This window comes from Ramlibacter sp. G4-7 (assembly GCF_057784995.1).
This window is the reverse complement of record NZ_JBYNTT010000017.1, coordinates 54,321-105,421: the sequence shown is the minus strand read 5'-3', so window position 1 is coordinate 105,421 and position 51,101 is coordinate 54,321. Positions and strand designations below refer to the sequence as shown.

The following is a 51,101-nucleotide window of genomic DNA, read 5'->3' as shown; positions in this document are numbered from 1 at the left end:
CGCCAGGCCTTGCCGGCCTGGACTCACTTCTACAACTGGCACCGCCCCCACCACGGCATCAACCTGGTGTCACCCGTGTCTCGGCTCCCGATTCCTCGAAAGAACCTGTTGACACTTCACATCTAGCCGCTGGCTGGAAAGGGCATCTTTGGCGGTGCCTGTCTCACGAACCCCCCTCACCCCATCCCTCTCCCCCGGAGGGGAGAGGGGGCAGAGCGCTGCGCATTGCCAGCGCCGTAGCACGCGCGCCCACCTGTAGGTCTCAATCCCCCCTGGATCGCGCGCGCTGCCTACTTGCAGCGCGGCTTGACGAGCCACACGGCGGCATGGCCTTTCCGAACAATCCTGAGCGATCAGGACCGGGAGGTTTGCATGCTGTACACGCGTTCGCGAACGCGCAATTCGGGTTTCGCGTTCGGCCGTGCCCTTGCGGCGATCGCCGTCTGTGCGGCGGTCACCTTGTCGCTCCAGGCGCCGGCCACGGCCGGCCAGCTGCCCTTGCGCACCGCCAAGGTCGCGGACCTGCGCGGCGAGCAGGCGTCCGTGGACGTGCGCCACATCGCCGACTGGGCGCTGGATTCCGGCGACAGCGGCGGCCAGCCCTTCGTGATCGTCGACAAGCAGGACAGCCGCGTGTTCGTGTTCGATGCCGACGGGCGCCTGCGCGGCTCCACTCCGGCGCTCGTTGGCGCCGCGCGTGGCGACGAGTCGGTGCCGGACATCGGCAGCCGCGCGATCTCCAGCATCCGGCCCGAGGAGCGCACCACGCCGGCCGGCCGCTTCACCGCGCAGATGGGCGTGGGCCCCAAGGGCGAGGACATCCTGTGGGTGGACTACGCCACGGCGCTGGCCTTGCATCGGGTCGTGACCGGCGTGCCGGCCGAACGGCGGCTGCAGCGGCTGCAAAGCAAGCTGCCGCAAGAGCGCCGCATCACCTACGGCTGCATCAACGTGCCGGTCGCGTTCTTCGAGGCGGTGGTGCGCCCGGCCTTCAGCGGCTCCCCCGGCATCGTGTACATCCTGCCGGAGTCGCGCAACCCGCAGGAATTGTTCGGGTCGTACGAGGTCGGCCAGCCGCTGCAGCACGCGGCCGCGCGCAGCGCACCCAGCCCGCACTGAGTGCGGTGTGCCCAAGAAAGAAAACCCGCCGAGGCGGGTTTTCTGTTCTGCGCGCCGCGCTCAGTTGCGGTAAGGACGCGTGGCCGGTGCCGGCGCCGGAACGGGCGCGGGAGCCGGCGGCGGGGGCGGCGCGACTTGCGGCGCGGGCGCGGGAGCGGGCGTCACCACGCGCGGTGCCGGAGCCGGTGCCGGCGCGGGCACGTAGGTCGGCGCCGGAGCGACCGCGCGCGTGACTGCCGGTGCACCGAAGCGGTAGACCACGCCGATCGACGCGACGTCGACGTCGCCACGGCCACGGAAGGCGTCGCGCACGCGATACCGCTCCCACTCGCCGCGCACGGCGAGCTGCGGCGTGAAGGCGTATTCCAGGCCCAGGCCGACCTTCGGGCCCCAGCTGCGCTCGGTGTCTTCCCGACCGCCGAAGGACGTGCGGGCGCGCGTGTACGCGGCACCGACCCGGCCGATGACGGAGAAGCGGTCGGACAGGGGCAGGGTGCCCACGAGGTCCAGGTTGAAGCCCTGGTAGCGCGCGCTGCCCGCGCCGCCCGGGGCTGCGAAGCCGAAGTCGTAGCTGCCCAGGTCGTAGTAGCCGCCTTCGACCGCGAAGTTGCGGTGGAACTGGTAGCCGCCGAACAGCTTCCATGCGGTGTCGTGCTCGTCTTCACTGAAGCCGATGCCGGGCGCCACGAGCGGGGCCGGAGCATCAAAGTCGGTGGACGCGCGGCCGACGTTGCCGCCGATGTACCAGCCCGGCGCGGTCTGCGCCAGAGCTTGCGTGCCCAGCGTGGCGCCAAGCACGGCGATACCGATGGCGCCCAGGCGCGCGATGGATGAATACGGACGTGAAGTCAACTGCGTTCTCCCTTGTTTGAGCGGCGAAGTATGGGGAGGACGCGCAAATCCGTGGGCTGACAGCAGCTGCATGCGCACAAATACAACGCACGCAATTGCAACCGGTTTTTGTTGAGCCAGGGGCGTGCGGGCGCCGCGCGAGGCGCCTGCTTATACTGCCGCCTCCACCGGAAAGCCCATGAAACTGGTCGACAGCTTCGCCGACATCTCGCGCTTCGTCGCCCTGCGGCGCGACATCCACATGCATCCCGAACTCGGCTTCGAGGAGCATCGCACCGCCCAGATCGTCGCCGACCGGCTGCGCGAATGGGGCGTGGAGGTGCACGCCGGCATCGCGGGCACCGGCGTGGTGGGCGTGCTGCGCAATGGCAGTGGCAAGCGCACGATCGGCCTGCGGGCCGACCTCGACGCGCTGCCACTGCAGGAAGAAAACCACTTCGAGCACCGCTCGCGGCACGACGGCCGCATGCACGCCTGCGGCCACGATGGCCACACGACCATGCTGCTGGCAGCGGCCTGGCACCTGGCCAGCACGCGCGATTTCGACGGCACGGTCAACTTCATCTTCCAGCCCGCCGAGGAGATGGGCAAGGCCGGCGCCCTGAAGATGGTGCAGGAAGGCCTCTTCGAGCGCTTCCCTTGCGAGGCGGTGTTCGCGCTGCACAACTTCGCGGTGGCGACCGGCAGCTTCGCGCTGAACCCGGGGCCGCTGATGGCGTCGAGCAATACCTGGCGCGTGACGCTGCACGGGCGCGGCACGCACGCATCGCAGCCGCACACGGGCCTGGACCCGGTCGCCGCCGTGATCGACCTGGGCCAGCAGTTGCAGACGCTGGTCGCCAAGGTCATTCCTTCCACCGAGCGCGCGCTGTTGGCCGTCACGCAGATCCAGGGTTCGGGCGCGCCCAACGTGATCCCCGACGAGGCGTGGGTCGGCGGCACGGTGCGCACCTTCTCCGTCGAAGCCACGGACAAGATCGAGGCGGGCATCCGCCGCTTGGCCGAGGGCATCGCCGCGGCCCACGGCTGCCGGGCGGAGCTGTCCTTCCGCCGCGCCTCGCCGCCGGTGGTGAACCACGCGACGGAAGCCGCCTTCGCGGCCGATGTCATGCGCGAGATCGTGGGCGCCGAACGCGTCGACGATGCCTATCCCGCCGTGATGGCGGCCGAGGATTTCGCGCACATGCTGCGCGTGCGACCGGGCTGCTATGCCTTCATCGGCAACGGCGACGGCGGCCACCGGCTGCCGGAGCACGGGCCCGGTCCTTGCATCATCCACAACACCTCGTTCGACTTCAACGACGAGATCATCCCGGTCGGTGCCAGCTACTTCGTGCGGCTGGCGCAGAAGTGGCTGGCCCAACCCTGAACAGAGGAGCGTCCATGCAGTTCCGTGCCTTCCGCAGCGCCGCCGTCGCGCTGGTCCTCGCCGCCGCCGCGGCCTCACCGGCGTTCGCGCAGCGCGTCATCCACCTCGTGGTGCCTTTCGGCCCGGGTGCGGTGCAGGACACGATCGCGCGCACCTTCAACGCGGAACTCGGGCAGGCGCTCGGGGCCTCGGTGATCGTGGAGAACAAGGCCGGTGCCGGCGGCACGGTGGGCACGATGGCCGTGGCCAAGGCGCCCGCCGACGGGACCACGCTGGTCGTGGCCGCGGCCAGCCACACGCTGGCCGGCCATCTTTACAGCAAGCTGGGCTACGACCCGATCAAGGACTTCGTGGGTGTCAGCTACGTCGGCACCACGGGCTACGTGATCGGCGCGCCCGGCAACCTGGGCGTGAACACGCTGGCCGACTACGTGAAGCTGGTGAAGTCGCAGCCGGGCAAGCTCAATTACGCGTCGGCCGGCAACGGCAGCGCGACGCACCTGGGCATGGCCTACTTCCTGGCCAGGGCGGGCCTCGAGATGCAGCACGTGCCCATGAAGTCCACCGGCGATGCCGTGAACGAAGTGCTGGCCGGCCGCGTGCAGGGTGTCACCTCCTCGCTGATCGGCGTGATGGGCTACAAGAACGACCCGCGCTTCAAGATCCTCGCGTACACGGGCGCGCATCGTTCCAAGTTCATGCCGGAGCTGCCCACCGTCGCGGAAGCCGGCGTGCCGAACTACAAGTTCGACTCCTGGATCGGCGTGCTCGCTCCCGCCGGCACGCCCAAGGCCGAAGTCGAGCGCATCAACGCCGCGATGCAGAAGGTGCTGGCGATGCCTGCGGTGCAGGAGCGCCTGGCCAACGTCGGCGTCGAACCCGGCACCATGACCGTCGACGAATTCCAGAAACTGCTGCAAGCCGACTACGTGCAGGCCGGCGTGCTGGTCAAGGCGTCGGGCGCCCGGATCGAATAACCGCCTTCAGGCGGCGACGGTCTCCGCCATGACGACTTCACCCCGCATCGAATGCGGTAGTGCCTGCGTGATCGTCACGTCCGCCATCTGGCCGACCAGGCGTTGCGGGCCGGGGAAGTTGACGATGCGGTTGCACTCGGTGCGGCCCATCAGCTCGTTGGGGTCCTTGCGGGAAGGACCTTCCACCAGGATGCGCTGCACCGTGCCGACGCGGCTTTCACTGATGCGCCGCTGGTTGTCCTCCAGCACGGCCTGCAGGTGCTGCAGGCGCTGCAGCTTCACCGCGTGCGGCGTGTCGTCGTGCAGCGCCGCGGCCGGCGTGCCGGGGCGCGGGCTGAAGATGAAGGAGAAGCTCGCGTCGTAGCCCACGTCCTCCACGAGCTTCATCAGCTTGGCGAAGTCCTGCTCGGTCTCGCCGGGGAAGCCCACGATGAAGTCCGACGACAAGGAGATCTGCGGCCGCACCGCCCGCAGCTTGCGGATCGTGTGCTTGTATTCCATGGCCGTGTAGCCGCGCTTCATCGCCATCAGGATGCGGTCGCTGCCATGTTGCACGGGCAGGTGCAGGTGGCTCACCAGCTGCGGCACCTTGGCGTAGACATCCACCAGCCGCTGCGTGAATTCGTTCGGATGGCTGGTGGTGTAGCGGATGCGCTCGATGCCGGGGATCTCCGCGACATACTCGATCAGCAGCGCGAAGTCGGCGATCTCCGCCGTGTCCCCCATCCTGCCCCGGTACGCGTTGACGTTCTGCCCGAGCAGCGTCACTTCCTTGACGCCCTGGTCGGCGAGGCCGGCGATTTCGGTGAGCACGTCCTCGAACGGGCGCGAGACCTCCTCGCCGCGGGTGTAGGGCACCACGCAGTAGCTGCAGTACTTGGAGCAGCCTTCCATGATGGAGACGAACGCCGAGGCGCCCTCGACCCGCGCCGGCGGCAGGTGGTCGAACTTCTCGATCTCGGGGAAGCTGATGTCCACCTGCGGGCGCTGCTGGCGCTCGCGCTCGGCCAGCAGGGCGGGCAGGCGGTGCAGCGTCTGCGGCCCGAACACCACGTCCACGTAAGGCGCGCGCTCGATGATGGCGGCGCCTTCCTGGCTGGCCACGCAACCGCCGACGCCGATCAGCACGCCCTTCTGCTTCAGGTGCTTGACGCGCCCGAGGTCGGAGAAGACCTTCTCCTGCGCCTTCTCGCGCACGGAGCAGGTGTTGAACAGGATCAGGTCCGCCTGCTCGGGGTCCTGCGTGGGCTCGTAGCCTTCGGCCGCCCTCATGACGTCCGCCATCTTGTCCGAGTCGTACTCGTTCATCTGGCAGCCGAACGTCTTGATGAAAACCTTCTTCATGGCGCGCTCACTTTCCGAGCAGCAGCCAGCGGTTCGCCCAGATCAGGTCCAGCAGCTCGTTGAAGCGCTTGATGCCCTCCGGATCGCCGTCGCTCGTGCCACCCAGCTTCTTGAACTCCTCCTCGTTCAGCAGCCACACCTCGTGCACGAGGCCGGCGGCGTCACGCTTGTAGACGGAGTAGACGCTCTTGCCGGCCAGCGCGCCGGTGAGCACCAGCAGGTTGTTGCGGTCGCGGATGCGCGCGCCCGGCGAGAGGCGGTCGGCCTTGCCGTCGACCTGGATGATGGGAGGCGTGGCGCTCACCGCGATGATCGCGGGCTTCACGCCCAGGGGCGCGCCGCGTTCGGTGGTGATCTGCGCACTGACGGTGCCCGCGGCGAAGGCGAGGGCAACGAGGGTCGCGGAGGGAATCCAGCGGTTCATGGTGTTGATCCAGAGGCTGTGCAGAAAGACAAAGGCACTGTGCGGGACAGTGCCTTGGGTGTCAACGAAAGTGTTGTCTCGCTGCGAGTGACCCTCCCAGTGTAACCGTCGCAGGGTCGCCGCCACCCGGCGCGGACTTCGCGCCCGCACCCGCACCGACTTCGCGCCGACTTCGCGCCGGCAGCCGCGCGCCCGCGCAGGCAATGGCACTTTGGAACCAGCGACGCTCACTCATCTGCGTGATGTTGGTGGCCGTGCTGAAAAGTCCAATGCGTGCACAAGAAACGACAGAACGACGGCTTCATGCACAAGAGACAGACACCGGCAGGCCGCCGGCCGCGCCAAGGGCGCGCAACCCGCGGAGCGCGCTGATGGCGGCCGTGGAGAACACCGAGCGGCCCGCCATCGCAGCACTGATGGCCGCGGTGCGCAAGAACAAGGGCCCCGAGTCGCGCCAGCAGCTGGATGAAGTCACCTGGGGCGCCTTGTCCGAAGTGCTGGTCCGCCGCACGACGAGCAGCCAGGAATGCCTGATTCGCGAAGGGGCGGAAAACCGCAGCGTGTACTTCCTCGAGTCGGGGCTCGTGCGCGTGTATCGCTCGGAAGGAGGCGCACGCCTGCAGCTGGCGGTGCTCGGCCCGGGCGCCGTCGTCGGCGAGGCGACGTTCTTCTCTCCGTCCCTGCGCGGGGCATCGGTGGAGACGCTGGAAGCCTCTCCCGTGTGGGAGCTCACGTCCGAGGGCTACGAGACCCTCTCGCGCCGCTCCCCCGCCGCCGCTTCGCACCTGTGCCGCTATCTCGGCGCCGTCCTCGTAGGCCGCATGTTGAGCGGCACCGGGCGCCTCCTGGTCACCTGAGGAGTCAATCATGTTTGCTACCGTGCAACTGGAAGGGTTCCCCTTCGCGGCCGTCCGGGAAGCGGAGGCGGCCACGCACATCGTGCGGCAGGCCGCCGCCGGCATCGGCGGCTGGGTCGTCACGCCGAACCTGGACATCCTGCGCCAATGCGCGCGCGACCGGCAGCTCGCGGACATGGTCCGCAGCGCCGACCTCATCGTCGCCGACGGCATGCCGCTGATCTGGGCCAGCCGCCTGCAACAGACGCCGCTGCCGGCGCGCGTGGCCGGCTCCAACCTCGTTCCCCTGGTCAGCGACCTGGCCGCGCGCGAGGGGCTTTCCGTGTTCTTCCTGGGTGGCAACGAGGGCACCGCGCAGCGGGCCGCGGAAGTGCTCGCCGAGCGCTTTCCGGGCCTGCGGATCGCCGGCACGTCCTGTCCGCCCTTCGGCTTCGAGCGCAGCGCGGAGCAGCTCGACGCCATCGCGGAGACGATCCGTGAGGCGAAGCCCGACATCGTGTTCGTGGGCCTGGGGTTTCCCAAGCAGGAAAAGCTGGTCGAGCGGCTGCGCCTCGCGCATCCGTCCACCTGGTGGCTGGGCGTCGGCGTCAGCTTCAGCTTCGTCGCCGGCGAGATCGGCCGCGCGCCGCTGTGGATGCAGCGCAGCGGCCTGGAGTGGATGCACCGCATGTTCCAGGAGCCGCGCCGGCTGGCGCGGCGTTATCTCGTCCACGACATCCCGTTTGCGTTCCGGCTGGCAGCTGCCGCCTTGCGCGCCCGCTACGCGCGTCCCGTTTTTGCACACGCAAGTGTTAGCGATCACTCCGAACTAGAACGTTTAACCTAGCCCAATCGGATGGTGCCCAAAACATTTCGTCACGTGTAAGGTGTTTCATGTAATAACTGCAAACATGCTTAAGCAAGCGGCCTAGTCCGCGGAACGGAACGTCGTGCCAGCCCCGGAAGAAATGATCCAGGTGGTGGAGGCCGCCTATGCGTCGGCTTTCGTGCCCGGCCACCTGCAGCGCTTCCTCGCGCTGCTCGATGGCCACCTCGGCGTACGCGGCTCCTACCTGCTCGTGGTGGGCGCCCGGGGCGGCGAGGTCCGCGCCGCAGGCGACGGGGCGGCATCCGTCGCGGGGCAGCACGCGCGGCTGTCCGGTGCCTTGTTCGCCCCTGCCGAACATGTCAGCGCCCTGCCTTCCGGCGTCCTGCTCGCGATGCGGGGCTCGCCCGTGTTCTTCGAGCCCTTGCTGGGCGGCGCGGACGGCGCCGACTGGGGACAAGGGCTGGCCGCCGTACTCGCCGCCGGCGCGGAAACGACCTCCGTGCTGGTCGTGCCGCGGCCCCTCGAGGCAGGCCGCAACCTCGAGGGCATCAAGTCCTGCCTGCAGGCGCTGCTGCCCTACCTGCATCGCGCCTTCGTCCTCACGCGCGGCATGGACGGCTCGCTGCTGCCCTTGCCCGCGGTCGGCCAGCTCCTGAAGAACTTCCCCATGCCTTGCGTCGTGACCGATTCGGTCGGCCGCTGCCTGGAGACGAACGAGGGCTTCCAGCGCGTGCTGCCGCTGTTGTCCATGCAGCTGGTGTCGGGGCGGGTGCGCTTCGAGGACGAGTACCTGCAGACCTCCTGGCAGTCGGCCCTCTTCGAAACCTGGGAGACCGCGGTGCGGCGCACGATCATCGCCGGCGCGGCGCGGGGGCGGCAGTGGCGCGTGCACCTGCTGCCGATCCGCTGCCTGGCGCTCGAGCACGGCATCACGGCGCGTCCGCTGATCGTCGCCTTGTTCGAGGAACAGGCCCCGCAGCAGAAGGCGCTGTCGGAGTCCTTCTCCTCGGTGAACAAGCTCACGCCGGCGGAAATCGACGTGCTCTCGGGCCTGCTGCAGGGCTACACCGCGAAGGTGATCGCCAAGTCGCGCGGGGCCTCCGTCAATACGGTGCGCAGCCAGATCATGGCCATCCTGGGCAAGACGGGCCACCGCAGCCAGAAGGAGCTGATCGCCGCTTTCGGCGCCAGTTCGTTCGACCCGAGCACCTTCGACTCGCAGTCCTGACCCGCGTCATGCTGCATTTGCTGTAGGCACCGCGCGTGCCTATTCCTCGTTCGGGGTACGCCGCCCGGCCCATGGGCTTTCCCTTCATGCAAACACATTATTGCCGGAAACAGTTGGCAAGCTAACAATCCGACACACACCGATGCAAGCACCAACACGTGCGGCTTGCGCAAGGATTCACCGGGAATGCAGTTCAACACCAACCCCACCGCGAGCACCTTCCAGAACGCAGGTTCCCTGCTGTCCCTGGCCCAGCGCTCCACCGAATTGCGCAGCAAGGCGGCGCTGCGGCAGTGGCTCAGGTTCGAAGTGCAGCCCTTCATTCCGCACGCCTTCCTCGTCATGGCCTGGGGCGACCTGAGCGCCGCGAGCGTCAGCCACGAGGTGATCTCCATCCACCCCTTGCTCGATGCGGACCTCGATCGCGAGATGGCGGGCCAGATCGCCACCATCTTCCGGCGCTGGGTCGCTGCCGATCACGCGCCCATCTGCCTGGCCGCGGAGGACCTGGTGCCGTGCGCGGGCGGCACGGGCTGGCCCAGCGAGGCGCGCCATGTGCTCGCGCACGGCCTGACCGACCACCGCGGCGCCTACGACTGCCTGTACGCCTTCTTCGGGCCCGAGTCCTTGTGCACCCCCGGCTCGCGGGACGCTTCGCGCGTGCTCCTGCCCTTCATCGACGCCGGGTTCCGCCAGCTGACCTTCACGGTCGATCCGGAGGAGTCCGGCAACACGGTGTCGGCCTTCGAGCTGCGCAGGACGCCCGTCGTGAAGACCTTCGTCGCGCCCCAGGAAGCCGTCGCCGACCTGAGCGCGCGCGAACTCGAGGTCATGAAGTGGGTGCGCATGGGCAAGACCAACTCCGAGATCGGCAGCATCCTCGACCTCAGCACCTTCACCGTGAAGAACCACATGCGCCGCATCTACAAGAAGCTGGACGTGATGAACCGCGCGCAGGCCGTGGGCTGCCTCGAGCGCAGGGACGGACTTCGCTAGGACACCTGCCGTGCGCATCGCCGTCGTCATCGTCAACTACCGGACAGCGCAGCTCGTGCAGGACTGCCTGCGCTCGCTCTGGGCGCTGCCGGCGGGCGGTGCGACGCTGGACATCACGGTCGTCGACAACTGTTCCGGCGACGGCTCGTTCGCGCAATTGCGCGCCTTCGTGCGCGCGGAGTCGGGGCCCTGGCCCGTGCAGCTGGTCGCCTCCGCCGTCAACGGCGGCTTCGCGCACGGCAACAACATCGCCTTGCGCAAGTGCATGGGCCAAACCGGTCGCGCGGCGCCAGACCTCGTGTGGCTCCTCAACCCGGACACCTGCGTGCGCGGCGACGACCTGCGGCCGCTGCTCGCTTTCCTGGCAAAGAACCCGCGCGCTGGCATCGTGGGCAACAGGATCCTCGACGCCGAAGGCCGCGCGCAGTGCAGTTCCTTCCGCCGGCACACGTGGCTGTCGGAGCTCGATTCGGCCCTGTCCATGGGGTTCATGACCGCGCTCCTGCGCAAGCACGTGGTGGCGCTTCCCCCGCCCGCGCAGGCCACGCGCGTGGACTGGGTGAGTGGCGCCAGCATGTTCATCCGCGCCGAGGTGCTCGCACGCATCGGGCTGCTGGACGACGGCTATTTCATGTACTTCGAGGAAACGGACTACTGCCTCGCCGCGCAGGCCGCCGGCTTCGAGGTCTGGTACTGCCCTGTCCTGGACGTCGTGCACCTGGAAGGCGCGGCCTCGGGCGTGCGGGCGCGATCGCCCAAGCGCAGGCCGCGCTACTGGTTCGCCTCGCGCGCACGCTATTTCCGCAAGAACTTTTCGGCCGCGTACCTGCACCTGGCAAACGCGGCCTGGATCCTCGGTTACCCGGTCGGCCGTGCGTGGCAGTTGCTGCGCCGGCGCGAGTGCACGGACCCACCGCTGCTCTGGTGGGATTTCGTCACCCACAACTACCTGCGCCCGGGAAGTTAAAGGCTCCTGCGTTCACCGCATTCGTGCATGCATGCGCATGCGCGGCGCGAGCGTGCGCGCCGCATGCAAGGCGAGCGAAATCCCTTGCTGCAAATGCGTGATGGAAACGAAGAGGTTGGAAGTGGATCATTGCGACCCTCGCGTGGAGGGGCCCATCCCGTGACGACGGGCCCGGATGCGAACAAACAAGGCAGGACACATGGACGACGAAGCAGTGATGGCGCATGAGATGGCGGCGCAGCAGGCGAACGCGCTGCTGTCCGTGGTGCAGGCCTCGTGCGCGGTGCGCAGCCGGTCCGCCCTCGACGCATGGCTGCAGGGCGAGATCCAGGACTTCATCCCGCACGACGTGGTGATGGTCGCCTGGGGCGACTTCCAGCAGGGTGCGATCTCCTGGGACTTCGTGCCCTGCGGCAGCGATTGCAAGGGCCTGCCCCTGAACGACTCCGACGTGCGCGGCCTGCTGGTCGGCCTGTTCGACCGCTGGACGACCAACCGGCAGTTGCCCGTGGCGATGGCCGCCTCGGACCTGCGCATCGACAACAAGCCGCTGTTCCCTCCCACGGCGCGCAGCCGCGTGGCGCTGGCCCACGGCCTGAAGGACTGCCGCGGCGAGTACGACTGCCTGTACGTCTTCGTCGGGCCGGCGTCGCTGCAGCACGAGCGCGCGAAGGACCTGCTGCGGCTGCTGCTGCCCTCCATCGACTCGGGCTTCCGGCAAGCCGTCGCGCCGGCGGCCCGGCCCGTGCCTGCACCCGTCAGCACCTTCTCCGCCGCCCCCGAGCCCTACCACGAGAGCCGCGCGGGCGAACCCCAGCAGCCCCTGAGCGCGCGCGAGCGCGAGGTGATGCACTGGGTGCGCGCCGGCAAGACCAACTCCGAGATCGCCTCGATCATGAACCTGAGCACCTTCACGGTGAAGAACCACATGCGCCGCATCTACAAGAAGATGGACGTCCTGAACCGCGCGCAGGCGGTCGGACAACTCGGCGCCCACGCTTGACGGAGATCCGGATGTCCACCAACACCACGCGCCTCACGGCATTTGTCGGCGCCGCCTGCCTCGTCATCCTGGCCGGCTGCTCCTCCCCGGAGGACAAGGTCGCCGCTTACAGCAAGCGCGGCGAATCCCTCCTGCAGAAGGGCGACGTCGTCAAGGCACGCCTGGAGTTCCAGAACGCGCTGCAGATCAACCCCAACGCGGTGCCCGCCATCATGGGCATGGTCGACATTGCGGAGCGCACCCGCGAATGGCCGCGGGCGTACGGGCTCCTGAACAAGGCCGTCGACCTCGATCCCAAGCACCTGCAGGCGCGGGTCAAGCTGGGCAAGCTGCTGCTGGCGTCCGGCCAGTTGGACAAGGCGCTCCAGAGCAGCGACATCGCGCTGGGCCTGCAGGCCGACAACGCCGACGTGCTCGCCTTCCGCGCCGCCGTGTTCCTGAAGATGCAGGACAGCAAGACGGCCGTGGAGCTGGCGAACCAGGCCTTGCAGAAGGACGCGCGCCACAACGACGCCCTGGTGGTGCTGGCCTCCGAGCGCCTGCAGGCCGGTGACGCTGCGGGCGCCGTGGGCTTCCTGGACAAGGGGCTGGAGGCGGACGAGCGCAACCTGGGCCTGCAACTGATCAAGGTGCAGGCGCTGGAGCGGCTGGCGCAGAAGGACAAGGCGGAGGAGGTGTTCCGCAAGCTGGTCACCCTCTACCCCGAGAACAACGCCTACCGCTACATGCTCGCCAGGTTCTACCTCGCGCACAACCAGCCGGACAAGGCCGAGGCGGAGCACCGCGGCATCCTGGCGGCGAACCCGAAGAACCTCGAGGCGAAGATGGAGTTCGTGCGCTTCCTGCGCTCGGTGCGGGGGCTGGATGCCACCGGCAAGGAGATCGAGCGCATGGTCGCGGCATCTCCGAAAGAGTTCGACTTGAAGCTGGCGCTGGCCAACGTGCGCCTGCAACAGAAGCAGGACAAGGCGGCCGAGGCCTTGTGGCGCGAAGTGATCGCCGATGCGAAGGACGCGCCAGAAGGCGTCCGCGCCCGGGGCGACCTGGCGGCGTACTTCATCTCGCGCGGCGACAAGCCCGCGGCGAAGCCCCTGGTCGACGAGATGCTGGCCAAGGACGCGCGCAACGAGCAGGGCCTGCTGCTGCGCGCCAGCCTGGCGATCGACGCCGGCCGGCTCGACGACGCGGTCGGCGACCTGCGCACCATCCTGCGCGACGTGCCGGAGTCCGCGCGCACGCACCTGCTGCTCGCACGTGCCCACGAGCTGCAGGGCCTGAACGACCTGGCCACCACGCACTACGCCCGCGCCGCCCAGGCCGGCCGCAGTGCGCCGCAGTTCGGCATGCCGTACGCGGAATACCTGATGAAGATCGGCCGCACCAACCAGGTGCCGCCGGTGCTGAAGGACGTGCTGCGGGCCGCGCCCGACCACGCCCCGGCGCAGCGCCTGCTGGCGCAGGCCTACCTGCGCCTCGGCGACCTGGCCGCCGCGCAAGGTGTGGCCGACGAGGTGGCTCGCTCCGATGCGAGTGCCGTGACCAGCAACCAGATTCGCGGCGCGGTGCAGTCCGCCCGCCGCGACTTCGACAACAGCATCGCCTCCTTCAAGCGGGCGTACGACGCCTCGTCGGGCGACGTCCAGCCGATGGCCGCCCTGGTACGTTCCTACGTCGCCGCCGGCAAGACGCGCGAGGCCGTGTCCTTCATGCAGTCCGTGGTGGCCAGCTCGCCGAACAATGCGGAAGCGCGCATGCTGCACGCGCAGCTGCTGGCGCAGACCGGTGACCGCAACGGCGCGAAGCAGGCCTACGAAAAGGCCATCGAGATCGACCCGAGCCAGGTCCTGGCCTACCAGGGGCTGGCCGCCGTGCAGATGGCCGACAAGAACGCCGCGGGCGCGATGGCGGCGATCGAGCGGGGGCTCAAGTCGGCGCCCAAGGACTTCGGCCTTCGCCTCACCCGCGCCAGCCTCGTGGAGGCGGGCGGCAACGCTGCGGAAGCCACGCAGATGTACGAGGCGCTGCTTGCCGAGCGCCCCAACGCGGTCGTGGTCGCGAACAACCTTGCGAGCCTGCTCGCCGACAGCACGGACGCCAAGAACCAGCAGCGCGCCTACCAGCTGGCCCAGCGCTTCCGCGCCTCCCCCATCCCGCAGTTCCGAGACACGCTCGGGTGGGCCGCGTACCGCGTGGGCAAGCCACAGGAAGCGGGCGACCTGCTCAAGTCCGCGGCCAAGGACGAACCCGGGCTGGCCGTCATCCACTACCACCAGGGCATGAACCAGCTCGCACTCAAGGACACCAAGGGTGCCCGGCTGGCGCTGGAGAAGGCCGTGGAGCTCTCGAACACCTCGCCGTTCGCGCAGGCGGACGACGCCCGCCGCGCGCTGCAAGGGCTCTGACGCAGCGATGTACGAAGCATTCTTCGGGCTGCGGGAGAAGCCTTTCTCCATCCAGCCCGACCCCGAGTTCCTCTACATGAGCAAGCGGCACACGCTCGCGTACGCGATGCTCGAATACGGCATCCAGAACCGCGCGGGCTTTTCCGTCGTCTGCGGCGAGATCGGCTGCGGCAAGACCACGCTGATCCGCCAGCTGCTCAACTCGGTCGGCGAGGACCTCACCGTGGGGCTCGTGTCCAACACGCACCGCGACATCGCGGACCTGATGGAATGGGTGATGCTCGCCTTCGGCCAGCCCTACAAGGGGCTTGCGCCGGTCGAGCGCTACGACGCCTTCCAGCAGTTCCTGGTGGCGGAGTACGCCGCCGGGCGGCGCTGCGTGCTGATCGTGGACGAGGCGCAGAACCTCAGTGCCAGCGCACTGGAGTCGCTGCGCATGCTGTCGAACATCAACGCCGACAAGGACCAGCTGCTGCAGGTCATCCTGGTCGGCCAGCCGCAATTGCGCGAGCTGCTCAACCGGCCGGAGCTCACGCAGTTCGCGCAGCGCGTGGCGGTCGACTACTTCATCCCGCCCCTGAGCGGCCCCGAAGTGGCGCTGTACGTGCAGCACCGGCTGAAGGTCGCCGGCCGGGAGGAGGAGCTCTTCTCCGCGAAGGCCCTGGTGCGCATCTCCGAGGTCACGCGGGGCGTTCCGCGCAGCATCAACATCCTGTGCGACACGGCGTTGGTATATGCCTTCGGCACGGAATCCAGGACCGTCAACCTGATGACGGTCGACGAAGTGCTGCAGGATCGGCGCGAGTACGGCGTGCTGGCGAGGGAGGCGTGAGATGGAAATGGCCAGCCAACCAATATCCGGCGCTGCCGGTGTCCAGCCGGAAACAGGCATCGTCGTTATTGGCCGCAATGAAGCCAGGCGACTTCCTGACTGCCTGCGCTCCGTCATCGCAAGTGGCCTACCTGTCGTGTATGTCGACTCAGGCTCCACAGATCGAAGTATCGCCATCGCAGGCGAACATGGCGTGCCCGTGTGTGAGCTCGACCCGCGCCTTCCTTTCTCAGCGGGCCGCGCTCGCAACGAAGGCTTCGCATGGCTGCTCCAGCAAGTTCCTTCCCTGCGCAGCGTTCAGTTCATTGACGGGGATTGCACAATGTCGCAGGAGTGGCTTGCGACGGCAGTGGAAGCCGCTCGCGAGCCGAGCCGTGCCGTTGTCATCGGGCACCTTACGGAGCGTCGCTCCCATGCCTCCGTCTACAACCGGCTCTGCGCCCTCGAGTGGGCTTCGCCGTCCGGGGATCTCCAGAATTTCGGTGCGCTCGGCGGAATCATGCTGGTGCGAGCGGACGCTTTTCGGAAGTTGGGCGGATTCAACCCGCAGATGATCGCCGGCGAAGATTCAGAATTCGGCGTCCGGTGCTCCGTGGCCGGCTACACCGTCACCAAGTTGCCGATCGAGATGGCAATACACGACGCCGACATGACCACTTTCTCGCAGTGGTGGCGGAGATCGGTCCGCAGCGGACATGCCATCGGACACAGGGCGTTGTTGAACGGAAGAGGGCCAACCCGTGATTGCAGGCGAGACCTGCGCAGCGCCTTGTTCTGGGGTGCAGCAGTCCCACTGATGGCTGCACTTCTGGCTCCCTGGACCAAGGCGGCCTCGATTGGCTTGGCTGCCTGTGCGTTCGGGTTGCTCGCAACGCGCGTGTACCGATTCCGTCGCAGCAGAGGTGACTCGCCATCGGATGCGCGGCTCTATGCGCGTCACCTCGTCCTCACGAAGTTTGCCCAGGCGATCGGTCTGGGGCGCTTCTCCATGAATCTCGTCCGGGGCCAGTACCGGCTGATTGAATACAAGTGACTCTCGAAATGCAAAGCAAGCGCAAGACCTCGCCGGGAAGCGTGGAGAAAGTGGGCTTCCTCGGGGCAGGGTACATTCTTCATGCGCACGCAAAGGCCGTCGCGGCCACGCCCGGCGTGGTGGCTCACGCTGTGTGCGACGCGACGCTGGGCCGCGCCCGAGAGGCCGCAAATGGATTCGCGATTCCGCATGCGTGCCAGAACATCGAAGAGCTCATTGAGAGCGGCTGTGACGCGGTGCATGTCCTGCTTCCTCCTCACATGCATTTCGACGCCACGCGGCGTCTGCTCGACGCGGGAATCCACGCGCTCGTGGAAAAGCCGATGGCACTCACCCAAGCCGAGTGCCAGGACCTGGCTGCAATTGCCTCTCGCTCCAATCTGCGTCTGGGCGTAGGTCACAACTTTCTCTTCCTTCCTGGCTACGAGCGATTGCGAACTGCCGTGCAAGGGGGCGATCTGGGCAGAGTCGATCACGTGGCGGTTGACTGGCTGTGTCCTCTTCCGCAGCTGAAGTTCGGGCCGTTCGATAGCTGGATGCTCCGCGACCCCGGGAACCTTCTGCTGGAGATCGGGCCGCACCTGGCAGCATTTGCCTGCGACCTGCTCGGCGAAGTCGACGAAATCTCTGCCATTGCGGCGAACCCGCTGCTGCTTCCGACGGGTGCGACGGTGTGGAGGCGCTGGACGATTGCCGGAACGGCGTCCGGTGCAGGATTCACCCTGAACCTCGCGCTCACGCCAGGGGAGTCCCTGCGCAGGGTAACGGTACGCGGTTTGGCCGGTGTCGGTACCTTCGACTTCCAGCGGGACACGTGCCGACTGGAACGCGTCATCAAGAGCAATGCCGCGCTCGACAATCTGTGGCACGGTGTTCTCGGTGCGTCAAGCGTCGCGTCCCAGACCGCAGCAAATGCAGTGAAGGCACTTGCCGGCACGCTGCGCAAGACTCCGCTTGCGGATCCCTATCGCGAAAGCATCTTCAGATCTGTGAAGGCTTTCTACTTCGGCGCTCCCGGGCAGGTCGACAAGAGGATCGACGGAGCCTTCGGGGCGCAGGTGATTCGTGCCTGCGAAATGGCCATCGAGCGCAGCGGCGTGCGCTCGCAGATTCGAACTGGGTGCAGTGACTCAGTACGTTCTGCGTCGCTTCCGGTACCGGCTCTCGCAAATGCACCAGCCAAGAAGACGGCACTGGTGGTCGGCGGGACCGGATTCATTGGCAAGGAAGTCGTTCGAGAGCTCGTGGCGCGTGGGTGGCGTGTCCGTGTCCTCACGCGTGGGGTGAGCGCTGCCGCTGCCGAAATGGGCCAGCTGCCAGTCGAATTCATCGTCGGCTCGCACGGCGACGCAAACGTGGCTGAGCGTGCAGTTGCCGGGGTGAGCGTGGTGTACCACCTTGCCAAATCAGCAGGGGAGAGATGGTCCGACTACGTGCGCAATGACGTCGAACCGACGCGCGTGCTCGCGGAGGCGGCCTTGCATGCCAACGTCGAGAGATTCATCTACACGGGCACGGTGGATTCCTATGCGTCGGCTGATGCGGGAAGCAAGATCGACGCTGACACTCCGCTGGACCCTCGCCTGGCGAGCAGAAATCTCTACGCCCGCTCGAAGGCGGCCTGTGAAGCGTTGCTCCTCGCGATGCACGCGGAGCGGAACCTACCCGTGGTGATCCTGCGTCCTGGAATCGTCATCGGCAAAGGCGCGCCGCCGGCGCACTGGGGTGTGGGCATGTTCCACAGCGACACTCACGTCGAGCTCTGGGGCCGCGGCGACAACCCTTTACCTTTCGTGCTCGTGAAGGACGTCGCCACTGCCCTCGCCTTGGCGGCCGAGAGACCGGGCCTGGAGGGGCAGACCTTCCTGCTCACCGACGAGCCCCTGCTGTCGGCGCGCGACTACGTCCATGCCGTTTCCGAGCGTGCACGCACGAACATTGCCGTGCGTGCGACGCCCGTGCTCACGCACTTCGTGCGTGACCTGGCCAAGCAGACCGTGAAGCAGATCATCCGCCATCCCAATCGTCGGCAGGTGAGCTATCACGACTGGGCGTGTCGGGCCCACCTCTCCTCCTACGACAGCCGGTCAAGCCGCGAACACCTTGGGTGGCGCCCGGCAGGCGACCGCGAGCGCATCGTGCGCGAAGGCGTGCACGCGTCGGTGGACTGGTACCTGGAGTAGAGGCGAACATGCGCGTTGCCTACCTGATCAATGGGTATCCGAAGGTGAGCCATACCTTCATCCGAAGGGAAATACTCGCCCTGGAGCGGGCGGGTGTCGAGGTGGTACGCGTGGCTCTCCGAGGATGGAACGACGCGGTCGTAGATCCGGACGATCAGGCCGAACGCGAAAACACGGAGTACCTGCTGCGCGACGGCATCCTGGGCCTCATACAACCGTTGATCCTGGCCATCCTCACTACGCCGAACAGGTTCATCTCGGCACTGCGGATCGCGAGCCGGATGACCTGGATGTCTCCGCGATCGTGGCCGTACCACCTGGCGTACCTGGCACAAGCCTGCAAGCTGGTACGGATTGCGCGCAGTCGTGAGGTGCAGCACCTGCATGCGCATTTCGGCACGAACTCCGCGGAGATCGCGATGCTGGCCCGTGCGCTTGGCGGCCCTGCGTACTCCTTCACCGTGCACGGACCGGAAGAATTCGACAACCCGGCAGGATTGCACCTGAAGGAGAAAATCGAGCGCGCCAAGTTCGTCGTCGCGATCAGCTCGTTCGGCCGCAGCCAGCTCTTTCGCTGGATTGACCAGGATCAATGGGCAAAGGTGCGTGTAGTGCACTGCGGGCTCGATCGCACTTTCCATCCGGCGTCCGCGCCCCCACCTGTCCAGGCGCCGCAGATCGTCTGCGTCGGAAGGTTATGCGAACAAAAAGGGCAGCTTCTGCTCCTGCAGGCGGTGAGAGACCTCGTCGACCGCGGCGCGAATGTGCAGCTCGTGCTCGCGGGGGACGGTGAGCTTCGCCCTCAAATCGAGTCCTACATCGCCGCACATGGCCTGAAGCCGTACGTGCGGATGACTGGATGGATCAACGCAGAACAGGTTCGTCGTGAGTTGGAGCAGGCACGCGCGCTGGTGCTACCAAGTTTCGCCGAAGGCCTGCCAGTCGTCTTGATGGAGGCGATGGCCTTGGGCCGCCCTGTTCTCACCACGAGCATCGCCGGAATCCCGGAGCTTGTGCGCCATGGGCGGGAAGGCTGGCTCGTTCCAGCCGGTGACTGCGAATCCCTGGTCAGTGCCCTCGCCGAGCTGCTGCAGGCAGACGATGCGACCCTGCGTTCCATGGGCGAGGCAGCGCGCGAGCGCGTCCTCGTGCGGCATTGCGTCGATACCGAGGCACGTCGCCTGGTACAGCTGTTTGGAGTCCCCGCATGACCTCACTTGCCCTGATCATCCTGCTGGTGCCGGGCGTGGTGTTGTGCGCCATGGCCTTGCTGCTGCTGGTCGAAACGCTGGCGAGCCTGCTGCCGCGGAGGCCGAAGGTGTCCAGCGGAGCGCCCGTCTCGTACGTGGTGCTCATTCCCGCGCACGACGAGGGACTGGTCATCGAGGACACCGTGCGCACGGCCTTGCGCCAGCTGGGGCAGGGCGGGCGCCTGCTCGTCGTGGCCGACAACTGCAGTGACGACACGGCGGACCGGGCACGGGCGGCGGGCGCGGAAGTGATCGAGCGGCAGGACGAGTGCCTGCGCGCGAAGGGCTATGCGCTCGCCCATGGCATCGCCCATCTGGCGACCACGAACCCGCCGGACGTGGTGGTGATGTTCGACGCGGATTGCCGGGCGAGCGAAGGTGCCTTCGACACCCTGGCAGCCCAGGCAGCAGCCTGCCTGCGGCCCGTGCAGGCCCTCTTCCTGATGTCCGTGCCCGCCGGGGCGGGCCTTCGCATGCGCATGGCGGCCTTCGCCTGGGCGTTCAAGAATTCGGTGCGTCCCCGCGGTCTTGCGCGCCTGGGCCTGCCGTGCCATCTGTACGGCAGCGGCATGGCCTTCCCGTGGGCCTTGCTCCAGGACGTGAGCTTCGCCACCGGCAGCATCGTGGAAGACCTGCAGCTGGGGCTGCGGTTCGCGGCCGCGGGCCATGCGCCCGTGCTGTGCGCGCACGCGGAAGTGGAAAGCGTGTTCCCGGAAAACGCCGCCGGCGAGCAGTCGCAGCGCCGCCGCTGGGAACACGGGCACATCGACACCATCCTGTCGCTCGGGCCGCGGATGTTCGCCAAGGCCCTGCTCGGTCGCAATCCGGCGCTTCTGGCACTCGTGCTCGACATGACGGTGCCGCCGCTCGCCTTGTTCGCGACGGCGCTGGCGGGGTATGGCTGCGTCGCGCTGATCCTGGGTGTCTCGCCCCTGCCGGCTGCCAATGTCGCAGCGGTCTTCCTCGCATCACTGGCCGCATTCACCGGCGCGATCCTCCTGGGCTGGAGCGCGGTGGGGCGCGACTGGGTGAGTCTTACCGAGTTGCTGAGCGGCCCGGTCTACATGGCGCGCAAGCTGCCGCTGTATCTGAGTTTCGTGAAAGGACGGGAAACCGAGTGGACTCGTACGCACAGGGGGCTTTGAACGACCTCGTCTCCGCGCCGTCCCATGAGCGATCGACAAGCCAGGGGACGGCAACTGCAGGCACCGCACACGTGCCGAAGGAGCCCGCACGCCAAGTCAACGAGGACGCGCAAGCATCATCGTCGGCACGTCGATTCGGCCGCCGGCAGGACGTGCTTTTCCTCGTCGGATTGCTGGTGCTCACGCTGGCCTTCTCCGGCGGTCTCGCCGAACTGGTGCACCGCTGGTACCACCAGGAGGAGTACAGCCACGGCTTCTTCATCCCGCTGATTTCGCTCTGGCTGCTCTGGCAGCGTCGCGACGCCCTGAAGCAAAGCCGCGGCGATCCGTCGCCCTGGGGCTGGCGACTGATGCTTGCGAGCGGGCTGATGCTGCTCGCGGGCGAGTTCACGGCGATCTTCCTGGTCATCCAACTAGGTTACCTGGTCGGCCTGGCCGGACTGGTGCTCGCTTACGGTGGCCGCTCGCTGCTGCGTGTGACGGCGCTTCCGATCGCGCTGCTGCTCTTCTGCATCCCGCTGCCGTACTTCATCGACTCGCAGCTGTCGTGGCGGCTGCAACTCATCTCCTCGGAGCTCGGTGTGGGCGTGCTGCGCGCACTGGGCTATTCGGTCTTCAGGGAAGGCAATGTCATCGACCTGGGAAGCTACATGCTGCAGGTGGTGGAGGCTTGCAGCGGCTTGCGTTACCTGTACCCGCTGCTGAGCGTCGGCTTCCTGATGGCGTACATGTATCCGGCGGCGATGCGGTGGCGCGTGCTGATCATGCTGTCGACGGTACCCGTCACCGTTGTCACCAACAGCGTGCGGATCGCGATCGTCGGCATCCTCGTGGAGCGCTGGGGCAATGGGATGGCGGAGGGTTTCCTGCATGCCTTCGAAGGCTGGGTGATCTTCCTCGTGTGCCAGGCGGTGTTGCTGCTGGAGATCTGGTTGATCGAACGGTATACGCTGCGCCGGTCGTTGATCGATGTGCAGCAGTTCCCGGAGGTTCAGCCCGTAGCGCCGAGCCGGGCGAACCGTGCTCCGCGGATGGCGCCTCTGGTGCCAGCGCTCACAGTGGTGCTCGTTTGTTTTGGAGTGGCTCTGGTGGTCAGCGGGCGAGAGGAGGTCCTGCCGGAGCGCGCTAGCCTGCGCATCTTCCCGACGGAGTTGGCGTCCTGGCGCGCCTCCGAAGCGTCCTTGTCTCCCGACGTGGAGCGCGCGCTCGGCTTCAGCGACTATGTGCTGGCGGATTACGTCAGTGACTCCGGGGCGCGGGTGAACTTCTATGCCGCTTACTACGCGAGCCAGCGAAAGGGAGTGTCACCGCATTCGCCGCAGGTTTGCATTCCGGGCGGCGGCTGGGTGATCTCGGACATCCGGCGTGTCGAGTTCCCGGTCGGCGGGACCACTGCTGCCATGCAGGCCGTGCGTGTCGTCATCGACAAGGAGGGGCAGCGTGCGTTGGTGTACTACTGGTTTGATCAGCGTGGGCGACACATCGTCGACGAGTACGAGATGAAGTGGTACCTGTTGCTGGACTCCATCACCCGTCAGCGTACGGATGGTGCGCTTGTCCGGGCCGTTACAGCCATCCTGCCGAATGAGTCGGCGCAGGCGGCAGACGATAGGATTCAGTCGTTCGTGCGGGCCGCGGCCCCGCAGTTGCCGAGATTCATTCCGGGATAGCAGAGACGGGTCGCCGCGTGGCGGCAGCGTCGTAAGCACGGCTAGCGATCCGCGAGGCCCGCCAGCACGCTGCCGTGGCATTCACAAGGCACAGCCCTTCACACTACAGTTCCGCCTTGTACGACATTGGTGCTCTAGACTGCTGGACCGTGCCCGTCAATACTCGTCGGGCTGAAATGGTCAACCGTCCAATCGCGAGCGAAGGTTCACCCCGTGATCATCAGCCTGGCGAGCGCACCAACGGCGAGTGATATGACCAGAACCCCGACGCTGCGGAGCTCAAGTCGCAAGTCCAGGATGCCAAGGGTCTTTTGCGCCACCGCAGCATTCCAAAATTGACCGGCCAGGTAGCTGATCGAGACGCCGGCTACCGCACCGACCGCTCCGGCCACTTGATACCCGCCAAGGCAGCCAGCAAGCAGCGCCACGATGTGCGACGCCTGCTCGTAAAGCATCAGGCGGGGCCGACCGATCACCATGAAGACTTGCGAGAGTACGCGATAGCGGATGCCGATGAGGCTTATTCCCAGCAGGCGGAAGTAGGTTCCGGCGTCCGCATAGCGGTCGTCGTAAAGAAGGTGGACGAGGAGGTCGCCACATGTCAGGAGAATGCCGGCGGCGAGCAGACAGGCGAGGTCCACCCAGGTGCGCGCGCGCGTATAAGCATGGCGGAACTCAGACGGACCCACCGTGTACGCCGCGCTCAGTGCAGGATAAGCGATGCGGGATACCAGCTTGGATACGAGATCGTGCGCCGCCAGCACCAGCAGCGCTGCAACGGCGTAATGGCCCATCTGCGTGGGACCAAGCAGCGCGCCGAGAATGAGACGGTCGCCGTTGCTTACAAGGAATCCAGCGCAGGAAGTGAGTACGATCCAACGGCCGAAGCCGAAAATCTCACGTGCGGCCGGTGCAGAGTATGCGAACCAGTTCCGAGGGCCGGGAAGGAACAAGTGGCTGGCGGCAGACCGCATCCCCGCGGCCACGCATGCGCCCAATACCAAAGAGACAACGCTCCCGTGCTGGCTCGCGCTCCACAGCGTAACAACAAGAGCCAAGACCTGGGACCCGATTTCAATCAGCGTTACTCGGAAGAGGTCCAGTCTGCGGCCGGCCAAATCGAGGTTGGTGGATTGTGCTGACGAAAGTAGCGCCGCGATCGAGAGGCCGGCAATCGTCCCAGGGAGTTCGGCGTTCGCCAAGGTACTCGCTGCTGGCACCCAGCCGCGGGCGGCGGCGAGAGCGAGTCCGCCCGCGCCGACAAGAAGGAGAGCCGCAATGATGGCGCCCTGCAGGAGCTGCAGGGTCCATAGCGTGTTCAGGAATTCCGGTAGATGCGCATTCTCGCTGCGAACCACCACTTGCCTGAAACCGAAATCCGACAGAAGCGTCAGCCCCGCCCAGACAGCGGTGGCAATCAACATGACGCCGAATGCATCAGGGGCCAGCAAGCGGGTGAGAGCGAGGTTGCTCAACATCCGAATCGCCTGGCTTGCCAGGTGCGTGCCGAACGTGAGCACTGCGGCATGCGTGATGGCGCGCGGCGTAAGTGATGCGGCTGGCGCGTTCATCCAAATTAGGATCGGTTATTCTGCTGCGCGTCACGCAGGACCTGCATGACTGGGTGGAGAGGCGAACGGGGCTCTCTAGCGAACGCCAAAGGCGAAGTGTCTCCGGTGCCGGACAGCGGCTCAATGGCTCCATCGAACCAATCTTGTCGAAATGCCTGAACATTTGCGCGCCTTCGTCGTCGTTTTCGTGCTTTGTGCAACAGTGCTCGCGGCGCTGCGACGATCCTTCGAGCCGTTAATGCCTCAAGGCGCATATGTACGCAGGCGCAACGTCATCCTTGCGCTGCTCTCTTCCGCTTTCTTGGCCTCCAATTTCTGGATTTATGCACTGCTTGCGTTTTTTATCCTCCTGTGGGCCAGGAGGTTTGAGGCGGGCAGTTGTGCGCTGTTCTTTGCACTCTTGTACCTGGTGCCCCCGAGTGCCGCGGATGTGCCGGGGTTTGGGCTCGCCAACTTCCTGCTGTCTCTCGATCCGCCGCGCCTCCTCGTGCTCGTGCTACTCGTACCGCTGCTCCCGGCGGCGCTCCGAGCGCGGCGCGTCCGCGGGACAGGGCTAGCCGATTTTCTAGTGTGTGCATATGTCGTCTTGCAGGTGAGTTTGTCGCTCGCGCGAGCCGAGAGCTTCACAAACGGACTGCGAAACGCCGTGTATGCGCTGTTGGATATTGGTCTTCCATACTTTGTGGTAAGCCGAACGCTTTCCAACTGGCGCGAACTGAGGGATGCGGTGGCGCTCGTTTGCCTGAGCGGCGTCGTTCTGGGCGCGATCGGTGTTTTTGAGGGCGCCCGCGGTTGGCTGCTGTTCAAACCCATGATCGAACACTGGGGCCCCAACCTTGGTATGGGCAACTACCTCGAGCGCAGCGGGGTCGTGCGGGCGAGTGCCAGCACCGGACAGCCCATCGTGCTCGGGTATGTCCTGATGATTGCGTACGCTTGCTTCCTCGGCGTGCGCTCCGAAATCAGCGGAACGCGTAAGTTGATGTGCGGGATGCTGCTCCTCGGAGGCCTCGTTGCTACTGTGTCACGCGGTCCTTGGCTGGGCTGCGCTGCTGCCATCGGGCTGTACTGGGCCGCGGCCACACCAGTACGCTTTAGGCTGGCGCTCGCTGCGTCCGTCGCTTCACTGGTTGCTTTTTTTGTTCTGGATTTGCGAATCGCACCCTCAGCACTGAAGGAAGTTGACCAGAGTACCGTCGACTACCGTGCCCAACTTTTCACCGCCGCTGTCGCCATCTTTCAAAAGTCCCCTTGGTTAGGGTCGGATACGTTCAGGCGAGAACTGGCAGGAGCGGGGTTGGTCCAGGGCCAAGGAATCGTCGACGTCGTAAACTCCTACGTGGAGATTGCACTTTCATCCGGGATCGTCGGACTTTCGCTGTTCGGAGGGGCATTCTTGTCGGTCATGAGCTGCGTAAGGGCCGGTCACGCCCTGCTGCGAAAGCCAGCAGAGCAGCGGGGTATCGGCTCGCTTCCCGAGAGCATGCGCCTCGCTGCTCAGTGGCCAACGAGGATCGAGATGCCCAGAGTGCTCATTTCCATCTTTGCCGGAACGATCGTGACGATATCGACGGTCAGCAGCATTTCATTCATCCCCTGGACATATTGGGCTTTCCTCGGGGCCGGCGTGGCGTTTGCGAGAACAGCCGCCGTCTCGCGTCCGTAGCTGGAACCGTTGGCATCATCGAGCGAGTGGATCCGTTACCGCTCTGACTGTATCGGGGCTGTAGTGGGGATGCGGGAATTAGGCCGAGACTTGAACGGGCACTTCGATTCAGCGCCGACTTCAAGTAATGACCTGATCGTGTACCTGACGCCAACGTGTGTCTCAAGGAACCCTCTCACGTAGTCCGCATGCTCACAGTGTCACATCCATGAAAATCACTATTGTCACGCCATTTCCGACTCTAAATGGGGGCATTCGTGTTATCGCCATACACGCTGCCGAACTGCAGCGCAGGGGGCATGAGGTGCATGTTTTACATGCTCCTGCACCACATCCGACGATTGCACAAAGATTGATGAAGGTGTTAGAGCCAACCCGTCCAAGCTTTCCCCGCGATTCGGCGACTCACTTCGACCGACTCAACGTCGCTCGGGACGTGTTGCCTACATCCGGCAAACCGATGGCGGAGCACTTTCCAGCGGCAGATGTGGTCGTTGCCACTTGGTGGGAAACCGCCGAGTGGGTCGCTGATCTCCCAGCGTCTAAGGGGGCCAAAGCGTATTTCGTCCAAGGGCATGAGGTCTTCGACTACCTCCCAAAGGAACGAGTGCGCGCCACATATCACCTACCACTACACAAGATCACAGTGTCCAGATGGTTGGTGGATGTGATGGCGACAGAGTACGGAGACTCGGATGTGACCCTGGCGCCTAACGGGGTCGACGTTGTGCACTTTCGGGCAGCGAGTCGCAGCAAATCTCTGCAGCCGACTGTTGGCATGATCTATTCTGAAGAGCACTTCAAAGGAAGTGATGTGTGCATGCGGGCGGCGACGCTGGCGCGTGAGACTTTTCCGAACCTCCGCTTAGTTGCTTTCGGTGTGCCGGAGCGTCCTGTCACGTTGCCAGCGTGGGCTGAGTACCATGTGCGTCCGCCGCAAGAACTGATTCCTCAACTGTATGCGCAGTGTGATGTGTGGCTTTTCGGAAGTCGATCAGAAGGATTTGGCTTGCCGTTATTGGAGTCCATGGCATGCGGTACCCCGGTGATTGCCACACCTGCCGGCGCGGCGCCTGAGCTCGTGCGCGACAAGGGTGGCGTGCTGGTCCCCTTTGACGACCCAGCGGCCATGTGCCGAGCAATCACCGACCTCTGCTCAGTGGAGGACGTTACCTGGCGAACCTTGTCACGCGCAGCTCGATTTGTGGCGGAGCAGCATTCCTGGGAAGCAAGTACTCAGGCTTTCGAGAGGGGATTGATTCGCGCGCTGCAGAAGGATGGGGGCGGAGACGGTCAAGCAGACTAGGCGCGCAATTCCTCCGTCGAGGGTCGGAGCTGCAGTGACCAAGAGGATGTGCCAACGTTGTTTCGTGGCGAGTGTGGTGCGATGGCCTCTCGATCTTGTAAGTCGGAGAGGCATGAGCCAATGGAGCTAACCAACACCCACCTGCCGAATTAACAATGCGTGATTGCCTTGCGAACTTGGCATCAACGAATACGCGGTGGCGTGGGGAGCGAGTCGTGAAGAAGTTGTTTGCTGCACTGGGACCAGGAGATATGGTGGCCGCGCACCGTCGGCATCTCGTCGGCGATAGGATAAAGAGCGAAACCAGCCTCCCCTTTTCTGATCAACTGGTGGACTGGTGCAAGGCCAGACGGATCAAGCTGTTAGCAGTGGGCTACAACCCCCGGGTCGACGACATCGAATATCCTGGCGTTCGACTTGAACAGCGTGCGAAACCTTTCAGCGGTGCACGGGGTCTTCGCTATCACATTGGGAATGTGCTGTACGGGTGGCAACTAGCATTTCGCGCGCGCACTTTTGGCGCGGAGGTGGCGCTGATCGACTCTGGTACCGCGCACTATTTTGCGCTTTTAGGCTTCCGCTTGTTCGGCATACCCGTTGCCGTCAATTTTCACAATGTGTTGTGGGCCCAGGGGTTCAGGGGACTTAGACGCGGGTCTGGAGTTCTCGACTACCTCAACGGGATGTTCTTCAAGGGGCATGTGTTCGCCGTGGCAGGATGTTCGCCTGAGTGTGGCCGCCAAGTTGCAGAACTTGCGGGCGTGGATGTTCCGTTTTTTGAATGGAGAGCCCAGTTCCACAAAGAAGGTTTTCCGGAAGCTATTCCCGACTGGAACGCGCGGCCCTTCCGGGTCCTCTTCAGCGGGCGAGTCGAGGCGAATAAGGGTGCCCTCGACATCACCGCGATGGCTGCTGGCCTCGAACGGCGGCTACCTGGGTTGGTGCGTTGGGAAATCTGCGGTGACGGCAGCGCGCTGGATCAGTTGCGTGCTGACGTGCGGCAGAGCGGACTTGGCGATGTGATCCGCATTCACGGCAGGCTCGATCGCGCTCGTCTGCTAGAGGTGTATGGCACATGCCATGCAATCGTTGTTCCCACCCGGGGAAACTTTTGCGAGGGCTTACCGCTTGTTTGTGCCGAGGCGGTGATTTGTCAGCGGCCTATCATCACCAGCAGGGTCAGCAACGCCTTGCCTGTTCTCGGTCCCGCGATTGCCGAAGCCGTTGCCGAAAACATTGACAGCTACATCGACGCGATTGTGCGGCTCGCGACCGACAGAGAGGAGTTCGAGCGTCTGCGTGACGCTTGCGTTCCCCTTCGCGAGCAGTTCTTCGACGCTACAAAGAGCTACCCTGCGGCCATCGACAGAATGATGTCCACGTTGGAGGCCGATTGGAAGACTCTTGACGATTACGAAGAAATCGTCCGTGCGCTACCGCCGTCGTGAGACCTCGACGGCATCGCGGTGAAGTTGGTACATCCTCCAGGTCACGCCGTAGAACGGGTTGCAATAAGCACCGCTCATCGCGTTTTCATATACAAGGTTGCTCGCCTGAGCAAACGCATGGCACGGTCAACGCGCCGCAAGACGTATTCGGTGACTGAGGCGAAGCGCCGGTTCCTCCACGAATCGGTGGAAAAACGCGGCGAACGCCACGCACGCAACAGTCGCGGCGAGCCACCACGCCAGTTCAGAGACCAGAGAATGATTGGTGATGCCGAGGCCGAGGCGGAACATTGCGCCCGTAACAGGGTTGTGGATTAGGTAGAGGCTGTACGACATACTACCCAGGAGGAGCAAGGGAGGTGCATCTAGCCAGTGTCCCAGCTTGCCATTCCATCCTGCCACGAAAATCGCTGCGCCGGTAAGAGCCGCCACCAAGAAGGCTGGGTTGACTTGCATCTCGCCCGCTACAAGCAATGCCCCTGCGTGCGCAGTTAGCACGAACTTTGCGGGGGCAGACGGGGTCAGCAGCGCCCACCAAACACAAACGCCGGTCAGAAAGAAGAACCAGTGGCCAAGAAACAGCCCGGGTATGTTCAGCGGCCCCATACCCAGCGGCCACAGATCGGCGAATAGCAGAGTAGGAACAAAGATGGCCGCAAAAGCCGTCCGTTGGTTAACCACATGACAAAGTCGCCCGGCGAGCCACATCATCGCCACAAATACAAGGTAGAACTGGACCTCCAGACAGAGTGTCCAATACACAGAGTTGATCAGTGGCTGGCCCAGCAGGATCGGCATATATGCCACATGCCCGGCAATAACTTCTGCTGAAGGCGCCTGGTAGAACTTGCCGGGAACAAGGTTAGCCGAGAGCAGACCGAAGCCGACCACGACGGCCATAGAGGCCCAATAAGGGAGATCGAGGCGAACGGAACGCCGCAGGATGAATCGGCAGATAAACGCACGATCGACTTTTCTGCCCGCAACAGAATGCGCGATGACGAAGCCGCTGAGAACGAAGAAGACTTGGACCCCGAGATCGCCATGCGACAGCACTGCGGCGAGTCCCGGGACCGCTGCGCTCAAGGCCGAAAGATGTCCGCCGGCGTGCGCGTGAAACATGACCACGGACAGGGCTGCGAGGCCGCGCAACGAATCGATGAAGGTAAACCGCGCCCGGCTTGTCTTCGACATTTCAGTGCCGCCGTTTCGCGAGAGACACGTCATCGGCTCACTGCACCCGCGTGGTTGAAGCGCGTGATGCCACGCCACTGGGCGGGACTGGGGGTCTGATAGATATCGTCGAGCACTGACCATGCGTTTGCCGTCGGAACTGCGCCGGAAAGCTGAAAACAAGAGGGAAATTCGGCCCTGAATGTCTTGTCGGTGAGGCGGACAAAGTTGAGGTAGTTCGCACTGGTTATGTGGTCGAGACACGGTGCAAGCTTGGACGCTCCTCGGAGGGCGTTTACCCGCTCCTGTGGACCAAAATCAGGCGAATATCCGCCCTCATAGCCGCACATGCCACGGATACCAAAACTGAGTGCCCATGCCTTCCAATTCGCGTACAGCGAGGACACCCTGCCAACAGTGAACTTGCCCTCGCCGTTCTCCGTTGTGCGCGCGTACGCATCGGCCAGCGCTAGCTGAAGTTCCAGGTCTCCAGCTGCTTTCAGATAGGCCTCTGCCCGGACGACCTCATTGCTGGTGTTGTACTCTGCCGGCGTGATGTACTGTGCGCAGCAGATGTGGGTGACCCACGAGGACGCAGGCGTCTTGCTGAAACCGGCTTGAGCCGCTGTGGATTGCAGAAGGTATTTGGTGGACGCCAGGCGTGCGTTGCTTGCCTTCGTGTCATCGCTGGAAGTGCCAGTTGCAGTTTGCACACCACAGATCACCTGATATCTGGTCCGATCATTGCGATAGATGCGGCTAATCGTTTGACCGAGTACGGACATTGTCTTTCCGTACCAGTTGTGATGATCCTCCCCCCAGCCATATGAACCCGCCTTCGCGGCTGCGTAGGATGTCTGAAAGAACCCGGCCGCCCAGTTCCAGACCTCGTTAGGGCCTTCGAAGCGCGGGATCATCCATGCCGGACCGATGTCCCTGCATAACGTTGCCAATTGAGACACGTAATCAGTGGAGGGATCGATAGCGAGAGGCGGAGTCACGAAGTAGGGATGCGCCCCCACTTCTGCACACAGCCGGATCATGAGTTCCGGAGGGCATCCATTTTGGATCCCGGCGCTTCCCAAGGCGATGTCTCCGCCGTATTTGATCCAGGCACCAAGTGCGGCGTCGTAGACAAGCGTCGCGAGACTCTGCCACGTTCCGCCAATGACGAGCGAATTGCTTCCCGCGGACAACGGTCCGGCGTACTCGTTCAGGACTGGAACGTCACCGGTGTCATTCACATTCAGTGTGCAGGGTCCGTTGCAGCTCACATTGAACCGCACGGTCACCATCGCTTTGTCGACAAGCCGAAACCCGGAAAGCGCTGCCGAGTAGTGCGAACCGACATTCCGCGTATGACCCGCGTACAAGCTGCCGCGAAACTCCTGACCCGCGTAGAAGACATAGGAGGTCGGCTTGCGAGTGTCCCATGTGGTCACGTTGGTGGTATTGCCCTCCTGCCAATTGAGGAAGCGAATGACCCCGAAGTTCGCCTCGCGCAACCGCTCCATGAACTTGAGGCCGAACACGTCTCCCGCATTCAGAGCCTCCTCATCGTCCTGATGGCAGACCCGCAGATCCGTAAGGTGTGGCGTGCCCACGGCGCCGATACCCAGGACGATGCGCGTCTCGTTCGTCGAAAAAACGAACCGTCCCCCAGTTGCGAAGTTGCTCCTTGGTCGGCCACTTATCGCGCGATGTTCCATGCCCAGAAAGATCGTCCCAACTCCCCGCCACGCGACGACATACCTTCCAGGGCGCGAGGACTGGCTGGGGATGAAGAACACGGTCTTCACGCCACCGTTCGATACTCGCGTGGGGTACCCGTCCAAGTCGAGCGTGTGCGGCTCCGGCCAAGAACTGTTGTCGGAGAACATCCAGTTCTGTGCAGTCTTGAGGCAGTTCAGGAACGGGTAGGCGCCCCCCGACTGCAGGAAGCTTAGGTTGACCTGGGAGCGACCGCCATTGAAGGCAGCCGCTCCTAAAAAACGAGGGGCCGGTGTTCCAGCGCGGGAACTTCCGGCCCGTGCAAGCGAGGTGACCGCAGCGAAAGCCGCAGTACCTTGCAGAAAACCGCGTCTTTCCATGCTCAGTCTACCGATGGCAAGGGGCCGGCTAGTAGTAGCCGCCAGGTGGAGTCGCGACGGCAGCCTTGTTTAGCACGGTTCCGATGACATTGAAGCGAGCTAGGTGACGCTGCGACTCCTGAAGTTCCCGCTTGGTCGACATGCCGTTCCCAGTGACGAGCAAGACGCAGTCGATCTTGGGCAGCACCGCAATCACGTCATCCACAGCCGTCACCGGCGGCAAGTCGAAGATGGTGATTCCATTGGGGGTGGCAGAGCGCAACTGGTCGATGAGGCTGGCCACGCGGGCGGAAGACAGCACATCGGACGCGCCTGCGATCGGACGCGAAGCGGGAAGCACCGTCAGCCTCGGCAGGCCAACGTTGACCATGCAATCATTGAGGTTCGCGTCCCTCTCCAAGTAGTCGGAAAGCGTTGCGCGCACCGGCAGGCCGAGGCACGCACTGATGCTCGGGCGGCGCAAATCGAAGTCGACGAGCGTGGCGCGGTGCTGCGGATGATGGGCGATGCTCATCGCCAGGTTTACCGAAATGACGGTTTTCCCTGCGCCGACAGACGGCGAGGTCACCGCAAGTGTCTTCCACCCCTTCTCCTCCATCTGCTGCAGAACCTGCGTGCGCAGCAGGTCGAATACCCAGCGAGTCGGATTACTCTGCTCGTAAGCCACTACGCGGTTCTGCTCGAGATGCTCCCGATCCAAGGAAACGGACGGCAGCGCTGCTAGCCAGCTTTCACATAGCGTCGCCGGCGGGCTTGGGAAGGGCGTTGCGGCCTTAGAGCGGGGGGATTCTGGCCCCGCCAGCCTCTCGCCGCGTGCCTTGTCGATGGCGCTCTTGATTCTTTCCATGGTGCCTCACGCAAATCGCATCAAAAGCTTGGCCACGAGGAGGTCCAGGGGCAAGTAGAGAAAATGAAGACAGACTACCAACACGACTAGGGCTGCTCCAATCGCGGCCGTGCTTACCCAGAGAGCGCGGCGCCGTCGGTGGGCGTCCGCCGCGACTGCGATGTACGGAACGCTGACCAGAGGTCGCTGACCCAGTATGCCGCTGATGCCGTCAACTCCGCGAACGGTCCCATGCATCGTCTCCACCAAGGCCGTCAGAGCAGCGGAACCACCTGCGGCGAGAGCGAAACCGGCGGCGAGAAGTTTCTTGCGATCGGGCTTGATCGGCTTCTCTGGAACAGTCGGTGGCTCGAGCAGTGCGAAGCGCTCGGCTTTCTGCTCCCCTTCCAGGTTCTCGGCCAGTTGAGCCGTATCCTGCTTGGCGCGGAGCTCGGTGTATTTCCGCTGCGTGGCTTGATAGTCCCGCGTGAGGGCCGCGAGGCCTCGTTCCACTTCCGGTGCGTTGCGGAGTCGGCCCTCCATCTGTGCCATCCTGGCTCGCACGGCGCTTTCCTGCGCCCTCAATGAGGCCATCCTGGATCGGGCAGCGACTATGCGCGCGTCCAGCCGGGCAATTGAGGGATCCCTTGAGGCTTCGCCTCCGCTTACGGCGGTTGAGGATCTCTCCGCCACCATTGCTTGCTCCAGATTCTCGATGCGGCGCTTCTGCGTGCGTACGTCGGGATGACTTTCAGTGTAGATGGCCTGTAAGCGCGCCAGCTCGCCTCGCGCACGCTGGAGTTCTGCTGGTAGATTCCCATTGCCGGATGCCGCCCCGGATGGGGACTGGCCTTGCACGATCATAGCGATGGCGCTTGCCCGGTCTGCTTCGAGCGAGCGAACCTCTTCCTCTGCAGAGCGGTGGTCGCGCTCGATCTGCCGCAGGTCAGACTCTGTCCGCTGCATCGACGCGAGACCCAGTGCCAGGTTGTCCGGTAGCGTGTTGCCGTGCTGTTGTTTGTAGGTGGCGATCTGAACTTCCAGCTTGTCAAGTTCGCCTCGGAGCCTGTCCGACTCCTCTTTCAGGAATTCAGTGGTCTGCGTGGCTCGCTCTGTACGCACCTTCACGTTTTCATTCAGAAAAAGCGTGACCAGCTCGTTCGCAACGGCTTGTGCCATCTCGGCACGCCGATGCTCGAACGACACCTTGAATGCGATCGTCCCGGTGGATCTCGAGCCCGGATTGACGTTCGCGGTCACGAGCTCGACGAGTGTGTTCTTTCGCATCTCGTCGATCTGCTCGGACGGCGTGAGGCTCGTCCCTTCCGTCTGGAAGAGCTTGTATTTGCCGATGATGCGCAGGAGGTTCTCGCGCGTCATCACGCGCTGCTTGATGACCTCGATGCGTTCGTCGGCGTAACTCGTAACGGTGGCCTGCACCAATTCCGAGGGAATCTGTTGGGACTCGATGAGGATCGTCCCGGTGGACTGGTAGACGGGCGGCACGAGCAGCGCGACGGCGGCAGCGACCGCGAGGATGCCAAGAAAGCTTCCGGCGATCAAAACCGCGTGGCGGCGCAGGATCGCGAGGTAGTCGGCTACCGTGAGTTGATGGTCGTCAGGGGACATGGCTGCGGGGGCGTCTCAGAAATCGGCGTGTGCATACGTCAGGGTCAGGGCAACCACGTTGGCGCTCGCGCTTCCTGTCTGGTCGGTGCGTGCGCGGTGCTGCGCGCGTACCGCCAGCGTCCAGAAAGGGGTCAGTTGCCGGTCGTAGGTGGCGGTCAAGTCCCTGGCGCTCGAATTTTGGAGCGCGTGGAAGCGACTCGCGCTCGCCACAAACCCGAGGCCGCTCCGCTCGCTCAGCGGATAACGCAGGGCAACTCGCGCGATGGATGTGAGCGACATCCTTGAGTTCGCGGTGTCGACCTCAGGCCTGCGGCTCGCCTCCATGCGGGCCTCGAGCCGCGGCCCTCTATACGTGAGCTTGGCGGTGCCTTGCCACCCGGTTTCGGGGGCTGGCCCCGTGAACCGCACCACGCCGGCGGCGAGGTCCAGGTCGATCGCCTCGGTCAGCGCACGACGATAACCGCCGAGGACGCCGAACGACCCTGAGTCCTCCGTACTCGCGGGCAGGCCCGGCGCCGCGGAAGGACGATAGGACTGAAAGTCGGCCGACGTGTACCAGGAGGTACGCTCATTGAGATCTGCGGCCACTTGCACCGCTGCGATTGACCTACGGTAGTCTGCGACTTGCCCGATGTCGAATGTCACCCACTCCTCGCGCGCATTGGCCGCCAGCGTGTAATTGGGGCCGGCGCTATAGCTCCAGTTCGCTCCAACGGCGCTGAGCCGGCGCGTGCCATCGATCTCTCGCGGAACCTGCACGGCTACGTCCACTGATCGGTATGCCTGCTGTTCGAGCGCCATGAACACGCCGTAGTTGGCAATTGGCGTGGTATGCCGCCACTCCGCCCGGACCCGAGGGTCCTCCCGGTCAGCGCTGATCCGCGGATCGCTGCTGCGTTCCAGCGTAAGGGCGCCATTGACCTCCAGTTCATCACGATCCACCTGATACCGCGCATGCAGTTCCGGCGTTGCGCGCACGCGCGTCACGGGTTGGGGGTGCGTGCTGCTCATGAGCGGGTTGGAGTCGTGCTCGAGATCCGTGGGTACCGCGAGCGAATAGATCCAGCGACTCTGGGCGCCGGCGGCCGAAGTGAGGCCGTAGAGCGCCAGCGCGACGAGACCGGCGCGTGATACGAAGGGCGCCGCCAGCCCCGTCATCAGGGCACCAGCACCGTGTCACCGCCTAGCAGTGTCACGTTCGTGTCCAGGGCGTCACCATGCAGGAGATCGTTGTAGCGAACGCGTAGGGTCTGCTGGCGCCCGGTCGCATCCCGGCGCAAGACCAGGATCGCGTCGCCGTTAGCGAAGCGGTCCAGTCCGCCGGCTTGGCTGAGCACTTGGAGCACCGTGACATTTGGAGCGGTGAGCGGAACCTGCCCGGGCTTGAGCACCTTGCCGATCACGAAAACGCTGTTCCCCTCGGTCGCTATTACGGATGCCGTGACGCTCGCCTCCGGGATGTAACGCTTAATCGCTTCGGTGATCCTTCGTTCGACGTCGGAAGTGCTCGACCCGGCTACTACCAGGCGACCTACCAGCGGGAAGCTTATGCTGCCATCCGGGAGCACGCGCACCTCGCGGCTCAGGCCCTCCTCGCGCCAGACCGAGATCATCACGCGGTCCCCATGCCGAAGGAGGTATGGTGAAAGCTCCTGCCCCCAGGCCGGGATGCTTGCAGCGAGCAGGAGCAGGGCATTCAAGAGGCGCTTCATGGGCATTGGTAATTGTGTAGGCGCGGTTTAGGAGATCCGGCGATCGGAGTCCGTAAAACACAAGAACCAGGCGGCGCCTGGCTCTTGTGAATACACCGTTACGCAGGGCACCTCCTGCGCTCTCGGAAACGCTCAGATCTTGCGGCGGTTGGAGAAGCCGAGGAAACCCAGCAGCGCCGAGCCGAACAGCCAGATCGCGCCAGGCAGCGGCACCGCACTGACCGAAGTGGTGATCGCGGAGATCGGCGAGTCGGTCGTCAGGGCGAGAACGTATTGCTGTCCTGCCTGCATGACGAACGTGAAGAAGGGAAGGTTGTTCTCGACGGAAATGTCCGTCAGCAAAGTCGCGGACACGATTTCAGCATCAGTGTTCGAGGAATTAATGCCCGTGTCGATGTCGCTGTAGACAGCGTATGAAGCGCTGAGGCCGTTGGTGGGGTCGGTATCTCCCAGGACGACCCTGGTGTTCATCTCGCCCCCGGTTGCGTTGACCAGTTCATAGTACGTCGTGGTGGGTTGGGTACCCGGTGCGAACGTAGTGGTGAAGTCCGTTGAGTCGGCGCCGTTGAACACGTAGCTGTCCCCGAGAGTGACAGTGGCGGCGTGTGCGGCCGGCGCCAGGAAGGCGGCGGTCACTGCGGAAAGGAGCAAGAGTTTCAGTTTCATCGAGGGTCCTCGTTGGGTGGATGCAATGGGTACGCTAGGTTAGCTTCGCGTGCTGGGCTTGCAATAGTTCCTTGGTGCCAAGCGTGCGAGCTCAGTACGCATTCGTCCCAGTGAACGCCTTGAACGTACGGACCAGGATCGACAGATCGAGCCAAAGGGACCAGTGGTTGATGTATTCGATGTCCGACTCCACGCGCAGGATCATCGTCTCGATCTCGCGCGTTTCCCCGCGGAAGCCGCGCACCTGCGCCAGGCCGGTGATGCCCGGCTTGATGTTGTGGCGTGCGAAGTAGTGCGAGATGTGCCGGGCGTATTCGTGGTCGTGCTGGATGGCGTGCGGCCGTGGACCCACCAAGGACATATCGCCGGTGAGCACATTCAGGATCTGGGGCAGCTCGTCGAGGCTCGTGCGTCGCAGGAAGCCCCCCACGCGCGTGATGCGGGGATCGTTGCGGCTCGCCTGCCGCACCACACCGGCCTCCGGCTGGTGCACGTACATGCTGCGGAACTTCCAGATGTGGAAGGTCTTGCCGCCCCATCCCAGCCTCGCCTGGCGGAAGAACACCGGGCCTGGACTATCCATCTTGATCGCCACTGCGATCAGGGCCATCAGGGGAGCAAACAGCACCAGCAACACCGCAGACAAGCAGGTGTCCTCCAGTTGCTTGAGCAGGCGGCGCGTGCCGATCAAGGGCGTCTCGGAAAGCGTGAGAACGGGCACGCCGGCGATCTCGCTCACCGCATGGTTCACAAGCCGCAGCGAGAAAATGTCGGGAACCCAGTGGACAGCCACGTGCTTGTCCAGCAGCTTGAAATAGATTCTCTCGATCACCTCGGACGCGTTCAGCGGGATCGCGAAATACACGGTGCGCACCGAGTGGTCGCGGATGAGGCCCATGAGTTCGGTCAAATCTCCGAGGATTTCGCCCTCCTGCTCGAACGCCTGGTTGCCGGCGGAGTCGGCTGCGGAATTCAAACGCACGAACCCGACCACCTTCTGCCCGAGCCACTCGTTGGTGGTGATGCGTTGGTGCAGGTAGCCCGCCAGCTGCCCAGTGCCCACGATGATGGCGTTGTGCGCCTGGGCCTGGTGGCGGAAGACCTCCTTCACCAATAGGCGCATCGCGGCGTGGATGGCCAGCTGCGCCGCGTAGCCGCCAGCATAGAGTTCGAGGAGGAACAGGCGGGAAAAGGCGTCGGAGCGCTTGGTGACGAAGCCGAGAACCACCAGGACCGCGAACGCGAGTGTCCAGGCCTGCAGCAGGTCCAGCGCCTTGCGGGTGAAGCTCGTGTTCTTCCTGTAGATGGCGAACATGTCGTACAGGAGACCGAGGGCGCCGAGCAGGAGCACGACTGTGATCGTGTATTCGGCGGTCAATGCGCCGACGTTCAACAGGATCAGCCAATAGGCCAGGCTGACGACGGCCATGCCGTCCAGCAGCGGGCGCACGTCTGCGATGCTGCTGCGACGCTGAAGCACGGTGTGCTTGTCGTCAATGGTGGAATGGAGGAAGCCGGAATCCATGGACTGCAGGAGATGAAGGGGCCCCGCACCCCTGGCAGGGTGCGGGGCCAGTGCCTGTTCAGACGGACGCCGTGCCGTGCACGCGGTTCCGACGCCGGCCCATCACGCCGAGCGCACCGAGGCCGGATGCGAAGAGCAATGCTGCCGCGGGAAGGGGGGTGGCAAGAACTTGCGGGCCGAGAAAGGCGCGGTAGTTGCTGATACTGGCCGTCGGCAGACCAGACAGCGTGAAGGTGTCAGTCGCCACACTCCAGTTGAAGACCAGCTCGCCCTTTCCCAAGTGGACGGCGAGGTAGTCGAAGGCCTGATCCGCCTTGAAGGTGCTGGTCGGCGTGCCGTTCGGCGGGTTCTGATTGCTCACCGAGCCGCCCGCGCAAGAGCCGTTGTCGCAGTAGGCGACCGTCGTGAGGCTGCCGGCGAGCAATCCATAGCGCTTCTCCACCGCGTCGTTGATGGCGGCGGGACTCTGCGGCGTGAGGTTCGAGTCGTAGAACCAGACCTGGTCGTCCAGGTAGGTCGCCGGTGACGCGCTCAGGTTGTACGTTTTGGACTTGTACGTGAGCGTGAAGGCGCCATCCACCTCGCTCAGCTCGTACCAATTGCCGACCGGTGCGGCGCACGCCAGGCCGGTGAACGCCAAGGTGGCAAGCAGCAGGCAGCGCGGAATGAAGGTCTGGCTCATGTGAATCAGTTTGATCTAGGGGGCGGGGGCGGCCAATAGCTCAATGGAATCAACGGCGGCGAATCGCTCAGGCCACGGGCTCGGCTTTGGACTTGCCTCGACGTCGAGCGATCAGGCCGGCGGCGACCAAGCCAGATGCGAACAGCAAAGCCGCGCCTGGCAGGGGGGTCGCCACCACCTGAGGACCGGTGTACGCCTGGTAGTTGTCGATGGCTGGAGGCGGCAGGCCCGCAAGCGTGACCGTGTCCGTGGCCACCGCCCAGTGGAACAGCAGTTCTCCCTGCAGGAGCTTCACGGCGAGATACTGAAAGGCTTGGGCCGCGTGAAAAGTGCTGAGAGCACCGGCCCAGGTGAACTGGTTCGTCACCGATGCACCGGCAGTGCAGGATGGCTGGTACCCGTTGTTGCAGGAGGCGACCGGGGTGAGGCTGCCGGCCAGGAGGTTGTACTGCGTCTCGACCGCGGTCGCTATGTTGGCCGGAGTCTGGGGAGTGAGGTTCCCCGAGTAGAACCAGACCTGGTCAGCGAGGTACTGGGCCGGGGACGCCGTCACCAGGTTGTAAGTTCTCGCGTTGAAGGTGATGGAAACGAGCGCGCCATCCTTGGCTTCGAGCTCGTACCAATTGGGAAGGACCGTGGCGTGCGCCACTCCGAGGCAGGACATGGCGGCAGCCAATGCGCAACGAGTGATGGAGATAAGCGACATGTTCGTAGTGTTTGCCACAAACGTGCTGGGGCCGTTAGCTCCAAGGTGCCAATGCAGGCCCCCGGCCATTGACGAGTAGGGGCGCGTTCAACTAGAGGTCACGATGCGCGCTGCCTTCGCCCCACCGCAAACACATGCACCCCCGCCGGCTCCCGCAGGAACTCCTGCGCGCCGCCGAACGCGCTCGCCGCGAACAGGCGCTGCAGGTCTTCCTCGGTGCGATGGATCACCCGCCACTCCAGCACGTAGTCCATCAGCGCGCGCGCCGGGTTGCGCGGATGCAGGTTGCCCAGGATCACTTGGCCGCCGGGTGCAAGGCGGTCGTGGATCCAGTCCAAGAGGTGCACCACGAATTCATCGCTGAAGTAGTCGATGAGGCCCATGCCGTAGATGACGTGCTGCGGCGGCAGCTTGACCTTCTCGCGCCCGAGCGCGAGGCGGATGAGGTTCACCTTGACAGTGCGGACGTGGCTGCCCAAGCCCTCGGCGTCCAGCCTCGCCCCGGCGTATTGCAGCGCCTGCGGGTCGATGTCCGCCAGCGTCACATCAGGCCGGCGGTGGTCCGGGAGCAAGCCCATCATGTCGGAGATCTCGCGCGCAGGGCCGCACGCGAGCGAGGTGATGGCCAGGCGGCCGTGGTGTGACATCGCGAGCGCGGCCAGCCGGCTGGCAATGAGCTCGCGGCGGTTGCGCACTGCCGCAGCGGCGGGGTGCTCGATGAAGAAGTGATCGATGGCCCGGCCGACGCCCACGCCGCCGCAGCGCCGTTCGGAGATGTCGTCGATGGTCTGGAAGTCGCCCGCGTACCCCCGGGGTTTCGCGTAGCAGCGCAGCGCCGTGTGGGTGGCGAGGAGGAAAGGCAGCAACTCCTGCTGCACGCGCGCACCCACTGTTTGCGCAGCGGCCGGCAGCCTGGAGGCCAGGGGACGGCAGGTTTCCTCCAGCCTTTCCAGCACGGCTTCCAGGGCGACGCGCAAGTCGGCCTCGGCCTCCGCGCCGAGTTGGCCCTTCACGCGCTCTTCCTTGTCGCAACGCGCCGCGGCCGCGCGGAAGGCGTCGAGTGCCTCGTTCAGTGCGCTGAACTCGCCGCGCGCCGCGCGTGCGATGGCAGGTCGCGCCACGCCGCCGGCCAGGGCCACGTTGCTCGATCGCTGCCGTTCCACCAGCACGCCGGCCAGCGCGCGCATGAATTCGGCGGCGAAGGCGCGATCGTCCGCCAGCTTGTCTTCCAGTACCGGCAAGGGCAGGACCAGGGCCTCGCTTTGTTCGAGCGCCTTCACCCGTGCCGAGGCGACGGTGCGACCCAGCCAGGCCATCTCGCCGAACACGGACCCGGCCGGCAGACGCCCGAGCTCCTGCTCCGCCCCGTCGTCGCCGATGCTCGCCCCATACAGACCCGCGCTCACGATGAACAGCGCGCTCGGCTCCTCGCCTTCGACGACCACTGGAGTGTGGACCTCGTGCGCCTTGGTGGCCGCATTGGCGAGCAGCCACTCGATGCTGGCATCGCTCAGGCCGCTGAAAAGTCCCAGGTCCTTCATGCCGCCGGTGCCGTCTTCACTAGCACGTGGGGTGTCACACGTCTGTTCCCCAAACGGGGAATCGTTGTGGAAACCCCATCCCGATCGTCGCCGCCCACCGCAGCCCGGGGGATCGCTCCAATAATTGGCCGCAACAGTTTGTTGCAATCAAAGGAACAACAGTGCATGGGAGCACGATGGAAGCGAACCCGTCCCTTGCGGATCCGGGCCGGGCAGTCACCGTCCTGTACCAGCGGGAAAGTGGCAAGCGCCTGACCTACGAAATCAAGGCCGACGGCTTCGGCGGCTACACGATCACCTTGAACGGCAAGGTCCTGAAGCACGGCACCGATGCCCTGGTGGCCAGGGGATTGCGCGCCCCCGGGCCGCAAGTGCGGCACAGCGCGATCAACTATGCGAAGGTGGCGGTGGACTATCTTCACGGCATGGCGGAGTAATAGCGCTGCGCCGTCTTGCGGAACTTCGGGCATCGGGCTGGCTGCTTTCCTCGAGGCTTGGGCGACGCCGGAGATACACGCTTGGCCGCCGCAACGAGGCTAACGCACCTGCCGAGCAGGGCATTGGCACCAAGGAGCCATTGCGAGTGGCGCTCGCCCCGGTAGAACAACGGTCCTTGCTCCGCGCGTCTTAAGGCCGGCGTGCAGCGGCGCAACGTGCGGCGGGGGCGTGCCGAGAAAAATCCACGCATTGCTCGGCCGCGCCGCCGCTCAGGCGTCAACGTCTTTACATGGAGCCGGCTTCGACAGAGATTCAGCCTATGGAAACCAGTCACTACGCCCGCGCTGCCGGAAAGCGGCGCACTTACCGCATCCAGGCCGACCTGCAGGGACGGTTCGAGATTTCGCTGGATGGCAAGGTGCTCAAGCGCGGTTGCGACGGCTTGGCGATCCGCGGGCTGCGCAAGCCGGGGCCTGAGGTGCAGGCTTCGTCCATCCGGCAGGCGAAGGTGGCCATCGACTACCTGCTGGGAATGGCTGAAGAATGAAGTGGCAAGCGCGATGGGCGGCGTGATGTGGCATCGCTGGCGCCTGCTTCCACGCGCGGCTTTCTGCGGCTGGGCGTCCGTGGTTCTGTTCCTTGCGTTGTCGCCGGCGCAGGACCTGCCAAGCACAGGCTGGGACAAGATCAACCACGTGCTGGCGTTCGGCATGCTGGGGGTCCTGGTGGCGATGGGTTGGCCTGGCAACTTGCTGCGCTCGTTGGCGCTGGTCTTTGGTTACGGCCTGTTGATCGAGGGCCTGCAGACGTTCACGCCCACGCGCACGCCCGACCTGCTGGATGTCGCCGCTAACACAGTCGGCTTGTTGGTCGCTTTCACGATATGTACCGCGGCACGCACCCTGGCGGGCACGAGGAAAGCTGCACATGATGAGCGCTGATTCGTGCCACTTCACGACGGACGCTACGCTCGAACGTGGCTGCGATTCCGCCGCCTCCATGCAAGTGTCCGCGACCGTTCCCGACTGGGGCAGGGAAGCCAAGTCGCCTTTTGAATGGGCGCCTACGCGGTCTCTGCTGGCGAGCATCCGGGCTTATCAGCGGCACGCCGGCCGTAGGAACCCGGCCAGCCTCTTGCTGAAGAAGCTCGCTGTGCTCCGGCATCGGTTCTGGTCGGTCGTCACCGGCTGCGACATTCCTGTTAACACGCAAATCGGCGGCGGCCTCCTGCTGCCGCACCCGAACGGGATCGTCATCCATCCGGACTGCCGAATAGGCCCCAACTGCTTGATCCTGCAACAAGTCACGCTGGGCTCCGGCCGGGGCGGCGTGCCGACGTTAGGCGGTCACGTCGACATCGGCCCGGGAGCCAAGGTGCTCGGACGGGTCCACCTGCACGATCACTCGGTGGTCGGTGCGAATGCGGTGGTGCTGTCCGATGTGCCCGAGGGCGTGACGGTCGTGGGAATGCCCGCGCGGCCGGTGCGATCGCGCCAGCGCGCGTGCGCATGAAAATCGGCCGCATGCCGCAGGTTCTAGAGGCGTGCGGTTGTGCCCGGTAGCGGCGCCCGTCACTTGCATGTCGTGAAGTTCGCCAAGGGCGTGCTTGCCACCTGCTTCGCAGACTGGTATTTCGGGCCGCTTAGGTCGTACGGGTTGTTCGTCAGTCCCCAGTAGCCATAGCGGCTCCAACTGCCGGCGACGGTGTACTGCATGAACAGGTCGTTACCGCAACCAAACCACTGCGCCCAGTAATCGACCTGGATGGCCGCCATACGCGGATCTTTGGTCGCCAGCGTCTTGTTGGGGAGGTTCACGTCCGACTGGCCCAGGTCTTGGCCGCCCTCGTAGGCGACGCTGCGAATGCCGTAATAGTTCGCCAGTGCCCTCTGCGTGGCGCCGCTCAAGTCCTGTCCCGCGTAGACCATGTTCGGCTTGAACTGCGGGTAGTAGGTCGTGACATAGGTTTGCATGTCTCCCACGATCTGGTCCACCGTGAGGGTGGGGTTGGTCACGGCTGTTTGCATTGTGTCCAGCGACGTGAGGCCGTAATACGGCGCGCCGGCGACCGCATAGAGCAGGTTCTTCGGCGCGCCTATGTATTTGTCGATGTACTTCAGCTGCTGCTCGCCGATGGCCAAGTACGACCATTGCGTCGCCAAGACAGGGCGGTACCGGGTGTTGAGTGCGGCCGGCCCCATCACCTCCGAGAATATCTGCGAAATCTGGGCGATGCGCTTGCCCACGCGTTTGTACGCGGCCCAATACTTGTCGCAGGGGGCAGGCCCATTGACCATCTGGTCGCGGGTGCACGTCGCGCCATTCACCAGCGAGGTGTCTCCCGCTACGACCTCCGCGATGGCTGCATCGAGGTTCGCCCCGGATTGCGTGAAGGCCCAGTTCCAGACCTCGTTGCTATATTCGAGGTAGACGATCCGCCCGGGGGCCAAGGTCCGATCGAGAAGCGTGGCAAGCTGCCGCACGAAATCGTCGTCCGCGCCGACGGGAATGTTCAGCCAGATGTCCTTGCCCAGGTCGTTTCCGATCTGGACCGCGTACTCGTACGCGCCGCCGCGGGCGCCGGCCTGCGTGGCGTCGGTCGGGAGCGTGCGCTGTGCCCACGTGCTCACGGGGTTGCCGTTCGTGGCCAGAAAGTCCATGAAGCGCAGGACGCCGAAGGGCGCGACGGCAGCCTTGAACTCGCGCGTGAAAGTGTCCGCGCTCGTGTAGCCCGGGCGAAGCAACGTCACTTCCCTGACCCCGCCGTTCGTGCCAGTGAAGCTCAGCATCATCTGGTAGGCGGTGGCGCCGACCACGATGTCAGCGGTGCTGCGGTTGGTCGCCGGGTCGTAGGTGCTGTTGGCGACGCGCACGTCGCGCGAAGCCACAGAATTGACGTTCGCCCGGCCGACGAAAGCCAGCTTGTAGGTTCCCTGCGGGATCAGTGCATACGCATTGGTGTTGTCGCCAGGGTCGGGTTGGTCCGCAGTCGAAGAAACGGAGATCACGACACCGGCGTCCCCGGTTGGCCAGCCGCGCGCATCGACCGCCGCCGCCTCGTCATATGGCGTTGCGGCGGTACCCCAATGGCGTGACAGCTTCATCATGTCGACGAAGGGCGGCAGGCGCGAGTAGTCGGTCAGGCCTTCCAGGTTCGCGCCCAGGGGGGCGAGGGCGAGAGCGGGATCCAGTGCAGCGCTGGGGTCGGAGCCAGTGACGGGACCGGGCGCGACGCTCGGCGTGCCCTGATTGTTCTGCGTACCAGTTAGCACGCCCGAGGCGACAGCATCGCCTCCTCCGCTGGGGCCACCACCACCACCACAGCTTGCAAGCAGAAAAGCGAGCGCCAAAGAAATGGGCATCGTGCGCATGAAGGCTCCCTACAGTTAGACGCGGCTGTTGTTTTTGGAGCAGGCGCCGTGCGTTTCCGCGGGCTCGATGTCCGCTTTCCGTTCAGCGTGTATTCGACGTCCGTTGCCCAGCCGTTAGTGACAAGGTAGAGAGGAAGAAGCCCCGGTCCAACATGCGCGGGGCGGTCGGCTTCGCAGGGTTGACAAGCGGCAAACTCACAGCGTGGTTGAGGGCGTCGCTGTGGCGCGGGTGCCACACACGGAGCGATGGCTATGCTCTGGCGGCCGAGCCCGTCCGCTTGGTGCAGGAATCTCGATCAATCAGCCCATCCGCCAAGAGAAAACCTTATGCCTATTCGTGCTTGGCGACTCGAACTGCTGGACGAGAGTTCGAGATCTACGCAACCCTTAGGACTGTCACTCACAAGCACCGTGAGTAGATATGGCCGCCGTCTCGTTGGCTAGTCCTTCCGAGCCAATCGGGGCGAATGCGGGAGGGCGAAAATTCAGTTCATGAATGCCGCTACCAGTTACAGCGACGCGGTCAACCTGACATCCCGATCGTCAGTTGTCGATCGGGTCGGGGAACGTGCTGGTTACATCCCGGCATTCGACTGGCTACGCGCGGCCCTTGCGATCACCGTGATGCTTCATCACGACCACGTCATAACTTGGCAGGGTGGCGGCTCGTTCGCGGTGCAGATCTTCTTTGCCCTCTCGGGGTGGTTGATCGGCGGGATTCTGATTGGCATTGCCCCCGCAGAATTGCCGCGTTTCTATTTCAATCGTGCTCTGCGGATCTGGGTGCCTTACTACATCGCGCTCGCCCTGCTGTTGACAGCCAGTCTGTGGAAGGACCACATCGGTGAAAAGTGGATCGAGTTCGTCGCGTACAAGGCGCTCATGGTCTGGAATCTGTTCGGCACGCCGCAACTGTCGGAGTTCGTCGACCAGATGCCGCTTCACGGGACAGGAAGCCACTTCTGGTCTGTCAACGCAGAAGAGCAGTTCTACCTGCTAAGCCCGCTGCTGCTCGTGCTCGCTCCTCGGTGGGGCCGGTCCCTCCTGCTGTGGAGTGCGTTGGCAGCAGTTGCGCTTTGGACGGGAAATGTCTACGCCAGCATCGTGCTGGGGGTTCTTGCAGCAATCGCGGTGGCGACCTTCGGCCCGTTTCATCTTTTGAGCCGCACACGGGTGGTACTCTCGATCGCACTGGCAGCGGCAGCCTTTGGACTCTGGCGGGGTGGTCCCTTCACACTGCTGGCGCCTCTCTTTGGAGTCTCTGCCGTCCTCTTGCTCGCATCGCCTGGTACGCCCTCGCAGATCGGGAGGATCGCAGGTGGCATGAGCTATCCGCTCTATTTGAACCACTGGATTGGAGTGTTCGTCGCAAACTTCCTGCTCTCTCCGTACGGGTTGCGTGACTCCGTCCCTCGCCAGATCTTGGCAAGCCTATTGAGTCTGGGACTGGCAGTCCTGCTGTACTTGTACATTGATCGGAAGGTGCTTTCACGGCGGGAACGTTGGTTCAGCACGGGGGCTGGACGTGCTTGCTTCGCCTTGGCGGTCGCCATGATCGCTGCCGGAACTGCTTTTGCGGTGTTCGTAAAGTAGGCCCACGTGCCGTCCGACCCGCTCCCCCGCTGAAGCCGCCAGCGTGGTAACCGTCGAACTTGCGTCGGCGCCGCGCCCACATTGATCCATTTGGACTCTTGGAGAGTGTTGTTTTCACACCTATCCTGTGGGTTTAGGAGTGCTGCCATCAACAAGTCTCTATATCGAGCGGCGCGCTACAACCCTGTCGCCGAGTTGATAAAGAAAGCTGCCGCTGGCTCGAAAGTTGGTTTGGCAGCCCTCGACATGACTCTGCGCGTTTCCAGGGGCGACATCGTCATCGACTGCGGCGCGAATGTCGGAGACGTCACCTCGCGTTTCTTCCGAGCAGGGGCGACCGTTTACGCCTTTGAGCCAAACCCGATCTGCTTCAAGGTGCTAAGGCGTCGATTCCTTGGGCTCGATAATGTGAAGTGCATCAACCAGGGCGTGATGGACCGAAATACGACACTCAGGCTGGAAACCCCTCTGCCTCATGAACGCTTTGATGCTCTGGACGCAACTGTGGCAGCAACCTTCCTTGAGGGCATTCACACGACTGCCGAATATCGCAGCAACTCGGTGGAGGTAGAGTGCATTGACCTCTCCGCGTTCATCCGCCGTGTAGGCCGTGTCAAGTTTCTAAAAATAGATATCGAAGGCGCGGAAATTGCAGTGATCAATTCGCTGATTGACACTGGTGCAATCGACAATGTCGAGCTCGCGGCAGTAGAAACTCACGAGCGCTTTTCACCAGGATTGTTGGCGGACACCAATGCACTGCGCGATCGCATCGCTCGCGAGCGCTTAGAGCAAAAGGTTAGACTTGACTGGTACTAGTGCGACGACCTATCGGCTTTGTCCTCCCGAGTCAGGACTAGAGCATCGTTGCGTCTCAGGGTCGAAGTGAAGCGTGAAAGACACGGTGGCGGGCTCGCCGGCCAGACCGTGAGCGAGGAATAATCGCCGGATGCCTCCATATTGGCGCCCCCTCCTCAAGACCGTCTTCTGGTTCGCCGCCGCCTTGGTGCTGTACCTGGCCCTCTCGCCCGCGCAGGGGCTGCCCAGCACAGGCTGGGACAAGATGAACCATGTCTTGGCGTTCGGCACGCTGGGCGCGCTAGCTGCACTCGCTTGGCCCGCGCGGCTGCCCCGGTCGCTCGTGCTGCTTTTCGGCTACGGGATCCTGATCGAAGTGCTGCAGTCCTTCACGCCAACTCGCTCGCCCGAGCTGCTGGACGTCCTCGCCGATTCCATCGGGTTGCTGCTCGTCGCCGGGTTCTCGAAGGCGATGTTCAGATTGTCCAAGCCGCGCGCCGAATAGGGGACGCCGCCGCTGGGCGGGCTGCACTTCGCGCGGACGTGCCTCTTCGCTCGTCAGGAGTGCTGGTTCTGATGACGCTGGCAAATCAAAAGTGCCTGCGATGCTGTCGCCCCTTCTAACGCCACAGGAGCCGGGTCTCGCGCCACCGCTCGCTTTTTCATCAAGGCAATCCGGTAAAGGTTTGCGGCGCCGCGTAGCGATGGACTCCGCCGAGCGTAAGGCTTAGTTCCTAAGTGCCATTTTCTGGACCAGCACTCGAGCGTTAGTCTGAAGTCCCCAAGGAGGGCTTTATGTACATCACGCTCAATGCCTTTTTAGCGAAATTTCGGATGGTCCCGCTCGTCCTGGCCAGACTCGTCGGTCTGTCCGCGGTTGTAGCAGCCTCGTTCAGTGTTCAAGCTGCATCGGCGCCGATTTTCACCTCGGCAGCTTATACGACCATGATGGCCGGCACGCCGGCCCACGTCAACGGTTGGTGCAGCAGCTGTGGTGGGACCTATGAGGTCAGCGACGTTTTCAACCTTGGCACCACTTCGACAATCACGGGGTTCGAGTTGGGGACCACGCTGGGTTACGGCGGACCCCATAACATCGCCGTTAGCATTTGGGACACCGCTCTTCAAACCCAACTCTATTCAACCACCGTCGCTGCGGGCGCACTTTCCCACAATGTCATATCGTCCAACGCAGTCGATGTGGTCTCCGCGTCGCTCGCTCCTGTCACCTTGGGTGCGGGCACTTACCGTATGAGTTGGTACGACAGCAACATGGGCGTGCCGGCGTGGGTCACGGGCATCGACGATCTTCTCTGGCAGACCTTCCCTCAGATTGGAGGTCCTAACGCGTACAGCTTCCCGAATGGCGACACCGCCGGCTTCCGGATCTTGGGCGACGTGTCCGCGGTTCCGCTCCCGGCAGCGGCGTGGCTGTTCGGTTCAGCATTGTTGGGGGTTGTCGGTTGGGGTCGACGTCGCAAGCCGAGTGCTGAGGCTGGCTGCTGATCACAAGGCTGGTTGCGGGGGGCCCGTCTTCTTGGCCGGGCCCCGAGGCCTGCAGAAACGCGAAAAGGGTTAGCGGCTACTCGCACGCTAACCCTCTTGGTGTCTGGTGGCGCTTCAGGGACTCGAACCCCGGACCTGTGGATTATGATTCCATCGCTCTAACCAACTGAGCTAAAGCGCCGAAGCCCGAAATTATAGCCCAGGCGAGGTTCAGTTGCCGGCCTGTGCCAGCTCTTCCGTTACGAGCCGCACGATCAACCGATCGAGGGTGTCCACCGAATAGTTGCGCACATCGTGCACCGTTTCGCGCCCGGGGCCGCTGCCGGGGCGGTCGGCCTTCGCATAGGTGAGAAACACGAACTTCCCGCCCGTGTACTGCGCGATCTGGCGCTGGATGTATTCCCCCTGCCGGTCCAGACCGCTGGCGCCCACTGAGAACACCTTGATGCCCTTGCCGAGCGCGGCCAGCATGTCCTCGTCGTACTGCGGGCCGCCGTAGTCCAGGTGCGGCGGCGCGTCGGCTAGCAGCACCACCATGCGGGTCGTGCCGCTGTCGCGCCAGGACAGTTCGTGCACGGCCTCGTGCAGCGCCTCGTTCATCGCCTCCGGGTAGTCGCCGCCGCCGCCGGCCTGCAGCGGGTAGAGCGCCTCGCGAAGGAAGGCGCCCACGTCGTTGCTGAAGTCGTGGCTGCGCAGCAGGAAGGCATCGCCGCGATCGCGATAGGCGACCAAGCCCAGGCACAGGTCCGGGCGGCTGGGCAGGTTGGCCACTTCGGCGGTGATCGTGCGCAAGGTCGCCTTGAGCTTGTCGATCTCGTCGGCCATGGAGCCGGTGGCGTCGATCAGGAACAGCAGGTCGAGTCGGGCCCGTGCACTGGCCGGCGGCGCATCGAGCCGCACTTCCACCGCGCTCTTCTGGCCGCGCGTGAGCTGGCCGCCGGCCTGCCGGCCGTCCTTGCGCACGAGCACCTGGTACGCGCCCGAAGCCGCCGGGTCGAATGCGGCGGGGTGTAGCCACGCACGCCCGCCGGCATCGGTGCGCGCCCACATTGCGTAGCCGCTCGTGCCTTGCACGGCGACCTCCGCGTCGCCGACGGGGCGGCCGCGCGCATCCTTCACCTGCAACAGGTAGCGCTCGCGCACCTCGCGCGGGCGGTGCGCCACCTGCGTGCGCTCGCGGAAGGCGAGGTAGGCGCTGAAGTCCGCGTTGTCGTCGACCACGCCTGCGGTCACGGCCTGCGAGGGCTGCGGCACGAGATCGTGCGGCGGCTGCAGTTCGCGTTGTGCCGCCGGGGCCGCGGGCGCAGGCACGGCGAACGGTGCGGCAGGAGCGGCGGCCGGAGGAGCGGCGCCGCGCACGCGATCTTCGGCGCGGGCGCTGCGTTCGGGCGCCGACTTGGCCAGCGCGTCGGGCGCGTACCGGCCCTGCGGCGTGCCCTCGGGCCAACCCGGCACCTCGCGCGTGCGGATCGGGCCCGTGCAATGGGTGGCGGAGGGCGCCTGGAAGTTGGGCAGCACGCGGGGCGCGGCCACGGACCAGGGCTGCGGCTGCGGCCGGGGCTCGGGCCAGACGCCTTGGGCCGTGGCGCTGCAGGCGGCGAGCAGCGCCTGCGCGCAAAGCAGGGCGGCGACGGCAGGGAAGGGACGGCGAGCGGGCATGCGGACTCCTGGAGTGGGTCCTGCCTGCACGGGCGGCGCGTCGCCGCGGGGTGAAAAGTTACGACCCGGTCTAACCCCGATCCGCTTCGGGCGCCGTTGAACGTGGTGTGAAAATCAGCCCATGCCCCACCGAGACGCGCTCGACGAGGACCTGATGCTGGCCTACGCCCAGGGCGAGACGGCCGCCTTCGACGTGCTCTATGCACGGCACGAAGCGGCGCTGTACCGCTTCGTGCGCCGTCTGCTCGGAGCGCGTCTGTCCGCCCAGGCGGACGAGGTCTTCCAGGACACGTGGCTGCGCATCGTCGCCGCCCGCGCGTCCTTCCAGCCGCAGGGCGCGTCCTGGCGCGCGTGGGCCTTCACCATCGCGCACAACCTGGCCATGGACCGCCTGCGCGTCTCCGGCCGCGAGGTGAGCGTCGACGTGGAGGAGGACGGCGAGGAGACGCTGGACTGGCTCGCCACGCACGCGCAGCCGTGGGCGCCTTCGACCGAGGACCAGGCGTTCTGGCGCGCCGCCGGTGCACAGCTGCTGCACTGCCTGGAGGCGCTGCCGCCGGCGCAGCGCGCCGCCTTCCTGCTGCACCACGAAGACGGCGCCACGGTGGAAGACCTGGCGCAACGCCTGGCCTTGCCCTTCGAGACGGCCAAGAGCCGGCTGCGCTACGCGCTGCAGAAGCTGCGCGGCTGCATGGGCGCCTATCTCGCGCCGCTGGAGGCCGCACGATGACGCAGT

The 51,101-nt window shown here is 64.7% G+C and carries 46 protein-coding genes and 1 tRNA gene (1 of these 47 only partly in view); 29 read left to right on the top strand and 18 right to left on the bottom strand.

What is annotated here, in order from left to right:
- The first annotated feature begins 372 nt into the window (after positions 1–372).
- Complete coding sequence (locus AC3EGR_RS20880) at positions 373–1,119, top strand: L,D-transpeptidase (RefSeq protein ID WP_488548447.1); 747 nt, start codon at positions 373–375, stop codon at positions 1,117–1,119.
- 60 nt (positions 1,120–1,179) lie between these two features.
- On the opposite strand, the gene AC3EGR_RS20875 is transcribed toward AC3EGR_RS20880, so the two are convergent.
- Positions 1,180–1,971 carry a porin family protein gene (locus tag AC3EGR_RS20875; protein ID WP_488548446.1) on the bottom strand — a complete coding sequence of 264 codons (792 nt, stop codon included), beginning with the start codon at positions 1,969–1,971 and terminating at the stop codon, positions 1,180–1,182.
- A 178-nt stretch (positions 1,972–2,149) separates the two neighbouring features.
- Here AC3EGR_RS20875 and AC3EGR_RS20870 point away from each other — a divergent pair, with 178 nt between their 5' ends.
- Positions 2,150–3,340, top strand: coding sequence for a M20 aminoacylase family protein (locus tag AC3EGR_RS20870; RefSeq protein ID WP_488548445.1), 1,191 nt, complete (start codon positions 2,150–2,152; stop codon positions 3,338–3,340).
- Positions 3,341–3,354: 14 nt separating this feature from the next.
- A complete protein-coding gene (locus AC3EGR_RS20865; RefSeq protein ID WP_488548444.1) occupies positions 3,355–4,317 on the top strand; it encodes a tripartite tricarboxylate transporter substrate binding protein in 963 nt (320 codons plus the stop codon).
- Between the two features lie 6 nt (positions 4,318–4,323).
- Here the strand turns inward: AC3EGR_RS20865 and miaB are convergent, their stop codons facing one another.
- Positions 4,324–5,661 (bottom strand): tRNA (N6-isopentenyl adenosine(37)-C2)-methylthiotransferase MiaB, encoded by a 1,338-nt coding sequence (gene miaB, locus AC3EGR_RS20860; RefSeq protein WP_488548443.1) that lies wholly within the window; start codon positions 5,659–5,661, stop codon positions 4,324–4,326.
- 7 nt (positions 5,662–5,668) lie between these two features.
- On the bottom strand, positions 5,669–6,085 hold the full coding sequence (locus AC3EGR_RS20855; RefSeq protein WP_488548442.1) for a hypothetical protein: 417 nt from the start codon (positions 6,083–6,085) through the stop codon (positions 5,669–5,671).
- Positions 6,086–6,456: 371 nt separating this feature from the next.
- Here AC3EGR_RS20855 and AC3EGR_RS20850 point away from each other — a divergent pair, with 371 nt between their 5' ends.
- The 13 genes from AC3EGR_RS20850 (at position 6,457) to xrtD (ending at position 22,459) form a co-directional block, all read left to right on the top strand.
- Positions 6,457–6,942, top strand: coding sequence for a Crp/Fnr family transcriptional regulator (locus AC3EGR_RS20850; protein WP_488548441.1), 486 nt, complete (start codon positions 6,457–6,459; stop codon positions 6,940–6,942).
- A 10-nt stretch (positions 6,943–6,952) separates the two neighbouring features.
- Positions 6,953–7,768, top strand: a complete 816-nt coding sequence (locus AC3EGR_RS20845) for a WecB/TagA/CpsF family glycosyltransferase (protein WP_488548440.1) — start codon at positions 6,953–6,955, stop codon at positions 7,766–7,768.
- Between the two features lie 103 nt (positions 7,769–7,871).
- Positions 7,872–8,978 (top strand): helix-turn-helix transcriptional regulator, encoded by a 1,107-nt coding sequence (locus AC3EGR_RS20840; RefSeq protein ID WP_488548439.1) that lies wholly within the window; start codon positions 7,872–7,874, stop codon positions 8,976–8,978.
- 186 nt (positions 8,979–9,164) lie between these two features.
- Positions 9,165–9,974, top strand: coding sequence for a LuxR C-terminal-related transcriptional regulator (locus tag AC3EGR_RS20835; protein WP_488548438.1), 810 nt, complete (start codon positions 9,165–9,167; stop codon positions 9,972–9,974).
- Between the two features lie 10 nt (positions 9,975–9,984).
- Complete coding sequence (locus tag AC3EGR_RS20830) at positions 9,985–10,941, top strand: glycosyltransferase family 2 protein (RefSeq protein WP_488548437.1); 957 nt, start codon at positions 9,985–9,987, stop codon at positions 10,939–10,941.
- A gap of 199 nt (positions 10,942–11,140) precedes the next feature.
- Entirely contained in the window at positions 11,141–11,944 is an 804-nt protein-coding gene (gene epsA / locus AC3EGR_RS20825; protein ID WP_488548436.1) for an XrtB/PEP-CTERM-associated transcriptional regulator EpsA, read from the top strand.
- An 11-nt stretch (positions 11,945–11,955) separates the two neighbouring features.
- The gene (locus AC3EGR_RS20820) at positions 11,956–14,346 is read left to right on the top strand and encodes a tetratricopeptide repeat protein (RefSeq protein ID WP_488548435.1); all 2,391 of its coding nucleotides are present in this window, start codon (positions 11,956–11,958) and stop codon (positions 14,344–14,346) included.
- A 7-nt stretch (positions 14,347–14,353) separates the two neighbouring features.
- A complete protein-coding gene (locus AC3EGR_RS20815; RefSeq protein ID WP_488548434.1) occupies positions 14,354–15,178 on the top strand; it encodes an ExeA family protein in 825 nt (274 codons plus the stop codon).
- A 1-nt stretch (position 15,179) separates the two neighbouring features.
- Positions 15,180–16,211: a glycosyltransferase family 2 protein gene (locus tag AC3EGR_RS20810; protein ID WP_488548433.1), complete on the top strand. Its 1,032-nt coding sequence runs from the start codon at positions 15,180–15,182 to the stop codon at positions 16,209–16,211.
- Between the two features lie 8 nt (positions 16,212–16,219).
- Positions 16,220–18,394, top strand: coding sequence for an NAD-dependent epimerase/dehydratase family protein (locus AC3EGR_RS20805; protein ID WP_488548432.1), 2,175 nt, complete (start codon positions 16,220–16,222; stop codon positions 18,392–18,394).
- Positions 18,395–18,402: 8 nt separating this feature from the next.
- Positions 18,403–19,605 (top strand): glycosyltransferase, encoded by a 1,203-nt coding sequence (locus tag AC3EGR_RS20800; protein WP_488548431.1) that lies wholly within the window; start codon positions 18,403–18,405, stop codon positions 19,603–19,605.
- Positions 19,602–20,789, top strand: a complete 1,188-nt coding sequence (locus AC3EGR_RS20795) for a glycosyltransferase family 2 protein (RefSeq protein ID WP_488548430.1) — start codon at positions 19,602–19,604, stop codon at positions 20,787–20,789. Before AC3EGR_RS20800 ends, AC3EGR_RS20795 begins: the two co-directional genes overlap by 4 nt.
- A complete protein-coding gene (gene xrtD, locus AC3EGR_RS20790; protein WP_488548429.1) occupies positions 20,786–22,459 on the top strand; it encodes a VPLPA-CTERM-specific exosortase XrtD in 1,674 nt (557 codons plus the stop codon). Before AC3EGR_RS20795 ends, xrtD begins: the two co-directional genes overlap by 4 nt.
- 206 nt (positions 22,460–22,665) lie before the next feature.
- Here the strand turns inward: xrtD and AC3EGR_RS20785 are convergent, their stop codons facing one another.
- Positions 22,666–24,030, bottom strand: a complete 1,365-nt coding sequence (locus tag AC3EGR_RS20785; RefSeq protein WP_488548428.1) for an oligosaccharide flippase family protein — start codon at positions 24,028–24,030, stop codon at positions 22,666–22,668.
- A gap of 151 nt (positions 24,031–24,181) precedes the next feature.
- Here AC3EGR_RS20785 and AC3EGR_RS20780 point away from each other — a divergent pair, with 151 nt between their 5' ends.
- From AC3EGR_RS20780 to AC3EGR_RS20770, 3 genes are all read left to right on the top strand, one after another.
- Positions 24,182–25,696 (top strand): O-antigen ligase family protein, encoded by a 1,515-nt coding sequence (locus AC3EGR_RS20780; protein WP_488548427.1) that lies wholly within the window; start codon positions 24,182–24,184, stop codon positions 25,694–25,696.
- Between the two features lie 208 nt (positions 25,697–25,904).
- A complete protein-coding gene (locus AC3EGR_RS20775; protein ID WP_488548426.1) occupies positions 25,905–27,002 on the top strand; it encodes a glycosyltransferase family 4 protein in 1,098 nt (365 codons plus the stop codon).
- Between the two features lie 215 nt (positions 27,003–27,217).
- On the top strand, positions 27,218–28,450 hold the full coding sequence (locus AC3EGR_RS20770) for a glycosyltransferase family 4 protein (RefSeq protein ID WP_488548425.1): 1,233 nt from the start codon (positions 27,218–27,220) through the stop codon (positions 28,448–28,450).
- A 126-nt stretch (positions 28,451–28,576) separates the two neighbouring features.
- On the opposite strand, the gene AC3EGR_RS20765 is transcribed toward AC3EGR_RS20770, so the two are convergent.
- From AC3EGR_RS20765 to AC3EGR_RS20715, 11 genes are all read right to left on the bottom strand, one after another.
- Positions 28,577–29,644 carry an acyltransferase family protein gene (locus AC3EGR_RS20765; RefSeq protein ID WP_488548424.1) on the bottom strand — a complete coding sequence of 356 codons (1,068 nt, stop codon included), beginning with the start codon at positions 29,642–29,644 and terminating at the stop codon, positions 28,577–28,579.
- 29 nt (positions 29,645–29,673) lie between these two features.
- Positions 29,674–31,713, bottom strand: coding sequence for a hypothetical protein (locus AC3EGR_RS20760; RefSeq protein ID WP_488548423.1), 2,040 nt, complete (start codon positions 31,711–31,713; stop codon positions 29,674–29,676).
- Positions 31,714–31,741: 28 nt separating this feature from the next.
- Positions 31,742–32,560 (bottom strand): CpsD/CapB family tyrosine-protein kinase, encoded by an 819-nt coding sequence (locus AC3EGR_RS20755; protein WP_488548422.1) that lies wholly within the window; start codon positions 32,558–32,560, stop codon positions 31,742–31,744.
- 6 nt (positions 32,561–32,566) lie between these two features.
- Positions 32,567–34,168, bottom strand: a complete 1,602-nt coding sequence (locus AC3EGR_RS20750; RefSeq protein WP_488548421.1) for a GumC family protein — start codon at positions 34,166–34,168, stop codon at positions 32,567–32,569.
- A gap of 15 nt (positions 34,169–34,183) precedes the next feature.
- On the bottom strand, positions 34,184–35,326 hold the full coding sequence (locus tag AC3EGR_RS20745; RefSeq protein WP_488548420.1) for a hypothetical protein: 1,143 nt from the start codon (positions 35,324–35,326) through the stop codon (positions 34,184–34,186).
- On the bottom strand, positions 35,326–35,880 hold the full coding sequence (locus AC3EGR_RS20740) for a polysaccharide biosynthesis/export family protein (protein ID WP_488548419.1): 555 nt from the start codon (positions 35,878–35,880) through the stop codon (positions 35,326–35,328). The genes AC3EGR_RS20745 and AC3EGR_RS20740 overlap by 1 nt, the downstream gene beginning before the upstream one ends.
- A 132-nt stretch (positions 35,881–36,012) precedes the next feature.
- Positions 36,013–36,546 carry a hypothetical protein gene (locus tag AC3EGR_RS20735; protein WP_488548418.1) on the bottom strand — a complete coding sequence of 178 codons (534 nt, stop codon included), beginning with the start codon at positions 36,544–36,546 and terminating at the stop codon, positions 36,013–36,015.
- Between the two features lie 91 nt (positions 36,547–36,637).
- A complete protein-coding gene (locus AC3EGR_RS20730; protein WP_488548417.1) occupies positions 36,638–38,071 on the bottom strand; it encodes an undecaprenyl-phosphate glucose phosphotransferase in 1,434 nt (477 codons plus the stop codon).
- A 58-nt stretch (positions 38,072–38,129) separates the two neighbouring features.
- The gene (locus AC3EGR_RS20725) at positions 38,130–38,753 is read right to left on the bottom strand and encodes a VPLPA-CTERM sorting domain-containing protein (protein ID WP_488548416.1); all 624 of its coding nucleotides are present in this window, start codon (positions 38,751–38,753) and stop codon (positions 38,130–38,132) included.
- Positions 38,754–38,820: 67 nt separating this feature from the next.
- On the bottom strand, positions 38,821–39,459 hold the full coding sequence (locus AC3EGR_RS20720; protein WP_488548415.1) for a hypothetical protein: 639 nt from the start codon (positions 39,457–39,459) through the stop codon (positions 38,821–38,823).
- Between the two features lie 98 nt (positions 39,460–39,557).
- Positions 39,558–41,000 (bottom strand): cyclic nucleotide-binding domain-containing protein, encoded by a 1,443-nt coding sequence (locus tag AC3EGR_RS20715; protein WP_488548414.1) that lies wholly within the window; start codon positions 40,998–41,000, stop codon positions 39,558–39,560.
- Positions 41,001–41,176: 176 nt separating this feature from the next.
- Here AC3EGR_RS20715 and AC3EGR_RS20710 point away from each other — a divergent pair, with 176 nt between their 5' ends.
- The 4 genes from AC3EGR_RS20710 (at position 41,177) to AC3EGR_RS20695 (ending at position 42,950) form a co-directional block, all read left to right on the top strand.
- Positions 41,177–41,437: a hypothetical protein gene (locus AC3EGR_RS20710; protein ID WP_488548413.1), complete on the top strand. Its 261-nt coding sequence runs from the start codon at positions 41,177–41,179 to the stop codon at positions 41,435–41,437.
- Positions 41,438–41,727: 290 nt separating this feature from the next.
- Positions 41,728–41,985, top strand: a complete 258-nt coding sequence (locus tag AC3EGR_RS20705) for a hypothetical protein (RefSeq protein ID WP_488548412.1) — start codon at positions 41,728–41,730, stop codon at positions 41,983–41,985.
- A 1-nt stretch (position 41,986) separates the two neighbouring features.
- Positions 41,987–42,379, top strand: coding sequence for a VanZ family protein (locus AC3EGR_RS20700; RefSeq protein ID WP_488548411.1), 393 nt, complete (start codon positions 41,987–41,989; stop codon positions 42,377–42,379).
- A complete protein-coding gene (locus tag AC3EGR_RS20695) occupies positions 42,366–42,950 on the top strand; it encodes a serine O-acetyltransferase (protein ID WP_488548410.1) in 585 nt (194 codons plus the stop codon). Before AC3EGR_RS20700 ends, AC3EGR_RS20695 begins: the two co-directional genes overlap by 14 nt.
- A gap of 59 nt (positions 42,951–43,009) precedes the next feature.
- On the opposite strand, the gene AC3EGR_RS20690 is transcribed toward AC3EGR_RS20695, so the two are convergent.
- Positions 43,010–44,809: a hypothetical protein gene (locus AC3EGR_RS20690; RefSeq protein WP_488548409.1), complete on the bottom strand. Its 1,800-nt coding sequence runs from the start codon at positions 44,807–44,809 to the stop codon at positions 43,010–43,012.
- A gap of 492 nt (positions 44,810–45,301) precedes the next feature.
- Here AC3EGR_RS20690 and AC3EGR_RS20685 point away from each other — a divergent pair, with 492 nt between their 5' ends.
- The 4 genes from AC3EGR_RS20685 to AC3EGR_RS20670 all read left to right on the top strand — a co-directional run bounded on the left by AC3EGR_RS20685 (position 45,302) and on the right by AC3EGR_RS20670 (position 48,706).
- The gene (locus tag AC3EGR_RS20685; protein ID WP_488548408.1) at positions 45,302–46,402 is read left to right on the top strand and encodes an acyltransferase family protein; all 1,101 of its coding nucleotides are present in this window, start codon (positions 45,302–45,304) and stop codon (positions 46,400–46,402) included.
- A 195-nt stretch (positions 46,403–46,597) separates the two neighbouring features.
- Positions 46,598–47,221 carry an FkbM family methyltransferase gene (locus tag AC3EGR_RS20680; RefSeq protein ID WP_488548407.1) on the top strand — a complete coding sequence of 208 codons (624 nt, stop codon included), beginning with the start codon at positions 46,598–46,600 and terminating at the stop codon, positions 47,219–47,221.
- A 130-nt stretch (positions 47,222–47,351) separates the two neighbouring features.
- Positions 47,352–47,705, top strand: coding sequence for a VanZ family protein (locus AC3EGR_RS20675; protein ID WP_488548406.1), 354 nt, complete (start codon positions 47,352–47,354; stop codon positions 47,703–47,705).
- A gap of 290 nt (positions 47,706–47,995) precedes the next feature.
- Positions 47,996–48,706, top strand: coding sequence for a VPLPA-CTERM sorting domain-containing protein (locus AC3EGR_RS20670; RefSeq protein WP_488548405.1), 711 nt, complete (start codon positions 47,996–47,998; stop codon positions 48,704–48,706).
- Positions 48,707–48,810: 104 nt separating this feature from the next.
- Here AC3EGR_RS20670 and AC3EGR_RS20665 read toward each other — a convergent pair.
- Positions 48,811–48,887 (bottom strand) — tRNA-Met (locus AC3EGR_RS20665).
- A gap of 29 nt (positions 48,888–48,916) precedes the next feature.
- Entirely contained in the window at positions 48,917–50,365 is a 1,449-nt protein-coding gene (locus AC3EGR_RS20660; protein WP_488548404.1) for a VWA domain-containing protein, read from the bottom strand.
- A 121-nt stretch (positions 50,366–50,486) separates the two neighbouring features.
- Here AC3EGR_RS20660 and AC3EGR_RS20655 point away from each other — a divergent pair, with 121 nt between their 5' ends.
- Together AC3EGR_RS20655 and AC3EGR_RS20650 are read left to right on the top strand one after the other, a co-directional pair.
- Positions 50,487–51,095, top strand: a complete 609-nt coding sequence (locus AC3EGR_RS20655) for a sigma-70 family RNA polymerase sigma factor (RefSeq protein ID WP_488548403.1) — start codon at positions 50,487–50,489, stop codon at positions 51,093–51,095.
- A protein-coding gene (locus tag AC3EGR_RS20650; protein WP_488548402.1) for a hypothetical protein crosses the window boundary here: on the top strand, positions 51,092–51,101 show its start. 989 nt of this gene lie beyond the right edge of the window; only the first 10 of its 999 coding nucleotides appear in the window; its start codon is at positions 51,092–51,094; the stop codon falls past the right edge of the window. Before AC3EGR_RS20655 ends, AC3EGR_RS20650 begins: the two co-directional genes overlap by 4 nt.

Bases quoted from the DNA above. Each gene is read 5' to 3' on its own strand.
- AC3EGR_RS20820 (WP_488548435.1), top strand. From the start codon at position 11,956: ATGTCCACCAACACCACGCGCCTCACGGCATTTGTCGGCGCCGCCTGC.
- AC3EGR_RS20810 (WP_488548433.1), top strand. From the start codon at position 15,180: ATGGAAATGGCCAGCCAACCAATATCCGGCGCTGCCGGTGTCCAGCCG.
- AC3EGR_RS20740 (WP_488548419.1), bottom strand. From the start codon at position 35,880: ATGAAGCGCCTCTTGAATGCCCTGCTCCTGCTCGCTGCAAGCATCCCG.
- AC3EGR_RS20775 (WP_488548426.1), top strand. From the start codon at position 25,905: ATGAAAATCACTATTGTCACGCCATTTCCGACTCTAAATGGGGGCATT.
- epsA (WP_488548436.1), top strand. From the start codon at position 11,141: ATGGACGACGAAGCAGTGATGGCGCATGAGATGGCGGCGCAGCAGGCG.
- AC3EGR_RS20800 (WP_488548431.1), top strand. From the start codon at position 18,403: ATGCGCGTTGCCTACCTGATCAATGGGTATCCGAAGGTGAGCCATACC.
- AC3EGR_RS20795 (WP_488548430.1), top strand. From the start codon at position 19,602: ATGACCTCACTTGCCCTGATCATCCTGCTGGTGCCGGGCGTGGTGTTG.
- AC3EGR_RS20715 (WP_488548414.1), bottom strand. From the start codon at position 41,000: ATGAAGGACCTGGGACTTTTCAGCGGCCTGAGCGATGCCAGCATCGAG.
- AC3EGR_RS20865 (WP_488548444.1), top strand. From the start codon at position 3,355: ATGCAGTTCCGTGCCTTCCGCAGCGCCGCCGTCGCGCTGGTCCTCGCC.
- AC3EGR_RS20755 (WP_488548422.1), bottom strand. From the start codon at position 32,560: ATGGAAAGAATCAAGAGCGCCATCGACAAGGCACGCGGCGAGAGGCTG.
- AC3EGR_RS20870 (WP_488548445.1), top strand. From the start codon at position 2,150: ATGAAACTGGTCGACAGCTTCGCCGACATCTCGCGCTTCGTCGCCCTG.
- AC3EGR_RS20850 (WP_488548441.1), top strand. From the start codon at position 6,457: ATGGCGGCCGTGGAGAACACCGAGCGGCCCGCCATCGCAGCACTGATG.
- AC3EGR_RS20815 (WP_488548434.1), top strand. From the start codon at position 14,354: ATGTACGAAGCATTCTTCGGGCTGCGGGAGAAGCCTTTCTCCATCCAG.
- AC3EGR_RS20705 (WP_488548412.1), top strand. From the start codon at position 41,728: ATGGAGCCGGCTTCGACAGAGATTCAGCCTATGGAAACCAGTCACTAC.
- AC3EGR_RS20730 (WP_488548417.1), bottom strand. From the start codon at position 38,071: ATGGATTCCGGCTTCCTCCATTCCACCATTGACGACAAGCACACCGTG.
- AC3EGR_RS20745 (WP_488548420.1), bottom strand. From the start codon at position 35,326: ATGACGGGGCTGGCGGCGCCCTTCGTATCACGCGCCGGTCTCGTCGCG.
- AC3EGR_RS20855 (WP_488548442.1), bottom strand. From the start codon at position 6,085: ATGAACCGCTGGATTCCCTCCGCGACCCTCGTTGCCCTCGCCTTCGCC.
- AC3EGR_RS20765 (WP_488548424.1), bottom strand. From the start codon at position 29,644: ATGTCGAAGACAAGCCGGGCGCGGTTTACCTTCATCGATTCGTTGCGC.
- AC3EGR_RS20845 (WP_488548440.1), top strand. From the start codon at position 6,953: ATGTTTGCTACCGTGCAACTGGAAGGGTTCCCCTTCGCGGCCGTCCGG.
- AC3EGR_RS20690 (WP_488548409.1), bottom strand. From the start codon at position 44,809: ATGCGCACGATGCCCATTTCTTTGGCGCTCGCTTTTCTGCTTGCAAGC.
- AC3EGR_RS20655 (WP_488548403.1), top strand. From the start codon at position 50,487: ATGCCCCACCGAGACGCGCTCGACGAGGACCTGATGCTGGCCTACGCC.
- AC3EGR_RS20725 (WP_488548416.1), bottom strand. From the start codon at position 38,753: ATGAGCCAGACCTTCATTCCGCGCTGCCTGCTGCTTGCCACCTTGGCG.
- AC3EGR_RS20760 (WP_488548423.1), bottom strand. From the start codon at position 31,713: ATGGAAAGACGCGGTTTTCTGCAAGGTACTGCGGCTTTCGCTGCGGTC.
- AC3EGR_RS20695 (WP_488548410.1), top strand. From the start codon at position 42,366: ATGATGAGCGCTGATTCGTGCCACTTCACGACGGACGCTACGCTCGAA.
- miaB (WP_488548443.1), bottom strand. From the start codon at position 5,661: ATGAAGAAGGTTTTCATCAAGACGTTCGGCTGCCAGATGAACGAGTAC.
- AC3EGR_RS20675 (WP_488548406.1), top strand. From the start codon at position 47,352: ATGCCTCCATATTGGCGCCCCCTCCTCAAGACCGTCTTCTGGTTCGCC.
- AC3EGR_RS20660 (WP_488548404.1), bottom strand. From the start codon at position 50,365: ATGCCCGCTCGCCGTCCCTTCCCTGCCGTCGCCGCCCTGCTTTGCGCG.
- AC3EGR_RS20720 (WP_488548415.1), bottom strand. From the start codon at position 39,459: ATGTCGCTTATCTCCATCACTCGTTGCGCATTGGCTGCCGCCATGTCC.
- AC3EGR_RS20735 (WP_488548418.1), bottom strand. From the start codon at position 36,546: ATGAAACTGAAACTCTTGCTCCTTTCCGCAGTGACCGCCGCCTTCCTG.
- AC3EGR_RS20835 (WP_488548438.1), top strand. From the start codon at position 9,165: ATGCAGTTCAACACCAACCCCACCGCGAGCACCTTCCAGAACGCAGGT.
- AC3EGR_RS20750 (WP_488548421.1), bottom strand. From the start codon at position 34,168: ATGTCCCCTGACGACCATCAACTCACGGTAGCCGACTACCTCGCGATC.
- AC3EGR_RS20710 (WP_488548413.1), top strand. From the start codon at position 41,177: ATGGAAGCGAACCCGTCCCTTGCGGATCCGGGCCGGGCAGTCACCGTC.
- AC3EGR_RS20780 (WP_488548427.1), top strand. From the start codon at position 24,182: ATGCCTGAACATTTGCGCGCCTTCGTCGTCGTTTTCGTGCTTTGTGCA.
- AC3EGR_RS20880 (WP_488548447.1), top strand. From the start codon at position 373: ATGCTGTACACGCGTTCGCGAACGCGCAATTCGGGTTTCGCGTTCGGC.
- AC3EGR_RS20785 (WP_488548428.1), bottom strand. From the start codon at position 24,030: ATGAACGCGCCAGCCGCATCACTTACGCCGCGCGCCATCACGCATGCC.
- AC3EGR_RS20685 (WP_488548408.1), top strand. From the start codon at position 45,302: ATGAATGCCGCTACCAGTTACAGCGACGCGGTCAACCTGACATCCCGA.
- AC3EGR_RS20805 (WP_488548432.1), top strand. From the start codon at position 16,220: ATGCAAAGCAAGCGCAAGACCTCGCCGGGAAGCGTGGAGAAAGTGGGC.
- AC3EGR_RS20670 (WP_488548405.1), top strand. From the start codon at position 47,996: ATGTACATCACGCTCAATGCCTTTTTAGCGAAATTTCGGATGGTCCCG.